Annotated in this window: 42 protein-coding genes, 3 tRNA genes, 1 rRNA gene and 1 pseudogene (1 of these 47 cut by a window edge); 10 read left to right on the top strand and 37 right to left on the bottom strand. The window is 24.4% G+C overall.

Annotation, left to right across the window (positions count from 1 at the left end; translation table 4 throughout):
* Nucleotides 1–134: 134 nt before the first annotated feature.
* From NX772_RS03475 to uvrB, 16 genes and pseudogenes are all read right to left on the bottom strand, one after another.
* On the bottom strand, nt 135–908 hold the full coding sequence (locus NX772_RS03475; protein ID WP_259429422.1) for an IS30 family transposase: 774 nt from the start codon (nt 906–908) through the stop codon (nt 135–137).
* Complete coding sequence (locus NX772_RS04025; protein WP_416388937.1) at nt 866–982, bottom strand: helix-turn-helix domain-containing protein; 117 nt, start codon at nt 980–982, stop codon at nt 866–868. The genes NX772_RS03475 and NX772_RS04025 overlap by 43 nt, the downstream gene beginning before the upstream one ends.
* Nucleotides 983–1,182: 200 nt before the next feature.
* On the bottom strand, nt 1,183–1,404 hold the full coding sequence (locus NX772_RS03480) for a phosphopantetheine-binding protein (protein ID WP_027123425.1): 222 nt from the start codon (nt 1,402–1,404) through the stop codon (nt 1,183–1,185).
* Between the two features lie 8 nt (nt 1,405–1,412).
* Nucleotides 1,413–1,844, bottom strand: coding sequence for an MHO_1590 family protein (locus NX772_RS03485; protein ID WP_027123424.1), 432 nt, complete (start codon nt 1,842–1,844; stop codon nt 1,413–1,415).
* Nucleotides 1,837–2,973, bottom strand: coding sequence for an MHO_1580 family protein (locus NX772_RS03490; RefSeq protein WP_027123423.1), 1,137 nt, complete (start codon nt 2,971–2,973; stop codon nt 1,837–1,839). The genes NX772_RS03485 and NX772_RS03490 overlap by 8 nt, the downstream gene beginning before the upstream one ends.
* Nucleotides 2,966–3,277: an MG284/MPN403 family protein gene (locus NX772_RS03495; protein ID WP_051542178.1), complete on the bottom strand. Its 312-nt coding sequence runs from the start codon at nt 3,275–3,277 to the stop codon at nt 2,966–2,968. Before NX772_RS03495 ends, NX772_RS03490 begins: the two co-directional genes overlap by 8 nt.
* Before the next feature lie 134 nt (nt 3,278–3,411).
* Nucleotides 3,412–3,488, bottom strand: a tRNA-Asp gene (locus NX772_RS03500).
* Nucleotides 3,489–3,508: 20 nt separating this feature from the next.
* Nucleotides 3,509–4,060, bottom strand: a complete 552-nt coding sequence (locus NX772_RS03505) for a DJ-1/PfpI family protein (RefSeq protein ID WP_259429361.1) — start codon at nt 4,058–4,060, stop codon at nt 3,509–3,511.
* Nucleotides 4,061–4,066: 6 nt separating this feature from the next.
* Nucleotides 4,067–4,867: a ribosome biogenesis GTPase YlqF gene (gene ylqF / locus NX772_RS03510; RefSeq protein WP_259429362.1), complete on the bottom strand. Its 801-nt coding sequence runs from the start codon at nt 4,865–4,867 to the stop codon at nt 4,067–4,069.
* 571 nt (nt 4,868–5,438) lie between these two features.
* A pseudogene (locus NX772_RS04050) lies at nt 5,439–6,450 on the bottom strand (IS30 family transposase).
* Nucleotides 6,451–6,836: 386 nt separating this feature from the next.
* Nucleotides 6,837–7,148 (bottom strand): IS30 family transposase, encoded by a 312-nt coding sequence (locus tag NX772_RS03525; RefSeq protein ID WP_310794930.1) that lies wholly within the window; start codon nt 7,146–7,148, stop codon nt 6,837–6,839.
* A complete protein-coding gene (locus NX772_RS03530; protein ID WP_259429365.1) occupies nt 7,145–7,507 on the bottom strand; it encodes a hypothetical protein in 363 nt (120 codons plus the stop codon). Before NX772_RS03530 ends, NX772_RS03525 begins: the two co-directional genes overlap by 4 nt.
* A 59-nt stretch (nt 7,508–7,566) precedes the next feature.
* Nucleotides 7,567–7,662: a hypothetical protein gene (locus NX772_RS04035; protein WP_465223511.1), complete on the bottom strand. Its 96-nt coding sequence runs from the start codon at nt 7,660–7,662 to the stop codon at nt 7,567–7,569.
* Between the two features lie 230 nt (nt 7,663–7,892).
* Nucleotides 7,893–8,729 (bottom strand): MurR/RpiR family transcriptional regulator, encoded by an 837-nt coding sequence (locus NX772_RS03535; protein ID WP_027123419.1) that lies wholly within the window; start codon nt 8,727–8,729, stop codon nt 7,893–7,895.
* Nucleotides 8,730–8,802: 73 nt separating this feature from the next.
* Nucleotides 8,803–9,993, bottom strand: a complete 1,191-nt coding sequence (gene tuf, locus NX772_RS03540; RefSeq protein WP_027123418.1) for an elongation factor Tu — start codon at nt 9,991–9,993, stop codon at nt 8,803–8,805.
* Nucleotides 9,994–10,443: 450 nt separating this feature from the next.
* Entirely contained in the window at nt 10,444–12,402 is a 1,959-nt protein-coding gene (uvrB, locus tag NX772_RS03545) for an excinuclease ABC subunit UvrB (protein ID WP_027123417.1), read from the bottom strand.
* A 63-nt stretch (nt 12,403–12,465) separates the two neighbouring features.
* Here uvrB and NX772_RS03550 point away from each other — a divergent pair, with 63 nt between their 5' ends.
* Nucleotides 12,466–13,281, top strand: a complete 816-nt coding sequence (locus tag NX772_RS03550; protein ID WP_027123416.1) for a leucine-rich repeat domain-containing protein — start codon at nt 12,466–12,468, stop codon at nt 13,279–13,281.
* Nucleotides 13,282–13,305: 24 nt separating this feature from the next.
* Here the strand turns inward: NX772_RS03550 and NX772_RS03555 are convergent, their stop codons facing one another.
* The 8 genes from NX772_RS03555 to NX772_RS03590 form a co-directional block, all read right to left on the bottom strand.
* Nucleotides 13,306–14,031, bottom strand: coding sequence for a peptide chain release factor N(5)-glutamine methyltransferase (locus tag NX772_RS03555; RefSeq protein ID WP_027123415.1), 726 nt, complete (start codon nt 14,029–14,031; stop codon nt 13,306–13,308).
* Entirely contained in the window at nt 14,018–15,094 is a 1,077-nt protein-coding gene (prfA, locus tag NX772_RS03560; protein WP_027123414.1) for a peptide chain release factor 1, read from the bottom strand. The genes NX772_RS03555 and prfA overlap by 14 nt, the downstream gene beginning before the upstream one ends.
* Nucleotides 15,095–15,182: 88 nt before the next feature.
* A complete protein-coding gene (locus NX772_RS03565; protein ID WP_027123413.1) occupies nt 15,183–20,573 on the bottom strand; it encodes an MGA_1079 family surface serine endopeptidase in 5,391 nt (1,796 codons plus the stop codon).
* Nucleotides 20,566–21,990: an Asp-tRNA(Asn)/Glu-tRNA(Gln) amidotransferase subunit GatB gene (gene gatB / locus NX772_RS03570; RefSeq protein WP_027123412.1), complete on the bottom strand. Its 1,425-nt coding sequence runs from the start codon at nt 21,988–21,990 to the stop codon at nt 20,566–20,568. The genes NX772_RS03565 and gatB overlap by 8 nt, the downstream gene beginning before the upstream one ends.
* Entirely contained in the window at nt 21,983–23,308 is a 1,326-nt protein-coding gene (locus tag NX772_RS03575; RefSeq protein ID WP_027123411.1) for an amidase family protein, read from the bottom strand. Before NX772_RS03575 ends, gatB begins: the two co-directional genes overlap by 8 nt.
* Complete coding sequence (locus NX772_RS03580; protein WP_027123410.1) at nt 23,301–23,594, bottom strand: Asp-tRNA(Asn)/Glu-tRNA(Gln) amidotransferase subunit GatC; 294 nt, start codon at nt 23,592–23,594, stop codon at nt 23,301–23,303. The genes NX772_RS03575 and NX772_RS03580 overlap by 8 nt, the downstream gene beginning before the upstream one ends.
* Nucleotides 23,595–23,603: 9 nt before the next feature.
* Nucleotides 23,604–24,458 (bottom strand): RluA family pseudouridine synthase, encoded by an 855-nt coding sequence (locus NX772_RS03585; RefSeq protein WP_027123409.1) that lies wholly within the window; start codon nt 24,456–24,458, stop codon nt 23,604–23,606.
* Nucleotides 24,459–24,477: 19 nt separating this feature from the next.
* Entirely contained in the window at nt 24,478–25,152 is a 675-nt protein-coding gene (locus NX772_RS03590; protein ID WP_259429366.1) for a 16S rRNA (uracil(1498)-N(3))-methyltransferase, read from the bottom strand.
* Between the two features lie 42 nt (nt 25,153–25,194).
* On the opposite strand from NX772_RS03590, the gene NX772_RS03595 reads away from it, so the two are divergent.
* Nucleotides 25,195–25,270: transfer RNA gene (locus NX772_RS03595), tRNA-Thr, on the top strand.
* Between the two features lie 145 nt (nt 25,271–25,415).
* On the opposite strand, the gene gyrB is transcribed toward NX772_RS03595, so the two are convergent.
* From gyrB to NX772_RS03635, 8 genes are all read right to left on the bottom strand, one after another.
* Complete coding sequence (gene gyrB / locus NX772_RS03600) at nt 25,416–27,341, bottom strand: DNA topoisomerase (ATP-hydrolyzing) subunit B (protein WP_027123407.1); 1,926 nt, start codon at nt 27,339–27,341, stop codon at nt 25,416–25,418.
* A gap of 130 nt (nt 27,342–27,471) precedes the next feature.
* Nucleotides 27,472–32,439 carry an MGA_1079 family surface serine endopeptidase gene (locus NX772_RS03605; protein ID WP_027123406.1) on the bottom strand — a complete coding sequence of 1,656 codons (4,968 nt, stop codon included), beginning with the start codon at nt 32,437–32,439 and terminating at the stop codon, nt 27,472–27,474.
* A gap of 1 nt (nt 32,440) precedes the next feature.
* Nucleotides 32,441–33,679, bottom strand: a complete 1,239-nt coding sequence (locus NX772_RS03610; RefSeq protein ID WP_027123405.1) for a hypothetical protein — start codon at nt 33,677–33,679, stop codon at nt 32,441–32,443.
* Nucleotides 33,680–33,936: 257 nt separating this feature from the next.
* Nucleotides 33,937–34,042: ribosomal RNA gene (gene rrf / locus NX772_RS03615) — 5S ribosomal RNA — on the bottom strand.
* Between the two features lie 45 nt (nt 34,043–34,087).
* The gene (locus NX772_RS03620) at nt 34,088–34,792 is read right to left on the bottom strand and encodes a YgjP-like metallopeptidase domain-containing protein (RefSeq protein ID WP_027123404.1); all 705 of its coding nucleotides are present in this window, start codon (nt 34,790–34,792) and stop codon (nt 34,088–34,090) included.
* A 2-nt stretch (nt 34,793–34,794) separates the two neighbouring features.
* Nucleotides 34,795–36,333 carry a GIY-YIG nuclease family protein gene (locus tag NX772_RS03625; RefSeq protein ID WP_027123403.1) on the bottom strand — a complete coding sequence of 513 codons (1,539 nt, stop codon included), beginning with the start codon at nt 36,331–36,333 and terminating at the stop codon, nt 34,795–34,797.
* A 10-nt stretch (nt 36,334–36,343) separates the two neighbouring features.
* Complete coding sequence (locus NX772_RS03630; protein WP_027123402.1) at nt 36,344–37,000, bottom strand: chromate transporter; 657 nt, start codon at nt 36,998–37,000, stop codon at nt 36,344–36,346.
* Nucleotides 37,000–37,572 (bottom strand): chromate transporter, encoded by a 573-nt coding sequence (locus NX772_RS03635; protein ID WP_027123401.1) that lies wholly within the window; start codon nt 37,570–37,572, stop codon nt 37,000–37,002. Before NX772_RS03635 ends, NX772_RS03630 begins: the two co-directional genes overlap by 1 nt.
* A 170-nt stretch (nt 37,573–37,742) precedes the next feature.
* Here NX772_RS03635 and NX772_RS03640 point away from each other — a divergent pair, with 170 nt between their 5' ends.
* Both NX772_RS03640 and mnmE read left to right on the top strand, forming a co-directional pair.
* Nucleotides 37,743–39,359 (top strand): ABC-F family ATP-binding cassette domain-containing protein, encoded by a 1,617-nt coding sequence (locus NX772_RS03640; protein WP_027123400.1) that lies wholly within the window; start codon nt 37,743–37,745, stop codon nt 39,357–39,359.
* Nucleotides 39,359–40,687, top strand: coding sequence for a tRNA uridine-5-carboxymethylaminomethyl(34) synthesis GTPase MnmE (gene mnmE, locus NX772_RS03645; RefSeq protein WP_211246864.1), 1,329 nt, complete (start codon nt 39,359–39,361; stop codon nt 40,685–40,687). Before NX772_RS03640 ends, mnmE begins: the two co-directional genes overlap by 1 nt.
* Before the next feature lie 89 nt (nt 40,688–40,776).
* Here mnmE and NX772_RS03650 read toward each other — a convergent pair.
* Nucleotides 40,777–40,850: transfer RNA gene (locus NX772_RS03650), tRNA-Gly, on the bottom strand.
* 152 nt (nt 40,851–41,002) lie between these two features.
* Here NX772_RS03650 and obgE point away from each other — a divergent pair.
* From obgE to dnaK, 5 genes are all read left to right on the top strand, one after another.
* Nucleotides 41,003–42,259, top strand: coding sequence for a GTPase ObgE (obgE, locus tag NX772_RS03655; protein ID WP_027123398.1), 1,257 nt, complete (start codon nt 41,003–41,005; stop codon nt 42,257–42,259).
* On the top strand, nt 42,259–43,389 hold the full coding sequence (locus tag NX772_RS03660) for a hypothetical protein (protein ID WP_156925618.1): 1,131 nt from the start codon (nt 42,259–42,261) through the stop codon (nt 43,387–43,389). The genes obgE and NX772_RS03660 overlap by 1 nt, the downstream gene beginning before the upstream one ends.
* Before the next feature lie 280 nt (nt 43,390–43,669).
* Nucleotides 43,670–44,239 (top strand): IS30 family transposase, encoded by a 570-nt coding sequence (locus NX772_RS03665; RefSeq protein ID WP_465223502.1) that lies wholly within the window; start codon nt 43,670–43,672, stop codon nt 44,237–44,239.
* The gene (locus tag NX772_RS03670; protein WP_259429367.1) at nt 44,221–44,472 is read left to right on the top strand and encodes an IS30 family transposase; all 252 of its coding nucleotides are present in this window, start codon (nt 44,221–44,223) and stop codon (nt 44,470–44,472) included. Before NX772_RS03665 ends, NX772_RS03670 begins: the two co-directional genes overlap by 19 nt.
* Before the next feature lie 481 nt (nt 44,473–44,953).
* Nucleotides 44,954–46,738 (top strand): molecular chaperone DnaK, encoded by a 1,785-nt coding sequence (gene dnaK, locus NX772_RS03675; RefSeq protein WP_027123581.1) that lies wholly within the window; start codon nt 44,954–44,956, stop codon nt 46,736–46,738.
* A gap of 62 nt (nt 46,739–46,800) precedes the next feature.
* Here the strand turns inward: dnaK and NX772_RS03680 are convergent, their stop codons facing one another.
* From NX772_RS03680 to NX772_RS03695, 4 genes are all read right to left on the bottom strand, one after another.
* Nucleotides 46,801–47,280 (bottom strand): hypothetical protein, encoded by a 480-nt coding sequence (locus tag NX772_RS03680; protein WP_027123582.1) that lies wholly within the window; start codon nt 47,278–47,280, stop codon nt 46,801–46,803.
* Entirely contained in the window at nt 47,273–48,547 is a 1,275-nt protein-coding gene (locus NX772_RS03685) for a putative cysteine peptidase (protein WP_051542214.1), read from the bottom strand. Before NX772_RS03685 ends, NX772_RS03680 begins: the two co-directional genes overlap by 8 nt.
* Nucleotides 48,548–48,715: 168 nt before the next feature.
* A complete protein-coding gene (gene def / locus NX772_RS03690; protein WP_036450362.1) occupies nt 48,716–49,279 on the bottom strand; it encodes a peptide deformylase in 564 nt (187 codons plus the stop codon).
* 21 nt (nt 49,280–49,300) lie between these two features.
* Complete coding sequence (locus NX772_RS03695; RefSeq protein WP_027123584.1) at nt 49,301–49,903, bottom strand: FMN-dependent NADH-azoreductase; 603 nt, start codon at nt 49,901–49,903, stop codon at nt 49,301–49,303.
* A gap of 193 nt (nt 49,904–50,096) precedes the next feature.
* Between NX772_RS03695 and NX772_RS03700 the strand changes: the two genes are divergently transcribed.
* On the top strand, nt 50,097–57,671 hold the 5' portion of the coding sequence (locus tag NX772_RS03700) for an ABC transporter permease (RefSeq protein WP_259429368.1). Its footprint extends 234 nt past the window's final position; 7,575 of the gene's 7,809 nt are visible here — the first part of the coding sequence; its start codon is at nt 50,097–50,099; its stop codon lies beyond the right edge, outside the window.

Genomic DNA, 57,671 nt, shown 5'->3' on the forward strand with positions numbered 1-57,671 from the left:
CTTGTAATAATCTTGTAATTTTTAATAGTTTTAATTAATATTTGTTTAATTTTTCTAATTCTTCTTCATATACATCAAAAGCACATTTACCTTCTAGTATGTCTCTATTCATAAAATTTATTCTTTTTCAAGATTTAATATTTCTTCTCGAGAGACTTTATTAAAATCAGTCCCTTTTTATAAACTCTTCTTATAAGTCCGTTAAAATTTTCATTAGTTCCTCTTTGAAAAGAAGCGTACTTATCGGTTTTATAAATTTTAATTCCTAATTTTTTCGCTAATATTCCAACCGCATTAAATTCAATTCCATTATCAAAAGTAATACTTTCAACAGGTAATTCTAGTGTATTTATTCTTTCATAAAGCACTTTATTTATATAAAATGGATTTTTACTTGATACTTTCACAATTATTCCCAACCTACTTTTTCTTTCCACTAAAGTTAAAAGACTAGAATGGCCTGCGGATTTTTTACCTATAACTAAATCACCCTCTCAATGCCCGAATGTTTCTCTTAAATCAATATGTTTTGGTCTAGCTCAAATAGGAAATACATAATTTGACTGCACAAGTCTTTCAATAACGTTATTTTTTCTTTTTCCGCCTTTTGTATAGTGCTTTCTTAATCTATCTTTATTAGTTAATACTCATTTTCCTGTATTAATCCAATTAAAAACAGTCCTTAGCGAAGGGATTTTAATATTTTTAATACCTTCTTTTATTAAGTTGTAAGTCATTTTTATTCCGCATGTTGCTTTGTTAAAATTATCTTTAATAAGTTTGCTAAATTCTTTATAATCATCCATTTGAGAAAAGAAAAACAATCTTTTATGTTTATGTCTTATTTTGGCTTTTTCATTTGCTATTAAATGATCATAAAATCCGTAAAAATTTGAATTTCTTTTAATTCTCTTGACACTGTTGAGTGATTGACATTAAGAAAATTAGCAATTTGTCTAATTGAATATTTTTTATAAAACAATTTCTCTATTAAAAATCTTTTTCAGCATTTAAATGCGAATAATGCTTTGTTGTATTATAATTCATATGATCCTTTCAATAAAAAGTATGTTGTCTTAAATTTTTATAGAGTGTTTTTTTATTTAAAAAATCAAGTGCAACCACTTTTTAATTTTACATTATAGTGGTGCACTTGATTTTGCATTCAGGGAAATGCAAGAATTAACTTGCATTTTTTTTGTTTTCTAATAATGTTATAACATCTTTTATTGTTTCTAATTTAGTTAATTCTTCATCTAATATAGAAATATTTAATTCTTCTTCTACATCAGTTATCATTTCCACTAAATCTAAAGAATCAACCCCAATAGAATATATATTACTATTTTCATCAAACTTTTTATTAGTTATTTTTTTTAATTTGTTAAAAATGAAATCTTTCATAAGTAATATTATATATTATCTTCAATGTTTAAATTATAATTTTTGCTAATTTTTTGCTCATTATCTATTCAAATAAATTCTACCAATACATTTTGATCATTTATATAATTATAATTAAATTTTATATCTCCATAAGACACACCTAATCTCTTTATAATATCGCTAATAAAAAATGTAAGCATATTATCAGAAATAATAGGTTTATTATTTTTAATTTCTATTAAATCATAGTATTCTCTTGAATCTACATCAGGAAAAACATCTTTATCTGATAAAAATTTAAAATCCTCATTTTGGCTATTAAGTTCATCTGTTTTGTCTTTTTTTATAGAAAAATAAATAATTGGTAAGGTAATTAAAGTTATACTAATAATAGAAAAAGAAAAGTATAAAAATGATTTTTTGTTTTCTTTGCAAAATTTTTTTATTTTTTTAATCATCTTCTTCATTTCTTTTATAAAGATTTTTTAACCCTTCAATTGTTAAATTCGCTTCAAGCAAATATTTAAATTGTTTATTTTTTATGAAATAATGATCAGACTCACTAATTCTTGGTTCTTTATATGAAGTAATATTAAATTTAATTCTTCCGTTGTTTTTATCAAGATATTTATATTTAATTTTTTGTTTAAATGCTAAAGTAATGTTTTTATAATCATTGTTAATATCTAAATCTATTTTTGGAAATAATTCACCCGAGTAATTATAAGGAACTATAAAACCTTTTTTAGAGTTTTCATTTGCACCTTTAATTGTTTCTTTTTTTTGGAAATCATAATATGTTTCATCTGCTATTTTAATTTTTCCGACAACTTTTTTACCTAAAATAAATTCATCTTCAACATTTTTTTCAAAATATAAATTTAATTTTTCACCATTAGAAATAGGAAGATTAGAGACTGTTTTTGGTAATAAACTTAAGTCTCTATCTAAAAGTTCTTTATTATATTCTTCATTAAAAGACACTATTTTAAACAATACTTCATTATGCTGTCCTAATAACATTTTTTGGGGATAAAAAATAATATTATTAAAAATATAATTATCATATTTATTTTGAAATTTATCATTTATATTGTTTATAAAACTAGATAATTTTATGGCTTTTATAGTTTTAAAATTTATAAAATCATTTATAAAAAATTCTTTTTGCACTAAGTCTTTTTTATTAACTTTTATTTGACTAACTATCAACGATTTTCTTTCATTTTCTTTTATTTCTTCTTCCGAAATTAAACTCATAGACTTTAAATTAGAAAATTTGTATTTTTCTAATTCTAAAAAAGGAATAATAAATTCTTCAAAACTTTCCTTTTTAATTTTTTTCCCAACAAAAAAATCTATAGGAGTATTGTTGATTTGTATTTTAAAATTTACTTTTCTAGCCTCTCTGGAAAAATAAATTTTTTTAATCGAAAAAGTATCATCTTTAATATTCCTTTTAATTTCAATAAAATGCCTTTCGTTTGAATTATTAGTTTTATCAACTATTTTCTTTTTTTCTATGTCTATAATCGAAATAACTTGACTTTCTTTTTCCAATTCTTGAATATTAACTATATTATCCATATAAATAAAATAAAAATCTGTCTATAGCCTTATTTATGTTTTTATAATATGTAGTTTTTGACCAATGTTCTTTGAATCACTCCTTTTCATTTTCAATAAATTCTTTTTTAATGATATATGCATATTCAGGCTCTAATAATTCCATAATTTTAGAAAATGTAGATTTTGTTTTCATATTAAATAATTCTAATTTTGTGTTATTTTTGTTTTTTAATTCTAATGTATTTTCAATTTGAAATTTATTATGCATTAGAACTAAAATTTCCATAAATTTCTTTTTTTCTATATAAGTGATTTTTTTCATATATTAACTCCTTAAAATTTATGATGTTATTCACCCATTATAATATTTGCTAAATAATAGTAAAAAAATGAAAAAAGTAAAAAAATAGGAAAATTTAATTTTTTCCCTATTTTTGGCGCTTACTTTTTAACAAATGGCGGTCCAGACGGGGATCGAACCCGCGATCTTCTCCGTGACAGGGAGACGTATTAAACCACTTTACCACTGAACCAATGTTGTAATTTTATCACATTATCCAGTTAACTCTTGTAAAATCTTATCTCTATGATTTTTGCCTTGTAAAATTTCTATTATTTTTAGCGCAAATTCTAAAGAATAAAAAGCACTTTTTCCTGTAACTATTTTTTGATAAACAACAACCCCTTTATTTTCTTTATATTTTTTTCCTTTGATGCTTCCATTAGGGAAAGCAGTATATTCTATCTCAGAATTAAATATACCTTTTTCATACAAGGCATTAGGTGTATCACAAATAGCAAAAACTCATTTCTTTTTATTTATAAATTCTTGAACTATAGATAAACTTTTTTTATCTTTTCTTAATAATTTAGCCCCTTTTCCGCTTGGAATAAAAATATAATCAAAATTGTCTAAATTATTGATATTAGAAGTTTGAATATTAACTATTCCATGTTGACCTTTATATACTTTTATTTCATTGGGATTATAAAAAGTAATTGAAGAAAAAGTTTTTGCTCTTTCTAATGTTGTTGCTACAGTTGTTAATTCATAGTCCTGAAAGTTATCCATGACTAAAACTAATAAATTTTTATGTTCTTCCATATTCCTCTAATCATAAGTTACATTCGTTAATTTTCTGAGATAAATAATAAATCATTGCATTGTTTTTTCTAAATCGGGTTGTGTGTTTTTTATTAAAAAATGCTTTATTTTTGCTAATTTATAAAGGTTATTATATATTTCTACCTCATCTTCTGCAGGGTCTAATCCTAATTCTATTATTTTTTCAGGATAGTAGTTACTTAAAAGCTTGTAACCAAAATTAAAAAAGTCTTTTTTTGGTATTATTTCAGGTTTTATAGAACCAATTATCGCTAATTTAATACCAATGAGTTGATCTTCAAATTTGGGTCATAAAATTCCTGGAGTATCTAATAATTGAATATCTTTTGCGTTTATTCATTGTTGGCCTTTTGTAACACCAGGCATATCCCCGACCTTTGCACGAGAATTAGCTAATAAATTTATTAGTGTAGATTTTCCGCTATTTGGTACACCCAAAATAAATACTCTCAATCTAGGTTTTAACAAACCTTTTTCTAAATCTTTTTTTCTTTTTAATTCTAATTGTGAATTTATGGCACTGAAAATAATTTTTTTACTTTTATTATCTTTTAAATTTACAAAAATCACTTTAGAAGAAGTATTATCAAATCTTTCTAAAATTTTTTGAATCTTACTTTTATCAGCCATATCACTTTTAGTAATAACGAATAATCTTGGTTTTTCTGGTGAAATTTTATCAAATTCTTCATTATAACTACTTATTGGAGCTCTTCCATCTAAAACTATTAAAAATAAATCTGCTAAAACCTGTTTTTCTTTGATTTGTTTAATGGCTTTTGCCATATGTCCTGGAAATCAATTTATCATAGTAAATTAATTATATATGATTTTATTATTTATTATTTACTATGATAAAGCTTTTTTAAGGTCTTAAATCTAAAAAAGTCCAAAATTTTGAATTTTTTTAGTCGAAAAATCATTTTTTCAATATTTTTTAAAAAATTAAATTAAAATAAGTTTACTAGAAAAGAAAGGATGTGCTTAATATGAAAAAAAATAATTCATGCTCATGCGGACATATTTGTTCATGCGGAAACTGTACATGTTCTTCAAAATAATCTCTATTAATATTTTGAATTATAAAAATAAAAAGCACATTTCAAGTGTGCTTTTTCCTAAAATGCAAATTGAAGTGCACCAGTAATTTTTATTATAAAAACATTGTACTACAATTTATAATATTTTATACCCCCCTATTTACTATTAAGGGGGGGTGAAGGGGGATATCCCCCTTCTTTTAATTCCGCTTGTAAAGCGGTTTTTTATTAATGAAATTAATAAAAATTATGAGGCGAAATTTTTCGACCCTTTCATTATTTTCTTGTAATAATCTTGTAATTTTTAATAGTTTTAATTAATATTTGTTTAATTTTTCTAATTCTTCTTCATATACATCAAAAGCACATTTACCTTCTAGTATGTCTCTATTCATAAAATTTATTCTTTTTCAAGATTTAATATTTCTTCTCGAGAGACTTTATTAAAATCAGTCCCTTTTTATAAACTCTTCTTATAAGTCCGTTAAAATTTTCATTAGTTCCTCTTTGAAAAGAAGCGTACTTATCGGTTTTATAAATTTTAATTCCTAATTTTTTCGCTAATATTCCAACCGCATTAAATTCAATTCCATTATCAAAAGTAATACTTTCAACAGGTAATTCTAGTGTATTTATTCTTTCATAAAGCACTTTATTTATATAAAATGGATTTTTACTTGATACTTTCACAATTATTCCCAACCTACTTTTTCTTTCCACTAAAGTTAAAAGACTAGAATGGCCTGCGGATTTTTACCTATAACTAAATCACCCTCTCAATGCCCGAATGTTTCTCTTAAATCAATATGTTTTGGTCTAGCTCAAATAGGAAATACATAATTTGACTGCACAAGTCTTTCAATAACGTTATTTTTTCTTTTTCCGCCTTTTGTATAGTGCTTTCTTAATCTATCTTTATTAGTTAATACTCATTTTCCTGTATTAATCCAATTAAAAACAGTCCTTAGCGAAGGGATTTTAATATTTTTAATACCTTCTTTTATTAAGTTGTAAGTCATTTTTATTCCGCATGTTGCTTTGTTAAAATTATCTTTAATAAGTTTGCTAAATTCTTTATAATCATCCATTTGAGAAAAGAAAAACAATCTTTTATGTTTATGTCTTATTTTGGCTTTTTCATTTGCTATTAAATGATCATAAAATCCGTAAAAATTTGAATTTCTTTTAATTCTCTTGACACTGTTGAGTGATTGACATTAAGAAAATTAGCAATTTGTCTAATTGAATATTTTTTATAAAACAATTTCTCTATTAAAAATCTTTTTCAGCATTTAAATGCGAATAATGCTTTGTTGTATTATAATTCATATAGTCCTTTCAATAAAAAGTATGTTGTCTTAAATTTTTATAGAGTAGTTTTTCCTAAAATGCAAATTGAAGTGCACCAGTAGTTTTTATTATAAAAACATTGTACTACAATTTACAATATTTTATACCCCTATTTACTATTAAGGGGGAAGGGGATATCCCCCTTCTTTTAATTCCGCTTGTAAAGCGGTTTTTTATTAATGAAGTTAATAAAAATTATGGGGCGAAATTTTTCGACCCTTTCATTATTTTCTTGTAATAATCTTGTAATTTTTAATAGTTTTAATTAATATTTATTTAATCTTTCTATTTCTTCTTCATATATGTCAAAAGCGCATTTTCCTTCTAGTATGTCTCTATTCATAAAATTTATTCTTTTTCAAGATTTAATATTTCTTCTCGATAGACTTTATTAAAATCAGTCCCTTTTTATAAACCCTTCTTATAATTCCGTTAAAATTTTCATTGGTTCCTCTTTGAAAAGAAGCGTATTTATCGGCTTTATAAATTTTAATTCCTAATTTTTTCGCTAATATTCCAACCGCATTAAATTCAATTCCATTATCAAAAGTAATACTTTCAACAGGTAATTCTAGTGTATTTATTCTTTCATAAAGCACTTTATTAATGTAAAAAGGGTTTTTACTTGAAACTTTTACAATTATTCCTAATCTGCTTTTTCTCTCAACTAAAGTTAAAAGACTAGAATGGCCTGCGGATTTTTACCTATAACTAAATCACCCTCTCAATGCCCAAATGTTTCTCTTAAATCAATGTGTTTAGGTCTAGCTCAAATAGGAAATACATACTTTGACTGCACAAGTCTTTCAATAACGTTATTTTTTCTTTTTCCGCCTTTTGTATAGTGCTTTCTTAATCTATCTTTATTAGTTAATACTCATTTTCCTGTGTTAATCCAATTAAAAACAGTCCTTAGTGAAGGGATTTTAATGTTTTTAACACCTTCTTTTATTAGGTTGTAAGTCATTTTTATTCCGCATGTTGCTTTGTTAAAATTATCTTTAATAAGTTTGCTAAATTCTTTATAATCATCCATTTGAGAAAAGAAAAACAATCTTTTATGTTTATGTCTTATTTTAGCTTTTTCATTTGCTATTAAATGATCATAAAATCCGTAAAAATTTGAATTTCTTTTAATTCTCTTGACACTGTTGAATGATTGATATTAAGAAAATTAGCAATTTGTCTAATTGAATATTTTTATAAAACAATTTCTCTATTAAAAATCTTTTTCAGCATTTAAATGCGAATAATGCTTTGTTGTATTATAATTCATATGGTCCTTTCAATAAAAAGTATGTTGTCTTAAATTTTTATGGGGCTGTTTTTTATTTAAAAAATCAAGTGCAACCACTTTTTAATTTTACATTATAGTGGTGCACTTGATTTTGCATTCAGGGAAACACCATTAAAAGGTGTTTTTAATTATTATTTCAGTCATCTAAAACTTTTATGTTTTCTACATATTTTTCATCAAAATTTTTTATTTTCTTTTGAAGAACAAAAAGAAATAATAGATCGGAAACAAATTGTTGATTAATTTTCGAAGAGATAGAAACTAGCCTTTTATCTTGTTCTAATGTTTGATAAATGATAATATTTTCAAATTCATTTAGCATACTTTTATTAGCTGTTATAAGATAAAAAGGAACACTTTTTTCTTTAAATAACTTAAGAACATGTTTTATTTCTTTTGTATTGCATGACTTAGAAAATAGCATAATAGCATCATTACTATCCTTTTTTATTTGTGAAGTTATTAGTAAAAATGAATGAAAATCTTTAAATGATATTGCATTTATTCCTATTTTCTGTAAATTTATACTTAACTCTGAAGCTGATAAAAAAGAACTTCCTGCGCCATATAGAAAAATAGATTTACTTTTTAATACAAGATCTACTGCTTGAAAAATTTGATTTAAGTCTACTAAATGTGCTGTTTGATAAATAGATTCTCTATAATAGTTAAAAAGTTTATTTAAAATCACACTTTCTGTATTTTTATCATTATTTTCCTCTATATTTTGGGAATTTAAGTAAGAATGGTAAACATAAAATTGCATGCTTTTTAATGAATTAAAACCTACTTTTTTTGTTAATTTCGAAATTACGCTAATTGATACAGAATTTTTTTTAGATAATTGCTTTATAGAATAATCATAAAAATCTTTCGGATTGTTTTCGGCAAAGTTAATTATTTTTAACTCTGTAGAAGTTAGTCTTTCTTTTTCTTTTCTGTTAAAAAGTGCTTGTTTCATTTTCTAATCTCCCAAATAATTATATAAAAAAACTCAACTTTATTTTAAGTTGAGTTTTTAAATTAAACAATAATTATTTAATAATTTCTGTAACTGAACCAGCTCCAACTGTTCTTCCACCTTCACGGATTGAGAATTTTGTTCCTTGTTCAACAGCGATTGGTGCAATTAGTTCAACAGTTAAGTCAACATTGTCTCCTGGCATAACCATTTCTCTTCCTGCATCAAATTTAATTCCACCTGTTACGTCAGTTGTTCTGAAGTAAAATTGTGGTTTATAGTTTTGGAAGAATGGTGTATGACGTCCACCTTCTTCTTTTTTAAGAGCATAAATAGCAGCTTTAAATATAGTATGTGGAACTATTGTTTTTGGTTTAGCAATAACTTGTCCTCTTTCTATTTCTGTTCTATCTACTCCACGTAGTAAAACTCCTGCATTATCTCCAGCCATAGCAGATTCTAAGTTTTTTCTAAACATTTCAATTCCAGTAACAACAGTTTTTTTAGGTTGTTCTTTGTAACCAACGATTTCTACTTCTTCATTGATTTTAACTTGTCCTCTTTCAACTTTTCCAGTTGCAACAGTTCCACGCCCTGTAATTGTAAATACGTCTTCAACAGCCATTAAGAATGGTTTATCCATTTCTCTAGCAGGAGCGTCGATGTATGTATCAACAGCATTCATTAATTCGAAGATTTTTTCTTCTCATTCTGGTTGTCCTTCTAGAGCTAATTTAGCTGAACCTCTAATAATTGGTGTGTTTTCTCCATCAAAGTCATAAGCTGATAATAGATCTCTAATTTCGAATTCAACTAGATCAACCATTTCTTCTTCACCTGCTAACATATCAACTTTGTTTAAGAATACAACGATTTTTGGAACCCCAACTTGTTTTGATAATAAGATGTGTTCTCTTGTTTGAGGCATTGGACCATCTGTAGCAGCAACTACTAAGATAGCTCCATCCATTTGAGCAGCACCTGTAATCATGTTTTTAACATAGTCAGCGTGTCCTGGACAGTCAACGTGAGCATAGTGTCTTTTTTCTGTTTCATATTCAATGTGAGCTGTGTTGATTGTAATTCCACGTGCTCTTTCTTCAGGAGCAGCATCAATTGAAGCATAATCTTTAGCTTCTGCTAGTCCTTTTTTAGATAAAACAGTAGCAATAGCAGCTGTTAAAGTAGTTTTACCATGGTCAACGTGTCCGATAGTACCAATATTAACGTGTTCTTTTGAACGATCAAAATTTAATTTTGCCATTTTTTTCCTTTCATTTTAGTGAATTATAATAATAATTTTAAACGCGCTTAAAACCTACCATAGAATAGTCTTTCAGCTATTTCCTATCCAACTAAGCACTTTTAGTATTTTCTTATTATATGTAAAAATACATTAATATTTTACCAAATTTGCAAAAAAATAAAAACTTTAAGTTAAGACTAATTAAGTAAAAAAGAAAAAACGCCTTAATAAGGCGCCTTAATATAAAATTTTTATTTTATTCTTACATTTTAAATTATTTTATAGTAATACTTTGGATAAATAAAGTATTGATTAGTGTGAAGTAAAAGGAGTTATAACTATAAAAATAAGAACAAAAAATAAAAATTAAATAAAACGAATCTAAAAGTAATTATGATAATCGCATAGAAATCATTCTATGCAAACAAATTTTAACATAAATTACAAATTAATAAATTTTTATGTAACTTATTTTTCGTTTTCTAACTCAAATATTAAATCTCTAATTCTAATAGCGTTCTCTAAATCATCATTAGCAATTAAACGTTCTTTTTCTTTTATTAATCCTTTTATTATTTTGTCAATTTCTTTTTTAGTTTTCTTTTGATTAATTTTTTCTAAACTTTCTTTTACTTCTAAAGATTGGATTGGATCTGTTATAGGTTTAATAACTGTTTTAGGCACTATGTTATTTTTCAAGTTATATTCCATTTGAATTTGACGATTAACTTCATTTTCTTTTAAAGTTTCTTTTATATTATTAGTTATAGTGTCTGCAAATAGTATAGCTCTACCATGATCATTTCTAGCGACCCTACCTATCATTTGAATTAGTGCTGATTTAGTTCTTGCAAAAGAATTAGCATCAGCTTCTAAAATCATTATTAAAGATACTTCTGGTAAATCAATACCCTCTCTTAATAAGTTAACACCAACAATAACGTCAAAAATTCCTTTTCTTAACTTTCTTAAAATTTCATTTCTTTCAAAAGTATTATGTTCAGAGTGAATATAAGCCGATTTAAAGCCTTTTTCTCTTAAATTTGTAGAAAGCATTTCTGCTGTTTTTTTCTTACCAGTTATTATTATAGTTCTTTCCTTATTTTTTATTTGAATATTAATTTGTTTGTATATTTCTTCTATTTGATTTATGGTTGGTTTAATTTCAACAATTGGATCTAAAAGTCCTGTTGGCCTTATTATTTGTTTAATGACCTCTCCGTTAGTTAAATCTGTTTCATATTCAGCAGGAGTAGCTGAAATATAAATTATTTGATTTTCTATTTCTTGAAATTCTTCAAATTTTAAAGGTCTATTATCTAAAGCGGACGGAAGTCTAAAACCATAATCAACTAAATTGCTTTTTCTTTGAAAATCTCCTTTATACATCGCCTTTAATTGTGGAACTGTAATATGAGATTCATCTATAAAAATTAACGTATCTTTAGGTAAATAATCTAATAAAGTAAATGGTTTTTCACCTTCTTTTCTTTGATCCATATGTCTTGAGTAATTTTCAATACCGGAACAAAAACCAAATTCTTTTAATGAATCTATGTCATTTTTCACTCTTTCTTCTAGTCTTTGTTTTTCTACTAATTTATTGTTTTCTTCAAAAAATTTTAATCTATCTTTTAACTCTACTTCTATAGTTGATACTGCTTTTTCTATTGTATTTTTAGTTACTATATATGAATTAGCTGGATAAAGGATAAAATTATTAACTTTTTTTATTAAATTTTTATTTAATCTTTCTAAATAACTTATTTTTTCTATTTCATCATCAAAAAATTCTACTCTTATAGTTATTTCTTCTGTTCAAACAGGATAAAATTCTACAACATCACCTTTTGAACGAAATTTTCCAATTTCAAGATCAATGTCTGTTTTCTCATAACCAAGTTTTACTAATTCTCTAAAAAAATCATTTCTTTTAATTTTCATCCCTGTTTCTATATAGAAAATCGTGGTTTTGTATTCCTTAGGATCTAATGCTCCGTAAATAGCTGCAACAGATGAAACAACAATCGTATCTCTTCTAGAAATTAAGGCATTTGTAGCTGACATTCTCATAGATTCTAAATCTCAATTAGTTTTGCTACTTTTTTCAATGTATTGATCTTTTGTAGGTAAATAAGATTCCGGTCTATAGTAATCAAAGTGTGAAACAAAATATTCAACTTTATTTTCAGGGAATAAAAGTTTCATTTCAGCAAATAGTTGAGAAGCTAATGTTTTATTGTGAGAAAGTATTAAGGCAGGCCTTTTAGTTTCATTTATTACATTAGCCATAGTGAATGTTTTACCACTCCCCGTTACTCCTAATAAGACTTGATGTTGTAAGTTAGCATTTATACCTTCTACAAGACTTTTTATAGCTTGGGGTTGGTCACCCTCTGGTTTATGTTTTGAAACTAATTTGTACATAAGATTAATTATATAGTTTATTTAATAAAATATAAAATAGAAAAATAGTATATAATTTTTTACATGAAAAAAAGATTATTTGCATTAACACCTTTAATAATGTTTACTCCTTTTAGTTTAATTGCTTGTGCACAAAACGACCCTTCTCAACAAGCTACAAGCTTTATAAATAAAAAAGATATTGAAGGAAACTATATTAATATAAAATTAAATGAAGAAAACGAAACATTTACTTTAGATCTATCTAAAGAAAATATAAAAATTATTAATAGCAATAGTTTTCTAGACGGTCAAAAAACAAGAGTTTTTTTTAAAAACCAAGTAATTAAAGATGATAAAGGAAATGATTATACAATAACAAAAAAATATTATTTAACTAAAATAATTTTCCCTTCTTCGCTGGAAAAAATAGAAGAATCTGCATTTAGAAATACCACTTTATTAGAAGAAAAATTTCAAATACAAGAATTGGATTTTTCATTAGCAACTTCTTTGAAAGAAATAGGAGATTCAGCTTTTGAAGGAAATAATATTATTTCATTAACTTTACCGGATTCATTAGAAAGAATTTCCAATTTAGCATTTGCTAATAATAATATTTCTGAATTAAATATTTCTGAAAATTCTAATTTAAGAAATATAGGTATTTCAGCTTTTTTCAATAATAAAATAGAAAATTTAAACTTTAAATCAGATAAAATTAAATTTATTGCTAAAAGTTCCTTTGAAAAAAATGTTATTAATTCTTTAAATTTTAATGAAAAAGTAACTGGTTTAACAATTGAAAAAAGCGCTTTTAAAAATAATTCTATATCCATTTCTAATGTAGAAGAAATTTCTAAAAATGAAACTAATAAAATTAATGAAAACTATAAATAAAAACATAGGAAAAATCCTATATTTTTATTGTTTTATTATCACTATTCTTTCTTTATTATTAATATCTTTAATTACCTCGATATTCATTTTTAAATTTTTGAAAAAAGTTAAATTTCAAGGGGAAATTTCAAAAATCATGATACCATTTTTTTTTAAAAATTTTTTACCATCTTCTATTATCCTTTTATAAAAATAATTACCTTCATCTTCTGCAAAAAGAGCATTTTCATTTTCTCATAAAGTTACACTTTCATCTAATAATACATTTTTAGGAATATAAGGGGGATTAGAAATAATTAAATCATATTTTTTATTTACATCTAAGTTTTTAAAAAGATCAGATTCAATAATTTCTATTTTATTAGAATATATATTATTTACTTTTTGATTTAGTTTAATTTTCGAAATTGCATTCGGATCGTTATCCACCATTGTTACAAAACATTTTTTCTTATCAAAAATAGTAAGTCCAATAAAACCAGAACCTGAACACATATCTAACACAACAGAATTCGAATCTAAAAAATCTAAAGCAGAATTAATAACTTCTTCTGTTTCATATCTAGGAATCAAAACCTTATCATCTGAAATAATAAATTTTAAATTATCCATTTGTACAAAACCTATTATTTGTTGAATAGGCATGCTTGTTTTTAATTTTTCTTTCTCTTCAGGTGTTATGGTTAATTCCATGTTATAGCGTATTTTTTCTCTTAAAAGGGCTTCTTTTCTTGAATTAAAGTCCGGCATTTTTAATTTTTTCCGCTTGTTCTTCCGCTAATAAAGCTTCAATTATAGGGTTAAGTTGCCCTACAATAACATTTTTTAATGAAGTTGAAAATCCAATTCTATGGTCTGTTATTCTATCTTGAGGATAATTATAGGTTCTAATTTTTTCACTTCTTGCTCCAGAACCTGCTAATTTTCTAAAAGCGCCTTCTACTTCTTGTTTTTTTCTAATTTCTAATTCATATAATCTTGTTTTTAAAATTTTCATTGCTAATTCTTTGTTTGCAATTTGACTTCTTCCATCTTGTGATGTAGCTATAACTCCAGTTGGTATATGGGTAATTCTAACAGCTGAATCTGTGGTATTAACTGATTGACCACCCGCACCTGAAGACCTAAATGTATCTACTCTTATATCGCTAGTGTTTATCTCAATTTCTACATCTTCATCTGCTTCAGGCATAACAGTAACAGTAGCAGTAGATGTATGAACTCTTCCTTGTGTTTCGGTTTCTGGAATTCTTTGTACTCTATGTACTCCTGATTCAAACTTTAACTTAGAATAAGCCTTTTCTCCACTTATTGAAAAAACAATTTGAGTAAATCCTCCGGAAGCAGCAAAAGTAGAATCTAAAACTTTCACATTCATGTCATTTGCATCAGCTCACTTAGAATACATTTTAAATAAATCACCTGCAAAAATATTTGCTTCGTCTCCTCCTGCTGCTCCTCTAATTTCCATTATGACATTTCTTTCATCATTTTCATCTTTTGGTAATAAAAGAATAATTAATTCTTTTTCTAAAATAGGCATTTTTTCTTCAGCACTTGAAATTTCTGATTTTGCAAAATTTATAATTTCAGGATCTTTTTCTGAAAGTAAACTTTTAGCCTCCTTTAAGTTATTTTCTAACAATAAATATTTATCAAATGTCTCTACAATTGCTTTAATGGAAGAAATTTCTCTTGTTATTTGAGTATATTTTTTTATATCTTGCATTAATGTTTCGTCTAATAATTTATTATTTAATTCTTCATATTTTTCTTTTATAGAAAGTAAAGATTTATACATTGAATTTTCCATAGTTATTTTATTATATAAGAAAACTAAATTCTTTTGAAAATTTAAAAAAAATAAATAAAAAAACTAACACTCTAAAGTGTCAGTAAAATTATTTTGTTATTTTTTTAATAAATCATGGAATACTATATTCTAATGGTTTTTGAATATTTAGTTTTAACATTTGAGCAAATAATGATTTAGTATTTTCTAATAATAATGGATCTTCATTATCTTGATTTATTCCAAAGTAATTATTATTAATTGTGTCATAGTTTCAAGATTGTAAGAAAGTTAAAGGTGCACCGGAATTTATTGTTGATATATAACTTCCGCCATCACCAATTAACCCTGTACCTGAATTTCCTGCATTAAAGAAAGAAGGAGCATACCCTTGTTGTCTAAATAGTCCTACATTACCTGTTGAAGTACTTGCTCTGTTAATTATATAACCTGATTGTTTTCCGTATGGGAAACCATTTAAAGCAAAATTTTTAATATTAGGCCCTAATATAATAGATTCTTTAACTCCTGTATGGTCTAATTTGCTATTCCCAATAGTAAATCAATTTTCAAAAAATTGAACCATATCCATTTTACCTTGTTCTTTTGCTTTGGCTATTAAAACATTAGCATCTACTATAAATACAGTAACGTCAACAAAATTACCCGTTTTATTTTCTTCACCTTTTTTATTTAATTGTTGAACTCCTGATCAAACTACTCCAACATTTGCACCATCAAATCTATTTGAACCGGATCAATAAGAAAATCCAGGTTCAACATTATTATCAAAATTATCACCTGATCTAACTATGTATTTTCCACCAACTGAAATTGGTAAGTTATTATCAAATTCAGTAAATTTAGAAACATGTTGAACATGATTATTTGTAATTATATAAAATTTACCATCAGATGGATCATTGCTTACTTTTCCAAACATAGTAGCTGATCCAAAACCATAAGCTATTGCTCTAGATTTTACATCATTAACTAAAGGAATATTTTTTCATGATTTATGCATAAATTCATTATCTTGTTTATATCCATTGTGTAATTCAAAAGGAACATTTTGATTTGGATTATAACCTTTGTCTAAAATAACCTCTTCAGAAGTAAAGAATGTAATAGGTTGATTTTCTTGATTATAATCTAAGTTTTTGTAACTAAATAAATTAGTTTGTTGCATAAAATCTTCATGCTCTATGTTGTTTGTATATTCTATTTTGATAGAAGCTCCTGCATTATTTATTAAAAATGCTTTATTTTTATCGAAAGTATCGAATTTTGATTCATCTCTAGTTTCCGCTAAAGTAATTACTTCTTTATAAGGATTTCCTATGAATAATTTATATTGTTTATCTTCTATTTCTACTGAAAAAATAATCCCTTTTTCAACATCATATTTTGCAGATATATTAAAGAAAAACCTTGGATGGTCTCCGCGTGTGCTAAATTTATTTATTTGTCTACTTTCTTGTCTTAATTTTAAAGCTTGACCGCTTATTAATTGTTCAAAATCAAACTCAAAATTATATCCTCTATCTTCGTCAATTATATTTTTTAATCTAAAATCGTTTTGCACTAATGTATTAGCATAAAGATGTAATCTAATTTTTCTTTCACGACTAGAATTAGTTAAAAATGTTTTTTCTATATATTTTTTATCTAATGTTCAACTTGCAATTTCAGTTTTTTCATCGAATTGTCACATTAAATCTTTGTAATAAGGTTCTAATTCTCTTGTTCTTTTTATTTCAGAACTTGATTTGTATATTGTTTGTAATTGACTTCTTTCAAATGTTAAGTTTTCATTTTGATTTATAGAATTAGCAAAACCTGTTATTTTATATCAATTATTCCCTTTTAAAATTGCATTGTTATTTTTTGGATTAGTATATTTTAACCTAATATATGCAGAATTATTTTCTATATTTTTAACTTCTAGTATAGATATATTTTCTGAATTAATTGAAAAATTGTTATATGTAAATACTGAATTTCTAAAGTTTACAAATCTTTTTAAATCACTCGAATTGTTTTCTACTTTAGATTTAAATTCATTTGCACTAATAGTACTAATTTCAGTATTTTTAATGTCTAGATCACTATATTTAATTGAATTTAAAATAATTTCGGGATATAAATTTTCTTTATAATCATTAGTTAAATTTACTAAAGTAATATCTTTATTATTACTATATCTTTTAGTAGTATCTTGTTTATTTATAAAGCCTAATTTAAAAGTTATAGTACCTGGAGCATTATTTCTAACATCATAGAAATACATAAAGTAATTTTGTACAATTCTATTAGTGTCTGCGTCGTTTGATGGATCCGAAGGGCTTGATATACTTACATCTGAACTAAAGAATCCGGAAGAATTTTTGTTTTGATTTTGACTAACGTCTGCGTCGTCTGGATTTTTATTTACTCCACTACTTTCAATGCTTGTAAATCCAGAATTATTTGAATCACCAGTTTGATTTGTAACTTTTAGTTGTAAAAGAAAATTCAACATTTCTGGAGCATTTTGATCGATAATATCTTTTGGATCTAATACTCTAAATTTTAAATTATTTCCTTTAGCAATTACCCCGTCTACTTTTCTATGATCAAAGTTTGTACTGTTAATTTTATTTATAATTGATTTATCATTTTCGTCAATGTTAGAAGTATTAAAGTCTTCTTGTGTAAATCATTGATTAGATGAATTTCTTGGCTTAATATCTCTATAACTTAATGGTTTAAAATAGTTAATTGTTTTTGTATGTTCTTCTATAAATTTATTAGAGTTAACTCTAGGTAATGGTACTTCAACACCATTTTTTTTATATCAGAAGAAAATTTTTGCTTGTCCGCCATTTGTTGCTCCGCTATTGTGAACAACTTCTTTTACTTCTTTGACAAAAATTTGATATTTTCCTATTTTAGGTAGAATATATGATTCATCAAAGGCTTTTATTGCATCTTTCGCATTATATAAACTATGTGTTCTACCTTTTTCTTTAAATTTTAAATTACTAAAAATCTTTTTAGCAGAGGACACTTCTTTTTTATTTATCGTTTCTTTTTCGGTTATAAATTTTAATATTTCTTGTTCATCTTTTAAGTCTTGTTCGCTTGCAGAAGTTTTTGAAGTGTTTAAATAATATTTAAGTTCTGCTGTTTCATTTCCTTTAGAAATTCTAAATTTAAATATAGAATAGTGTTCTGCTGAAATACTATATCTATCTACATCACTAAAATTAATGTTTTCTACTGTGACACCGTCTTCTTTTTCAATATTAAAAAGAACATTATCTGCAAATATTTTGCTAAATACTCTATCTATTTCTTCTTTTGTCATTTCTCCGGATTTTGAAGATCCAGAAAGTTTATCTAAAGCTGTTTTTAATGTCTTTCCTTTTAAGTCATCAAAAGTTTTTTGAATTGGTTCAAAAACGTCTTTTTTAAATCAATGATTAAAAAGTACTCTTTGAATTAGGTTATTACTATATTCTCGGAAATCCTCGTTGTTTGTAAAATCATAATAAGTATCTGGATCTGCATAAAATTTTGAATTTAATCAAATATCCTTTGGAGTTATAGTAACTTTTTTTAATAATTCAGATTTAAAATTTATTACATTTTCTGTTGAAAGGTTAAGTTCTTTAATTTTATCTTTTTCATGAAAAATACCCATTTTAAAAGTTATTTTTTTATTTTCATCGTAAGAAAAACTATTTTCTATTAAACGGTATGTAAAGAAATTATTTATAACTCTTTTTTTATTTTTGAATAATTGTTCTTGTTTTTCGAAATTGTTCTCAATATCAGACTTATACATAGTTTCTAGTTCATCATAAGAAAAATCAAACGCTTCATCTAAGTTGTTGAAATTTATAGAATTAATAATTTCTTGAACATTATTATTAAATGATAATGTTTTTACAACATCTACAACTTTAGATTTATCAATATTACTTTGCGCTTTATAAACAACACTTAATTCATTAAAGTTTTCTGTATTTAAATGCAGTTCTTTAATTTTTAATGAAACATCTGTAATTTTATTATTAGAAAGTAATATATCTTTATTTTCTTCGTTAATTGAAGCACTAAATAAAGTTTCATTTAAGCCGTATTTGGCTAAATTAGGATTTAATTCTACTCTTAAATTAGATTCCACCATCGCTCTAAATTCATCCATTTCAGCACTGCTTAAATCACCATTTAATTCTTGTCTTAAATTTCTTAATTCTAAAATCTTTTCGTTAATTTCGTCTTTTTTATTTAAGTTAGATAAAAAATTATTATCTAATTTTAGATGATTATTGCTTATGAAATTTAATAATTCTGATAATAAATTATCAAATTCTGTTTTATTAGAAGCATTTAAATATTTTTCTGTTTGTTTTGTATTTTCAGAAATGCTAATTTCTTCTATTAATAACTCTGTTATTTGATTGTATTGTGAAGCTAATTTCTCGATTTCAGAAATTTCTAAAGCTATTATCGATGCATCAATATCTTCATTGTATTTTTGTTTGTGTAAATCTGTTAAAAAATTAAAATTAGCAACTTTTTCTTTAGTGCTTAACTTGAGTGCTTTTAACTCTGGATCATTTTCAGATTTCGATGTTATATAAGCTTTAATGTCATTGTAAGTTTTTTCTAGATTTTCTTTTAATTCTGGGCTAATTATTGAAGAATTTAATTTATCATTTTCTATATATTTTAAATATTCATTTTTTAATTCTTGATATTTGGCATCATCTTGATATTTTGAATCATAAGATTTTATAATTTCATTATTTCTCTTTATAATAGAAGCGATATTTTCAAATAATTCTGCAGAATTTTGGAAATCCTTGTTTTTAACTAAATCATTTTTGGCATTGTTTAAAACGCTTTGAAAGAAAGTTTCAGTAAATAAATTAGTGTTTTTTGCATCAATTATTCTATTGAAATAATCTTCATTATTTTTAACTGTTTCTAAATATTTTTTAATCTCTTTTTCTTGTTCTTCGATTTTTATAAAATCTTTATTTATTACAATGTCTAAATTTAAATTTTCAACATTTAATTCTTTTATTTCTTTATCAAATTCGTTTAATAAATTTTGAAAACTATATGTTAATGCATCGTCTAAAATAGATTTAAATTCAGAATTAATCTTTGTTTCATTTAACTTTTTGTAATTTTCATTTCAAGAAGTTAAATTAACTAACATTGTCCTAAATTTATTAACAAATTCCAATTCGAAATATTTAAGATTATTTTCAGCTTTTGATGATTCTTGTAAATTTAAAATTGTTTCTTTTAATTTTTCTGTTCAAAATATTGTTTTAGAATTTAGTAATTCATTATAGATCATTTTACTTTTTTTGAGTTCATCAATTTTATCATTTGAATTATTTGAAGATAAAACTGATGCTGTTATACCGGCAGCTGTACCACTAACTAAAAGCAATAATAAGGCAGATGTAGTTATTATTATTTTTTTCTTCTTATTCATTTTTTCCTTTTATTTTGTTTTCTATATATTCTAAGGTCATCTTGTTAGCTTTTTGAGGATTAGCTTGTCCTTTAGTTTCTTTCATAATTTGTCCTAAAAGGAATTTCATTACTCTTTCAGGTCTATTTATATATTCATTTAATAGTTCTGGATTGTTTAATATATGCTTATCAATAATTTCATAAATTAAAGAATCATTATCAATTTGAATAATATTATATTTTTTAATTAATTCTTCTATTGATAAATTTTCATTTTCTTTATAACTTACAAGTTCTTTACTTTGTTTAGAGGAAATTTTCCCTTCTTGTTCTAAAAGTAAAATATTTTCAATGTCATTTATTTGAATATTTAATTTTTCTATTCCTTTTTCTTTTATATAAGGAACTATTTCTGAAAAGAAAAATTTTGAAACTTTTTCTTTATCTGGAAAAGTGATTTTTGAAAAAAATAATAATCAATCTATGTTATTTAACAGCTGTTCAATGTAATTTTCTTTTATTTTTCAAGATTTTAATTCTTCTTCTCATTCTCAATGTAATTTTGGAAGTTGAATATTTTCAATGAAATCTTTTTCTAATTTAATTACAGGAATATTAGGTTCTGGAAAATATCTATAATCAATTGCTCCAGTTTTTTCTCTCATAACTATGTTTTGTTGTAAATTATCGTCAAATCTCTTAGTTTGTTGTAATATTTTTTCTCCGTTATCTAACTTTTGTTCTTGCTCTTTAATTTCTAATTCGATTGCTTTTTTAATATTTGATAAAGAGTTAATATTTTTAATTTCGACCTTTGTTCCAAAAGGTTTTCCTTTTTCATTCAATGAGATGTTAATATCAGCCCTTAAAGAACCTTCTTCTAATTTTGCATCTGATATATTTAAATATTTTGAAATTTTTGCAATATTTTCAACATACTTTGCAGCTTGTTCTCCACTGCTAATTACAGGGTTAGAAACTATTTCAATTAAAGGGACTCCTGCTCTGTTGTAGTCTAAAAAAGTTCCATCAGTAGTATGAATTTGTTTTGCTGTATCTTCTTCTAAATGAATTCTTTCAATAGAAATTTCAGAATCATTATCATTAATTTTGAAACTAATTTTTCCGTTTTTTCCAATTGGTCTAAATTGTTGTGTTATTTGAAATCCTTTGGGTAGATCTGGATAAAAGTAATTTTTTCTATCAAAATGAATTTCATTATCAATTTCCATTTTTAATGCTTTTGCCAACTTAATTGCTTTTATTATTGATTCTTTATTAACTAAAGGCAATGTTCCGGGATAAGCTAAATCAATTAAATCTATATTTGTATTAGGTGATGAATGGAATGAATTTTTTGCAGGAGAAAACATTTTTGTTTGAGTATTTAGTTCTAAATGAATTTCAATTCCAATAACTACATTATATTTACTCATTTTCCACCTCTTTTATTTCTTTTTCTAATCATAATGCATATGAAAGTAAATTTTCATCATTATCAATTTTAGAATCTATAGCTATATTGAAAGGTAAGTTATTTTTTTTATCTTCACCTAATTTTAAAGTTAAAGAAGGACTTCCTGTTAAATTAGAAGAAGTTAAAATATAATCCATATAGTCATATTTTTCTTTTGAACCAAATAATGGAGCAATACTTGGTGAAGCTGGATAAATAAGAGCATCATATTCACTATAAATTTTGTCAAAATAATTTTTAATTAATCTTCTTATTTTTTGCGCTTTTAAAAATAATTCTTCTTGGTTATCTTTTTCTAAAAAGTATGAACCTAAAATTAGTCTTCTTTGAACCATTTTTCCAAAACCTTTAGATCTAACTTGAGTCATTATTTCACTTCAATCAGAACCACCTTTTCTTTTAGCAAATGCTATACCATTTAAATTAGACAAATTTGATGAAGCTTCTGAATAAGAAATAATATCATATACAGGTTTTATAGCTTTAAATAAATGAACATCTGGTTTAATTGATTTTAATTTAGTTTTTTCTTTTAATTTTTCTACAAGAAGATAATAAGATTTATATACGTCTTCACTTAATAATTTCTTATCAATGTCTAAATAAGCTAATTTAAGTGGTTTTTTTGAAGTGAGGTCGTTTTTAATTTTTAAATCTTTAGAAGTAAGGTCGTTTTCATCTTTTCCATATAGTACCTTAGAAACTTCTATAATATCATTTACGTTATGAGAAAATCAAGCCACTGTATCTAAAGAAGAAGCATAAGCAAACATTCCAAATCTAGACACTGCGCCATAACTAGGTTTAAAACCAACCTTTCCTATAAATGAAGCAGGTAATCTAACTGAATCTCCTGTATCTGAAGCCAAAGCAAAAGAAATATTTTCTGTTAAAGTAGCTGCTGAACCAGATGAAGATCCCCCTACTTTTCTTTTTGAATCTAAAGGATTAGTAATATTCCCTCAATATGAATATATTCCTTCTCCACCTAATGCTAATTCATCGTTATGAACCTTCGCAACAGGAATAGCTCCGTTTTCTATAAGTTTTTTTACTACTGTAGCATCATAAGATGGATAGAAATCTTCTAGTAAAAGTGAAGAAGCTTGCGTTTTAGCATTTTTGGTTGCAAAAACATCTTTTATTGTAAAAACTGTATCACTTAAAATACCGCTATTTTGATTTATTTTTTTATCAAATAAAAAAGAAACAGAATTATTTGTATTATTACTTAATTCTTTAAAAGCTGATTCAAAATTTCCTTTATTTTTAATCATTTATTACCCTTTCAATTACGACATAATCTTCATTTTTATTTGATGCATTTTTAAGTAAAATTTCTTTATTATTACTATTTTCTTTTTCTAAATCTTCTCTTGTTAAAGAAAAAGGTTGAACTTCTGTTAATCTTGTTAGTGGTTCAATATTAGTTACATCAATTTGTTTAAATTCTTCTAACATTTTATTTATTTCTTCAAATTCTTTTTCTAATGATTCTATTACTTCTTCAGTTGGAATTAATTTTAATATTTTGGCTAATTCAATTATTTTTTCTCTCTTCATTGCTATCTCCTATCATTTTGGAAAACAAATAAATTCTTTATTATTTAAATAATCTAATTCATCTGTTAAGTTATTAAACTTTATTCTATAAGAATGTAAAAATAGTCTAAAATCTTTTTTTCCTCCGTATTTTTTATCGCCATAGATTGGAAAACCCATTTTTGATAATGTAACTCTAATTTGATGTTTTTTACCCGTTATTAATTTAGCTAATTTTTTGTTATTTTCCATGAAAAACTCAGTTATAGCTAAGTCTTTAGATTTTTCTACTACCTTCATTTTTCTCTTTTTATCATCTTTTTCTAGATAAAAAGAAGTTTTTGTTTTTTCATTTATTATTATGTCTGATTTAAAAATATAAATTTTTTCAAAAAAACTTTGTTTCTCTTTAAGCTGAACTAAAGAATTATAATTTTTTGCATAAACAACAATTCCTGAAGTGTTCTTATCAATTCTCCCTATATGCGAAGGTATAAAGGAATCTATTTGCTTAAATTTTAAATATTTTAATACTTGGAAATCTAAACTATTTTCTTCACTATGAATTGCTGTTTTTTCATCCTTATTTATAATTAGAATATTTTTATCTTCATATATAATTTCGAAATTTCTTATTATGTTGCTATAAGAGTTTTCATTTATAAAACTAGAATTCATTAGTTGATTATCAATTCCATAAATTTCGATCAGATCATTTTCTTTTATTTTGTATTTTTTATCATTTGTTCTTTTACCATTAATTTTTACATCTTTTAATCTAAATAATTTTTCAATTTTTGATAAAGGAACGTTATTGAGATATTTTATTAAAAATTTAAACAAAGTTCTTCCCTGATCATTAAATGTAGCTTTAATTTTTTTCATATTCAAATTTTACTTTATTTTATATATTTTCTTTAATTCTAGATAAAATTAAAAGTGGTGCAGTTTCTGCTCTTAATATTCTTTTACCTAAGCTTATTGGTTCAAAATTATGTTCTTTAGCTTCTTTTATTTCATTATTGCTAAAACCACCTTCTGGTCCTATTAAAAATATAGAGTCTTGTGGAAAAAAGTACTGATAATTTGTTGCTTTTTCTTTTTCATGAGCAATAAATTTATTCTTAACTTTTAAATTTAATATTTCCTTAAATTTGACAGGATTATGAACTTTCATTATTTTATTTCTAAATGATTGTAGGGTTGAATTTTTTGCTATTTCATTTCAACGTTCTACTTTTTTTTGAATATCATTTCCTAATTTTTGTTCAACATTTTCTGTATAAATCGGATATAAATCTGTAGCTCCTAATTCTGTGGCTTTTTGAATTAATCATTCAAATCTTTTTGTATTTATAATTGCGCTAGCTATTATTACAGGATTTTCATATTCATGATTTTCTTTTAATTCAGATTCTATAATTGCAACATTATCCTTAAAATGACAAATGTAAAACTTTTCTTCAAATAAACATATTATTTTTTCATTTTTAATTCTAGCTACTTTTAAATGTAAAAGTGTTTCTTTTGAAAAAGTAAAAATATTACCTTCTTTTTTTATAGCAAAAAAACGCATCATATTTATCACCTTCATTTTTTTTAGTATAATATTATTTAGAATGCCATCATAGCTCAGTAGGTAGAGCACATCCATGGTAAGGATGGGGTCGCAGGTTCGATTCCTGTTGTTGGCACCATATCACAAATGACCTATTTAAATAAGCAAATGTGCTTATTTTTTATTTACTTTTAAATTAGTAATTTTGAAATAAAAATCAAGTGTTTTATTTCTAAACTTTACACTTGATTTTAAATTTTATAATTTCAAATATTACTTTTTTCTTATAAATCTATATTTTTAACAAATTTAGCATTTTCTTCAATGAATTCACGTCTAGGTAAAACTTCTTCACCCATTAGCTGTTCAAACACTTGTGAAGCAATCATGGCGTCTTTAATTTGAACTTGAAGCATTTTTCTAGCTGCTGGGTCCATTGTAGTTTCTCACAATTGTTCAGGATCCATTTCTCCTAGCCCTTTATATCTTTGAATAGAAAATTTACTATCTCCTATTTTACTTAAAATTTCTTCTTTTTGAGCATCATTATAGGCATATTCATCTTTTTTGTTATAAGAAATTTTGTATAAAGGAGGTTGTGCTATATAAATAAAACCATATTCAATTAAAGGTTTAAAATATCTATATAAAAAAGTAAGAAGTAAAGTTCTAATGTGAGCTCCATCGACATCGGCGTCTGTCATGATAACTATTTTATGGTATCTTAATTTATTTATATTGAACTCCGGTCCAATTCCTGTGCCAAAAGCAGTAATTAAAGAAAGGATTTCCTCGTTTTTAAATACTTTTTCATCACTTGTTTTTTGAGAGTTAATAACCTTACCTCTTAAAGGTAAAATGGCTTGATAATGACGATCTCTACCCATTTTAGCACTACCACCAGCAGAATTTCCCTCAACTATATATAATTCTGCAATTTCTGCATTTTTGGTAGAACAGTCTGCTAATTTTCCTGGTAAAGAACCAACTTCAAATGGGTTCTTTCTTTTTGTAGCTTCTCTTGCGGAAGCAGCTGCTTTTCTAGCTTTTTGAGCAAGTAAATTTCTTTCAATTATTTTTCTAGCTTCACTAGGGTTTTCATTTAAAAATCTTTCAAATACTTCTGAAAATATTTTATTTACAGCTGGTCTTACATCTTTGTTGATTAATTTCCCTTTAGTTTGTCCTTCAAACATTGGATCACTATGTTTTATAGAAATAACAACAAACATTCCTTCTTTTAGATCTTCTCTTGAAAATTTATCAGTTTCATTTTTTAGAAACTTATTTTCAAAAGCATAATTATTTAAAATTCTTGAAAGTGAGTCGAATAATCCTGTTTCGTGGGTTCCGCCTTCTTTGTTATAAATGTTATTTGCATAAGTTAGAATTTCTTCTCTATCCTCTGAAACGTATTGCAACGCTACTTCTACGTTTATATCAGTTGATTTTTCTTCACCTAAATTAAAAACACCTTCCGCATAAATAGAATTCTCTGTAATTTTTTGATATCCTTTTGTTAACTCGGAAATATAATCAATTATTCCGCCCTCAAAATAAAATTCTTTTTTAATGTTTACTCTTTCATCTTCGACTATGAATTTTAATCCCTTAGTTAAATAAGCGGTTTGTTTTATTCTATCAATTACAGTATCTAATTTGAAATCATGTTTTTCCATTATTTCAAAATCGGGTTTAAACATAATTGTAGTACCAGTTTCATTTTCTAGGCAATCACCTATCGGTTTTAGATCTTCAACTTTTTTACCACCATTAATAAATTCTTGAAAATATATCTTTTTATCTCTTTTTATTCAAACTTTTAAGTGGGAACTTAAAGCATTTACAACTGAAGCACCAACACCATGTAGTCCTCCTGAAACTTTATATGCATTACTGTCAAATTTTCCACCTGCATGTAAAACAGTTAAAACTACTTCTGCTGCAGATACGCCGTGCTTAGGATGAATATCAACCGGAATACCTCTACCATTATCACTTATTTTTACATAACCATCTTTTGTTAGAACAACTTCAATTGTATTAGCAAATCCAGCTAAACTTTCGTCCACAGCATTATCAACAATTTCTCAAATTAAGTGATGTAATGCTACTATACCAGTTCCGCCCACGTACATTCCAGGACGTTTTCTAACAGCTTCTAGACCTTCTAAAGATTGTATACTACTTGCACCATATTCTTTACTCATATATCTCCTTTAATCATAATTCTTTCAAGACTTAATAATATAATTATTAAATTATACATTTTTTTTATTTAATACAATGATTTTTAAGAAATTAAATTAATAAAAATATCTAGCATTTTTACTAGATATTTTAGTTATTAGATTTTGCTGATTTTAAAAATCAAGGTAAATCATAAAGGTTTGGATTTTGAGCATTCGCTCTTATTATCATTGACGCAAAAGATCTGTTATTTTTTAAGCTTAGAGGATCTTCGTTGTTTCAATTAATACCGAAATAATTATAATTTTCTGTATCATAATTTCTTCCAAAAAGTTCCGTTCCTAAATGCCCGCCATAAAGTGTAGATACGTATTCATTTTCTCCCATAAAAAATCCTGTACCAGAGTTTCCTTGTGTTATACGAACGAATGCATAGTCATTTTGAATATTTACTGTAACTGAATTTTCTGAAGTTTTTGCTCTATGATTTATATAACCACTTTGATCTCCTAAAGGGAATCCAATATGAGCAATATCTTTAGTATGTGGTCCGGGTATAAAGGAATATTTCGAAGCTTCTCAATTAAAGGACAATTTTTTTAAATTAAACCAATTTTCTAAATGTTTAGCGGCATGCATCATACCTCTTTCTTTAAGCGCCTTTATAATGGGTTTTACATCTCAAATAACTATTGTTAAGTCTGCATTTATCTCATTAGTTCCGGTCTTTTTATCTAATTGTTTTTGTCCTGTTCATACGAAAGTTGTAGATACTTCAAAACCAGGATTTTTTTCTGTATCACTTACATAATTTATACCTCAACCAGCACCATCTGTTGAAGGGCCTGGGTTTATATTATTTCTAATATATTCATATGGTACAGTTAGATAATATTTAAATTTAGTTTTTGAATTTTTATTAGTATATTCTTTTAAGAAATTATCGCCACTATAGTCAGATCAATTGTTTATTTGGTCATCCATTCCTTGAACATGATGATTTGTTAAAAAATAAAATCTTCCATCATTAGGGTCATCATTTACTTTCCCGATCATTGTCGCTGTTCCTTGAGTATATCTCATAGTTCTATTCCAAATACCAGATACAAATTTATTTTCTCTTTGAGTTTTAAATCTAATTGGATCTAAATCCATTAAATAACCATTATTTAATTTGAACGGCACATTTTGGTTAGGGAAGTAAACTTCTCTATTTAAAATTTGATCTATATTGTTTGAAAATAAAATAGGTTGATTTAATTGATTATAATCAACGTCGTTGTAATTGAATTTATTAGTTTCAATAAATTCTTCTTCTTCAATAGAATTGCTATATTCTAAACTAACTTTCGCACCTGCTGGTAGCATAACAAAAGCTTGTTCAGGTTTAAAAACTTCATTTTCTGCAAAAGTTAAACTCTCAGGTTGTGAAATAACTATTTTATTTGAGTTCCCTAAAATAACTAGTGCAACTTTTATACCTTTTTCTTCGTTTCAATTAAAAATTGCTTTTATTTTTACTTCAGGAATTGAATTATTTTTTAAAGTTGTTCTAGGAATAGTAAATTCTTCAATTAATGTTCCTTTTTCTAATAATTCATCAAAGTTAACTGTAAAATTTATACCATCAATTTTAGAATTAATTCTTGCATTTTTTCTAAAATCATTTATAAATCTATATCCATAAATATGGAAATTTAGTTTTCTATTAAAAGAGTTATTTAACAATGTTTTTTCAATGTATTTTTTATCAAACAATCATGATGCAACATTTGATTCTTCATTTAAAGTTCAAGTTAAATCTTTTCAATATTGTTCAATTACTCTTTTTCTTTTAATTGTAGTACTGTTTTCAAAAGTTGTTTCTAAATTAGAATTATTAAAGTCTAAATTTTCATTAGGATTATTTTCATTAATTTCAGCTAATGCAAATCCTGAGATTTTGTATCAATTGCTTCCTTTAATTTCAACTTTTTCTCTTTTAATTGTTTTATCTTTATTTAATGAATAATCATATTTAAAAGTACCAAATCTAATGTATGCTTCATCATTTTTTATTTTTTTAATATCAATTATTTTAAAATTGTTTTTGTTTAACTTAAACCCTTTATATTCTAAATATTCATCATTTGTTTTTAAAGTAATGGCGCTATTTAAAGATTCCAAGTCATTTTTGAATTCAAATGCCCTTTTTGAAGATAAAGCGCTTTGATCTATCGATAAATCGCTATATTTTATATTATTTAGCATAACTTCTGGATAAAGTGCTTGTTCATAATCATTTACCAAGTTTATTAAAGAAAATGTTTTATCTAATTTATATCTTAAATTAGGGTTCTTTTTATTTATAAAACCTAATTTAAATTCTAATCCTCTTCTTCCTATTAATTTAAAGTCAAATGCATAAACAAAATAATTATTTTTTATTTTTGTAATTGCCGCACTATCATCTTGAATTACTATGTCTTTATCATAAATTCCAACATTTAAATCTAAAAAATCTTCATTATCTAAATTATTAGCTTTTTTGTTTGAAGCCGCAGATAAAGTTATAAAATATTCAAATTTTCTAAACGCCTCTTGTTCTATAAAGTTTTTTATATTTAAAGATCTATATTTAATAAAATCATCAGCGTTGTAAGTTTTTCCGGCAGCTAAACGATATGAAAAATTAGCTTCTGTTAAGTTATTAAAGATTTCGACATCTTCTGCAGGTATTTGTTGTGTATCTTTATTAATAAAATCTTCTTCTTGGAAATATTTATTATTAATAGGATTTATATCTTCAAAATTAATTTTTCTAAAATTGTAAATCACTTTTTGACTAGAAGTTGGTGCATTAGGTTTGATTTCACCATTTTCTTTGTATGAAAGTCTTGCAAAAACATAACCATTATTATTGTCAAATGTAGCAATATTTTTTATATATACTTCATATTTACCAAACTTCGGCATTATATATTCATTTTCAAACGCTTTTATAGCTTCTTTAGCCATATAATAACTATGATTTTTTAGTGAATCTTTCTTAAATTTCAATGCTGATAAAAATAGTTTAATATCTCCATTTATAATCTTTAAAGTTTCAGCTAAATCTAGTTCATCTTTGATTTCTTCTTTTGTTTTATTTTCTGGTCTAAAAGTAACTACATTTTTAGTTAACAATTGAATATTTTTTACAGAATTTCCATTGTGCTCAATAGAAATATTCAATTTAACTTTTTGATCACTTAGTTCTATAAAATTAGCAATTTTATAAGTAAAAAATCTACCTATTCCTTCTGTTTTTTTGCTAAATATCTCACTTAACTCGTCAATTGAAAGAGATGAAAATTCACTTTCAGAATAAAGATTTATTTTATTATAATCAACATTAAAAATTTCATCAATATCTAATGGATTAATACTATTTAAAACAGAATTTGTATCATTATTTGGATTAAACCCTGACAATTCTTTTTGCAATTCAACAAAAATGTTTGGATTAGATTTTAAACTAGCTTTTATAATCAAATTCAATACATTTATATTTTCACTCTTTAAAGAAATGTTTTTTATCTCATAATCAATAGTTTCTGTATCTCCGTCGTTTAAATACATTTTATTATTTTTGTCATTAATAGAAGCAGAATATAGATAATTATTTAGATCAAAATGATCTAAATTTTCTTTTAAGTTATAAGTTAAATTTGCTGTTGCTTCTTCTCTAAATAAATCAATTAAAGTTTTCCCGCTTGCGCTAATACTACTATCATTATTAATAACTAAATTTATTTCTTCTAAAATATTATCTATATTTTCGTTAAAAACTGATAAATTTGATAAATTATTTAGTTTAATTTTTTCATCTTTTAATAAATAATCTACCTTTACTTTGTTTTTATAGTATTCCAATGCAGTTTCTGGTTTTAATGAATTATTATTTATATTATTTTCGATTTCTTGGATTTTATTTTTTAAAAGGGTTATTTTTTCTTTTAAAAGGGTTAAATTATTCTTAAAATCTGTTAATTTTTCTTTTGTATCTATAGTGTGTAAATAAAATTTAAAAATTTCATAATCTTCTTTTGAAAAAATATTTAAATAACTTTCATCGTTGATTATTTCATTTATTTTATTTTTTAAATCATTTTTAAAATTATCTAACTCTTTTATAAATTCTTTAATTTCTGTTGAAGAATTAATGTTATTAAGTTTTTCTTTGAAATTATTTTTTTCTTCTTCTGATAGAAAACTATCATTCTCTATTTCATTCAATAATTTTTCTTTTTCTTTTGAAATTCCTTCTGAAACAAGATTGTTTTCTTTAATTTTATCTAAAATAGATTTCTTTATTTTTTCTGCTTTAGCAATCAAACTTGTTAGATCATTTTCTTTTACTATTGAAGCTTTTAATATTTCGAATTCTTCTTTTTCTGTATTCAATTTATTAATATGATTTTTAAATTCTAAAAATAAATCATTTATGAAAAGTAAGTTTTTATTTAAAGAAATTATATTTTTTAAAGTTTCATCTTTTTTATTGAAATTAATTATTTCAATAAAATTATTTTTTAAATAAGTTGAAAATAATGAAGCATTAACTTCTGAATCAATAATTAAATTAATAAAATCCACATAGTTATCATTAACTAATTTTAATGCCTTATTGTTTTCTAATAACTTAACATATGTATCTTCAATATCTTTAACCAAAATTTCATTTACGTTTTTAAAAATTAAAAAGTTTGTGTTAACTATTTTGTCATAAGACAACAATTTTTGAGATATTTCTTCTTTATTAAATTCATTAATTTTTAAATCATTAATAATAGAATTTTCAACTTTTAAATCGAAGATTTTTTTATAATAAGAAAGAAAAGAAATTAAACTAGAATTAAAATCTTTTTTATTAAAACTTTGACTAAAATAATCTTTTAAAACCGTTTCTTTAATAGTAGAAAAGATAGAACTATCATTATCAGAGAAATATTTCTCTATTTCTTTAAATTCTTGACTATTTTCTTTATTTCCTTTTTGTTCTTGATTTAATTCACTTGTTGAACATGAAAGAAGTGTTGCAGTACTAGCTAAAGTTAATAAAAATGCTAATTTCTTTTTTATTTTTTTGTTTTTCATTTTATTCATTTTCCTTTTTAAAAATTAATGTGTAAACATTTTTAATATTAAGATCATTATTGGAAATTAATTTATATATTTTAGTATTCTCATTAGAAAAAATTTCTTCTTTTTGAACAAAAGTAGATTTACTTTTAATTGAAATATCATTAGGTAAATTGTTTACTTTAAAAGTTTGATTATTGCTATTTAGTATAAAATTTTTATTTTCAAAATTTATTAATTCTATTTCACTATTAATATTTATATCTTCCTTTTTATTTTGACTAATTTTTCCAAATCATTTCATGTCTGTTATTGCTATAGCTAAATCTTGATTGTTATTATTTTGTGGAGCTACTCAAGTAAAATTTATTCATTTAGTTTTAATAGGTGAAAAATTAATACTAAATACTTTTGAAGAACCGTTTCATGTGTGGTGTTTACCAAATTCTCCTAATTCTTCCGCAGTTATTAAATTTTGATTTTTTACTTCTTTTAAATTAACACCATCATCTGAATATTTGATTCTAATTTCTTTTGGAACTTTATTACTGATTTTAGCATCTCCTGGATTACCAAAAATAACTTCTAATTTGTTTATATTCAAAAAAGTTTCGGAATTAAAGATTATATTGTTGTTTTGTTTTTTTCCAAAAACCCATCAATTATGTCACATTGAGCCTGTACTTTCAGAAGAATCAGATCTATCTAGTAAATTATTAAGATTTGAACCAGAATTAGAACCATCTCTAGTAGATTTTTGTATATTGATTTTTAAAAAATCATCTAATAAAATAGAATCTGAAATATCTTGATTAGTTTGATTACTTGTAATTATTATTGTTTTAGCTTTAAGTTCAGGTTTATCTTCTACATTTCCAAAGATTTCTAATCCGTCAAATGCTTTTGTATTATCGATTAAGTTTCAAGTTACCTTTTTATTTTCGTAAAATCCTTGTGAATTTAAAATAATTACACTTTTTGGCAATTCTTCTATATTTATTGTTTCGTCATCTTGTTTTTTAATGATATTGTCAAAAGCAAATTCTTTTATTTTAGAAATTGTATTATCTGAAATTTCAAGTCTTTCATTATTCAATTTATTAACAAACAATTCATTAGATTTATATATTTGTTCTCCATTTTTTTGATCATTATTTCGTGAAAAATCATCATTATTGCCACATGAAATAATACCAAATATCGGCATTGTCATTGTCGCTATTAAAGGAATAAAAGTTTTTTTATTTTTAGGCATAATTCTCCAATTGTTTCTTATATTTTATATATAGAAAATAAATGATATTAAAAAATGCAAAAAAGAGAAATTTTTTATTAATATTTTTTAAATCAAGTTTAATACAAAACAGCATTATCCTAGTTAAAAAATAAAATATTTATGTTTTAGTAAAAATTTAAAAAGTATTAAAAAAAAATGAAAATTTTCAATTTACAATGTTAAAAACTAAAAATTAATTTTAAGAGAGTTGCTTATTTCAAAAAAAGGTATAAAAAAAGCAGCAACTCCCTATTTTCCCATCTCTGGTATCTTCGGCGTAAAAGGTCTTAACTACTGAGTTCGGAATGGTATCAGGTGATCCCCTTTGCTATGGTCGCTTGTATATATATTACCACAAAATTTAAAAATGTAAAATATTTTTTAAATTTATTTGAAATTATTTAATGCTAGTTTTTTATCATATAGTTTATATTTTTCTTCAGGATAATAAGAAAATAAAGTTTTTCAAAACATTTTTTTATGAGCAGAATATAAACAATGTGTTAATTCATGAAATATTATTGAATCTATTATTTCTTTAGAATAAGCAAAAATAGATGGTTTATATTCAATTCTCAAACATTTTTTACCTAATCTAGTATGCCTGGCATATGCATATCTAAAAGTTTTATTTATAGATACCGGATGATGAATTCTAACTAGTTGATTTTCTATTTCATTTGTTCTAATAATTAAATGTTGCAATAGTTTCTCTTCGCAATAATTTTTCAAAAACTTTTTTACAGCTGCTAAAGATCTAAATAATTTATCCTCTACAAGTATTTTTTTACAACTAAAAACTATTGATTTACCATTTTGTGTTATATTAAATTCAATTTTTTCACCTAATAAATAAAATATTTTCTCTTCTAAGTTTATTTTTTCAGGAGAATAATTTAGATATAGTTCTTTATTTTTTCTAAAATATTTCGCTATTTTTTCAAAAAGTTCATCATCGCTAGAAATTTTTATCGACGGATAAACGTGTAAAATTCCTTTTCTTATATGTATATAAGTTCTGGAATATTTAGGTTTATTTACAATAGTTTTTACTTTATAACCATCTATTTCAATAATTTTAATTTCTTCCATTTTTACCTACTTTTTAAATAACTATTACTTAATTTATTATGAAATTTTTTCGCTATTTCATCAACTTTTTCTTGAATATTAGATAAGAAAAGAAAAGTGTTTTCTTTCACTACATATTTTTTATTATTAATATCTACTATTTCTTTTGTTTTGTGTTTATCATCTTTTTTTAGACCAAAAACAGGAATATTGTTTATTTCTAAAGCTTTTAGAGCTGAATTAATCTGAATTTGACCACCATCGACAAAAATTAAATCAATTTTTAATTTACTGTTTTTGTTAAAAAACTCTTTTATTCCTAAATTTATAAATTTATCATCTGAGCTATAGTTTAAATTATTATGAAATTTTAGAAAATTATGTTTTTCTATATTTTCTCCATTTTTATAAAATAAAATTACACTTACAGGAAATCTATGTCTTTCAAATGAATTATCTATAATGATAAAATTGTTTAACTTTTTTAATCCTAATTTTTCTTGTAAATCTAGCAATATTTCTTCTTTTTTATTCTCTTCTTCTAAGAATTTTGTATTTTCAATTTCTTTTTTACTATTTTCTTCAATTCATTCACTAACTTTTTTAAATGTTCCTTTTTTAGGAAAGACTATTTTTTTAAATATATTTTCTTCTAACAAAGAAAAATTGTTATTTTCAAATTGATTATTTAATACAATTTTATTTGGTAGAAAATGGGTTTGATAATACTTTTCTAAATATTCTAAAAGGAAAAAGTTTAGTTCTAGACTTTTTTTGTAATTTTCCTTTTGTATGGACAATAAATTCCCATATCTAAAAGAAAATACTGATATACTATATGAATTTTTGAATTCTCTTATATCAAAAAAATCTACATCTTCTTCAATTTGAAGTTGTATATTTTGTTCCTGATCTGTATTCTTTTCTAAATTTTCTTTAAATTTTCTAATTTGAAGAGCTAATTCTAATTTATTGTCATCCAAAATATACTCTTTATATTTTTTTTCTAAGTATAAAGCAAAAGATTTTTGATTTTTTGTTAGTATTTCTTTTATTTTTGCATATTTTTCTTCAACTAATGTGGGGTTTCATTTTTTTTCATCAATTTCTAATCCGTTTTCATATAAGAAATGTTGCTTTAAATAATCTGAAATGTATGATAATCCATAATTTGGAGGAAAAGGTCCAAAATAAAAACTACTTTTTTCTTTTTTGTATTCATTTTCGATTTTTATAGTTAATTTTTTGCCTTTTTTAATTACTAAATAAGGATATCTTTTATTATTTTTTAATAAGATATTATATTTAGGATTTTGATTTGTAATTAAATCTAATTCTAATAAAAGGGCTTCTTTTTCATTTTTAGTTACAAAAAATTCAAAACTCACAATTTCTTCTACCATTTTGTATGTATAACGAGAATTTTTGGTTCCTTTAAAATATTGACTCATTCTATTTTTTAAATTTTTGGATTTACCAATATATATTGTTTCTTGTTCTTTATTTTTTCATAAATATACACCAGGACTTTCCGGTACTATTTTTTTTATTTTTTCTAACATAACTCTCCTTTTATAATCAAGGTTGAAAAACAATAAAAGCACACAATACAGAAATAATAATTAAATAAATAATAGGTTTTTTCTTAATGCTTCACAGTATAGAAAAAACAATAAAAGATAATGAATAAATAATTAATGCAATAAATCTTCAACCAGAAAAGAAAACTGTTTTATCGCTATTTTTAAAACCGAAATAATTTAAATCTAAATTATTAAAGTACACATTAGGGAAAGTGATTGCTATAAAAAGTTGAATAGCTAACGCTATTAAAATACCACTAATAACTGGATTTAAAAAAGTGATCACTTTTTTTAAATACTTATTTTTTTCTGTATTTTTTATAAGTTTTACAGACAAAATCATTAAAAATACAGAAGGTAAACAAAAAACCAAATACGTAAGTAAAGAAACAATTCATCCTCATCATGCTCCATTTGAAATCAAAATTCCGGTAAAAGCAGCGAACTTAGTTGAAACAACTCCTGGAGTTGAATTTGTTATTGTAAAAATGGTATCAATTTTTTCTTGGGTTATATTAAGATCAAATTTATTAGAAATAAAAAGTCAAAAGTTTTGATATATAGGCATAAAAACTTGACCACCACCAAAAACTATTATCCCTATTATTACAATAGCAATCAATGAAAAAATAATAGCTGATAACATTATTTTTTGACCTTTCTTTTTGCCTTTATAAACTCAAATATAAATACAAAAAGTATAACAATAATTAAAGGAATGGCTGGTATATTAAAAGGCGCTGGTACAAATAAACAAAATGCTAAGCTGACCATAAATAAGGCTATTCAAATTGATAAAGTTAGATTTTTAAAACTCGTTTTAAAATATCTATAAGCAAATACTAATATAACTCCTATTAATACAGGCAGTACAGCTACATTAAGAACAAAAAGATATTTTATTGGTAAGAAATTAGATAAATAAAATAAAATCATTGACAAAATAACATGAGGCATAACCGCTAAAAGCACTACTAATGTTCCTAAAAGTTTTCCTAGTTTAGTTATAGAAATATAAGATAACATTTCAATAACAGCAGGACCTGGAATTAAATTAACAGCAATAATAGCATCATTAAATTCTTTTTCTGTAATTCATTTATTTTCTTCTACTGCATATTTTTTTATTATTGGCATTAGTGCATTTCCACCACCAAAGCCAATAAATGTGACTTTAATTATAAATAAAAAAACCTTTCAAAAATCCTTATTCTTCATTTTATTAATTTTACTCTCTTTTTTATTTTAAAAAATAAAATAGTATAATTTACAAGTAAAAAATAAAGCATTTTTTATAAATAAAATTTCTAAATATTAATAAGTAATTTAGCAATTTATTTACTTTAAAGATATATAAAATAAAATTATTAAATAAAAAGGAGTAATAAATGTTAGAAATTAAAAATCTATCAAAGATTTTTTATGATAAAAAATTATTTGATAATGTTAACTTAAAATTTACAGAAGGTAATACATACGGAATAATTGGAGCAAACGGAGCTGGAAAATCCACTTTTTTAAAAATTATTTCAGGACAAATAGAATCAACTTCTGGAGAAATAATTAAAGATAAAAATCAAAGAATTTCTGTATTAAGTCAAGATCATAATATGTATAATGATTATAATGTTACTGATGTAGTTATAATGGGAAATGAAGATCTTTTTAAAATACAACAAGAAAAAAACGCTATTTACGAAAATCCTAATTCAACAGAAGAAGATTACACAAAAGCCGGAGAATTAGAAGAAAAATACGGAATGATGGGTGGATGAAACGCTGAAAACGATGCTCAAATTTTACTAGCTGGTTTAGATATTCCTAAAGAAAAATGAAATGTAAAAATGAGCGATTTAAAAGCTTCTCAAAAAGTTAAAGTTCTTTTAGCTAAGGCTTTATTTGGAAATCCAGATATTTTAATAATGGATGAGCCAACAAACCATTTAGACTTAAAAGCTATTAAATGATTAGAAAACTTTTTAGTTGAATATCAAAATATTGTTATTGTAGTTTCTCACGATAGTGATTTTTTAGATCAAGTATGTACAAATATTGTTGATATCGATTTTGGTGAGGCTAAAATGTTTACAGGTAACTATAGTTTTTGAAAAGAATCATCTGCATTAATTAGAGAAATGCAAAAAAACTCTAACGCTAAAAAAGAAGAACAAATTGCAAAATTACAAGCATTTATTGCAAAATTCTCAGCTAATGCTTCTAAATCTTCACAAGCTACTTCTAGAAAAAAATCATTAGAAAAAATTACATTAGAGGAAATAAAACCTTCTTCTAGAAAATATCCTTTTATTAGATTTGATATTTTTAAACAACCAGGAAAACAAATTTTAAGAGTTGAAGAATTATCTTATAAAAACCCTGAAACTGGAGAAATTTTATTTGATAATTTATCTTTCGATATTTTACCTGGAGAAAAAATGGTTCTTTTAGGGGAAGATGATATTGCTAAAACTAAATTATTGGAAATACTTTTAGGTAAAGAACAACCAACATCCGGAAAAGTAATATGAGGATCTACTATTACTCCTGAATATTTCCCTTCTGATAATTCTGAATACTTTACAAAAGACGAAAATTTAATGGAATGATTAAGTAAATGACCTATAGAAAACTCGGAAGAAAGTAATAAAGACAATTCCGATCAAAGAATTAGAAGTTTTTTAGGAAGAATGTTATTTAGCGGAGACTCTGTGTTTAAAAACGTAAAAGTAACATCCGGAGGAGAAAAAGCAAGATTAATGTTTTCTAGAATGATGTTAAAAGAATCTAACTTCTTAATTTTTGATCAACCTTTAGATCATTTAGATACTGAGTCTATTGATTCTGTTATAGAAGGACTTGCAGAATATAAATCATCTATGATTTTTACAACTTATAATAGAGCTTTTGTAAAGCAAGTTTCAAATGTTATTTTAGAAATAAAACCGGATTCGTCTTTTATTTTTAGAGGAACTTTAGATGAATATGAAAAGAAAATGGGATATTAATGTTTGATAATATAGTTGCTATTTCTTCTGGAGGGAAAGTCAATCAAGCTATCTCGATCATAAGACTAACAGGACCTGATTCATTTAATATAATTAAAAAGGTTTTTACAGGAAAAGTTGGAAAAGATAAAGAAATTACATATGGTTGAATCAAAAACGGAGATGAAGTTATTGATGAAGTTCTTGTTTTATGATTCGAAGGGAAAAATAACTTTATAGGAGAAAACACTGTTGAAGTAAATGCTCATGGTGGTATAGTTAATACTAATTTAATTTTAGAATTAATTTTAGCAAATGGAGCAAGAATGGCAGAACCTGGAGAATTTTCTAGAAGAGCTTTTTTAAATGGAAAAATGGACTTAGTAAAAGCTGAAGCTATTAACGATTTAATTCACGCTAAAACAACTTTACAAACCAAAGCTTCTATTAAAAAATTCGACAACAAAACTAGTTTATATATAGACAATTTGATTCAAAAACTTTTAGAAATTATTGGTATCATTGAAGTTAATATTGATTATCCTGAATATGATGATGTAGAAATTCTTACAAACGAAACTTTAATACCAAAAATAACTAAACTTAAAAACGAATTAGAAGAAACAATTGATTTATCTGAAAGATCAAGAATAATCTATGATGGTGTAAAAATAGCTATAGTAGGTAAACCAAATGCTGGTAAATCTTCTCTTCTTAATGCTTTATTAAATGAAGAAAAAGCTATAGTTACGGATGAGGAGGGAACAACTAGAGATGTTGTTGAATCTTCATTTATTTTAAAAGGTATACCTTTTGTAATCAAAGATACAGCCGGAATTAGAGAAGCTTCTAACAAAGTTGAAAAAATCGGAATAGAAAGATCGTTTATTCAAATAGAAGAAAGTGATATAATTATCCACTTAATTGATTCTACAAAAAAAATAGATAGTTTTGATGAATTAATAAAGGAAAAATCAAAAAATAAAACTTATATACCAGTTTATAATAAAAAAGATTTATTAAATATTTCATCTTTAGAAAAAGATTTAATTTATATAAGCGCTAAAAATAACGATATAGAAAATTTAGAAAATAAAATTATTGAAAAATATCAAAATATCGATATTAATGATGAAAGAAATATAACTAACATTAGACAATTATCTTTAATTAAATCTGCTTATTTTTCTATTAAAAATTCTTTATCTTCCTTAAAAGATGGTATTGAACCCGATATAGTCATTGTAGACTTAAGAAAAGCCTGAGAAGATTTAGTAAACATAAGAGGTAAGGCTGATAATGAAAAATTGTTAGATTCTATGTTTAAAAATTTTTGTTTAGGTAAATAATTAAAAGTATTTAAAGCAAACTTAAAAGGTTTGCTTTTTAAATATTTAATAAAAAAATAAGCCTTATGGCTTATTAGGTCATTTCTGATTGGAGCGAGTGAAGGGAATCGAACCCTCATAGTCAGCTTGGAAGGCTGAAGTTCTGCCATTAAACTACACTCGCGTTTAATACTTCAATATTATAGAACATTTTTTTGAAAAAACAAGAATTTTTTTATATTTTTTAAAAAAATTTTTTTGTTAACTTTAATAATCTATAATATTATAATTATATAATGCAAAAAATATAACTTTTTATGTTTTAATAAGGAGAATATGAAATTTATTGATGAAGTAAAAATAAAGGTACAAGCTGGTAAAGGCGGAAACGGAATGATCGCTTTCAGAAGAGAGGCACATGTGGATAGAGGTGGCCCTGATGGAGGTGATGGAGGTGATGGAGGTTCTATTTACTTTGTAGGAGATAGTGGAATGAATACACTTCTACCCCTTTATTTAAAAAAAATAATAAAAGGTAATGATGGAGAAAATGGAAGAAGAAAAAACCAATATGGTGCTGCCGGAAAAGATATTTATATAAAAGTTCCTATTGGAACACTAGTATATGATGGCAATAGATTAATGCACGACATCATAACAGAAGATAATTATTTAGTTGCTAAAGGTGGAAAAGGAGGAAGAGGAAATACCAAATTTAAATCTTCTAAAAATACAGCTCCTAAAATTAGTGAAAATGGTGATCCTGGAGAAAAATTCAATCTAACTCTTAACTTAAAAGTTTTAGCTGATGTTGGTTTTGTGGGAAAACCTTCTGCTGGTAAATCAACTATTTTGTCAAAAATTTCAAATGCTAAACCAAAAATTGCTGATTATCATTTCACCACCTTAGTACCTCAATTAGGACTTGTAAAAAGTTATGAAAACTCTTTTGTAGCCGCTGATTTACCTGGATTAATACAAGGAGCTGCTCAAGGAAAAGGTTTAGGAATTCAATTTTTAAAACATATCGAAAGATGTAGAGTAATTGCTCATATTATTGATTTTGGTGATGAAAATAAAGACCCCATAAAGGATTATCAAGAAATTAACAAAGAAATTAAAGAATATAACCTTAATTTAGAAAATAGAAAACAAATAATAGTTGCAAACAAATCAGATCAAGAGTGTTTTAAAGAAAAAGTACAATATTTCAAAAACAATATAAAAGATGTTGATATAATAGAAATTAGTGCTTTAGAAAATAAAAATATAGAAATTTTAAAATCTTCTTTATGAGAAGCGTTGCAAAAAGAAAAAACTCCTATATTTGAAAAAACTTTTTCTGAAGTAACTATAACATTAAATAAATACCATGAGGTTAAAAAAATACACGAAGGTCTTTTTGAAGTTTTCGGGCCTGAAGTAGAAGAAATTTATAATAAGATACCGATTGTTTCTCACGATAATTTAATAAGATTTAATATGAAATTAAAAGAACTAGGTGTGTGAAACGAACTTCTAGAACTTAATGTTCAAAAAGGAGATGTTGTAAGGATTTATGATTATGAATTCGTATGGGAGGATGAGATATAATGGAAAATAAAAACAATAGTTTTTTAGAGTCAATAATTAATTTTTTAAACTCTTTTTCTAATACAAACCCTAATATTTGGGTACCAATTCTATTTGTATTTTTAATTGGATTATCTTTTTTAATAGGATTTTTCTTTAAGTTAAAAATAACTATTGCGAAAATTATCTCTTTAATTTTAACAATAGTAACTTCAATTATATTATTCGATGTAATTAAAAGTAATTTAAAAAAAGAATATGAAAACGTATTAAGCTTAGCAATAACTATTATTTCATTGATAATTTATTGAATTATTAGAATAATTGTTATATCTATTGTCTTTACTTTTTCTCTTTTCGGAAAGAAAAAAAGAAAAGAAAAATTTAAAAGAAAAAACAAAGTTACTAAACTTATATTAAGATCTATATATGGTGTTTCTAACGTTGCTTTAACTATTCCTGGATCTTTATTATTTTCAAACGTATTATTAACTTCTTCCGAAAAAGAAACTAGTTTCTCTGAAAGTAGTAAATCAGGAGTTTATATTATGACAGGTGGAAGAGGTCAAGGTATAGAAACTCTTCTAGGTTCTTTAAAAGATAGTTTTGAAAACTTAACAGAAAATGCTCAAAAAGTAGTAGAAATTTTCTCAAAAAATAGTTCTGAATGATCAGAAGAAGAAAAGAAAATTGTTAAAGATATGTTTAAAAATGCTTCTAAATTAATTAATGATAAAAGAATTCAACAAATAGTATTCCCTTTTATTGAAGATAATTTTAAAAAATTAAATATAGAACAAAGTTTAGAAGAAGTAGTAGATAAAGCTATTGATAGATTAAAAATTGATAAACCTGAATACAATTTATCTAGTCCTGAAAAACAAAAAGAAATTGCAACAAATTATTTAAAAGAAGAAATTAATAAGTTATATGAAGAAGCTAAAATAACTAACCCTAATTTAGAACAAGAAGTTGAGAATATTGTTGCACTAACTTCTAATTTAAATAAAGAAACAATTGAAAAAATTACAAACTTTGTTTCTCCTTTAATTACTAACGAAGACATAAATAATAAAATTGATATTAATACATCTATAAATACACTATTAACATTCTTTAAATCCAAAAATCAAAATAATATTACTAATTAAAATAGTCGCTTTATTTAAAGTGACTATTCCCTGAATGCAAAATCAAGTGCACCACTATAATGTAAAATTAAAAAGTGGTTGCACTTGATTTTTTAAATAAAAAAACTACTCTATAAAAATTTAAGACAACATACTTTTTATTGAAAGGACCATATGAATTATAATACAACAAAGCATTATTCCCATTTAAATGCTGAAAAAGATTTTTAATAGAGAAATTGTTTTATAAAAATATTCAATTAGACAAATTGCTAATTTTCTTAATATCAATCATTCAACAGTGTCAAGAGAATTGAAAAGAAATTCAAATTTTTACGGATTTTACGATCATTTGATAGCAAATGAAAAAGCTAAAATAAGACATAAACATAAAAGATTGTTTTTCTTTTCTCAAATGGATGATTATAAAGAATTTAGTAAACTTATTAAAGACAATTTTAACAAAGCAACATGCGGAATAAAAATGACTTACAACTTAATAAAAGAAGGAGTCAAAAACATTAAAATCCCTTCACTAAGGACTGTTTTTAATTGGATTAATACAGGAAAATGAGTATTAACTAATAAAGATAGATTAAGAAAGCACTATACAAAAGGCGGAAAAAGAAAAAATAATGTTATTGAAAGACTTGTACAATCAAATTATGTTTTTCCTATTTGAGCTAGACCAAAACATATTGATTTAAGAGAAACATTTGGGCATTGAGAGGGTGATTTAGTTATAGGTAAAAAATCCGCAGGGCATTCTAGTCTTTTAACTTTAGTTGAGAGAAAAAGCAGATTAGGAATAATTGTGAAAGTATCAAGTAAAAATCCTTTTACATTAATAAAGTGCTTTATGAAAGAATAAATACACTAGAATTACCTGTTGAAAGTATTACTTTTGATAATGGAATTGAATTTAATGCGGTTGGAATATTAGCGAAAAAATTAGGAATTAAAATTTATAAAGCCGATAAATACGCTTCTTTTCAAAGAGGAACCAATGAAAATTTTAACGGAATTGTAAGAAGGGTTTATAAGAAAGGAACTGACTTTAATAAAGTTTCTAGAGAAGAAATATTAAATCTTGAAAAAGAATAAATTTTATGAATAGAGACATACTAGAAGGAAAATGCGCTTTTGACGTATATGAAGAAGAAATAGAAAAATTAAACAAATATTAATTAAAACTATTAAAAATTACGAGATTATTACAAGAAAATAATGAAAGGGTCGAAAAATTTCGCCCCATAATTTTTATTAACTTCATTAATAAAAAACCGCTTTACAAGCGGAATTAAAAGAAGGGGATATCCCCCTTCACCCCTTAATAGTAAGTAGGGGTATAAAATATTATAAATTGTAGTACAATGTTTTTATAATAAAAACTACTGGTGCACTTCAATTTGCATTTTAGGAATAGTCGCTTTATTTAAAGTGACTATTTTTTTATAAATTAACAACTATTTTATAAACTCTGAAAAACAAAAATATAAAATTGGCACTTTTTATTGTAGAGTGCTAATTTTTATGCTATAATATTGCTACATAAATAATTTAAATGTTAAAAAGGAGACTAAAAATGGCAAAAGAAATCGTTTTAGGAATAGATTTAGGAACAACAAATTCAGTTGTTTCAATTATTGAAGATAAAAAACCTATAGTTTTAGAAAATCCAAATGGAAAAAGAACAACTCCTTCTGTTGTCTCATTTAAAAATGGAGATATTATAGTGGGGGAAATCGCTAAAAGACAATTAGAAACAAACCCTGATACTATCGCTTCTATAAAAAGATTAATGGGGACTTCAAAGACCGTAAAGGCAAATAATAAAGAATATAAACCAGAAGAAATTTCAGCAATGATTCTTTCTTATTTAAAAGAATATGCAGAAAAAAAAGTTGGTAAAAAAATCACAAAAGCAGTTATTACTGTTCCAGCTTATTTCGATAATGCTGAACGTGAAGCAACAAAAACAGCAGGTAAAATAGCTGGATTAGATGTTTTAAGAATTATTAACGAACCTACAGCTGCGGCACTTGCCTTTGGTTTAGATAAAACAGATAAGGAAATGAAAGTTCTTGTTTATGACTTAGGAGGAGGGACATTTGACGTTTCTGTTCTAGATTTAGCAGCAGGGACATTCGAAGTTCTTTCTACAAGTGGTGATAATAGACTTGGTGGAGATGATTGAGATAATGAAATTGTAAAATGACTTATCCAAAAAATTAAAGCTGAACACAACTTTGATCCAACTAGCGACAAAATGGCTATGGCCAGATTAAAAGAAGAATCTGAAAAAGCTAAAATTTCTCTTTCAGAGCAATCTATAACAACTATTTCATTACCATTCTTATCAGTTTCAGAAAATGGACCTATTAATGTCGAACTAGAATTAAAAAGATCAGAATTTGAAAGCATGACAGCTCATTTAGTAGATAGAACAAGAAAACCTATAATGGATGCTTTAAAAGAAGCTAAATTAGAAGCTAAAGATTTAGATGAAGTATTATTGGTTGGTGGTTCAACTAGAATACCTGCTGTTCAAACAATGATTGAACATACTTTAGGTAAAAAACCTAATAGAAGTATTAATCCTGATGAAGTTGTTGCTATAGGTGCTGCAATTCAAGGAGGAGTTTTAGCTGGTGAAATTGATGATGTTTTACTATTAGATGTAACACCTTTAACTTTGGGTATTGAAACTATGGGAGGTATTGCAACTCCTTTAATACCAAGAAACACTACAATTCCTGTTACAAAATCTCAAATATTCTCAACAGCCGCTGATAACCAACCTGAAGTAACCATTTCTGTAGTTCAAGGAGAAAGACAAATGGCTGCTGATAATAAAGTTTTAGGAAGATTTAATTTATCCGGAATTGAACCTGCTCCTAAAGGAGTTCCACAAATTGAAGTTTCATTCTCTATCGATGTTAACGGAATAACAAAAGTTACTGCTAAAGACAAAAAAACTAATAAAGAACAAACAATTACAATCGAAAATTCATCTTCATTAAGTGAAGAAGAAATCCAAAAAATGATTAAAGAAGCTGAAGAAAATAGAGAAGCCGATGCTAAGAAAAAAGAAAAAGTAGAAACATTAGTAAGAGCTGAAGGATTAATTTCTCAATTAGAAAAATCTTTATCTGAACAAGGTGATAAAGTAGAAGCTTCACAAAAAGAAATGTTAACTAAACAAATAGATGAATTGAAAGAACTAGTTAAAGAAGAAAAAATTGATGAATTAAAAATGAAATTAGATCAAATCGAACAAGCCGCTCAAGCATTCGCTCAACAAAGCGCTAATGCACAAGCTAACTCAGAAAACGATGATACTATTAAAGCTGACGTAAAAGAAAACTAATATTTTATTAAATTCTAAAAATTAAAAAGAAAATCTGGATAAATATAATCCAGATTTTTTATTTATTTTTTTATTGAAAAGAAATCAAGAAATACAAAAGGTAATAGTGATAACAGTGATGGCAAAGTAATAAGAATAAAAGGCGTAGTTAGATTGGAAATAGTTCTATCAAAAATTAACGAAAGAAGTGGAATAGTTAAATTAAATACTACAATAAAAATTAAAATTCAAATTCAAAACTTTTTATTTCTATTTAATTTTGCTATGTTTTCTTTATTTTTTCTTCAAGCTAAAATATAAGGTGCAAATATTATCAATAATGATTCTGATAAACTAAATTGTTTGTTTGCTACTACTAAAAAAATACTATAAATTATTCAAATTAAAAAAGCGCTTGATAAAAATATTGTAAATCATATGAAAATTATGAGATTTTTTCACCCACCTGAATTTATTAAAAAAGTTCAGCCAAAAATTAAAAATAATAATAAAGAAAGTTCTATAATAAAATTGAATATAGCTAATACTTTAAGTTTAATCATTAATATATCCTTTTTCTTTTGCTTCTTTATAAGACATATCTTTTCCTCCGAAATTAAACATTGGTTTTAATTCTTCTTTGTGAGAATTTTCTCTTAACTTAAAGGCATATCAATAACCGAATGATCAAAAGTTTCATACGCTATTTCTAGATAATAGTCTTTGTGAATAATTATTTCCCCAACCATAATTAGCTAATAATTTACCACTTTTTTTATCATAACCATAAACTACAATATTATGACCTGACATAAGATTAGAACTTACAAAAGATAACATTACTGGAACATTATGTTTTAATAGATAATCTTCTGGATTTGATGGGTGCATTCAACTATTACTTCAATCTCATTCAAGTTTATTTTGGATAGATTTGTTTTTTAAAAATTTCATCAATGTATCATGAACTTCTGAAGCATATTTTAAATTTATTTTTTTATCATTCAATTTATACAAATTAAAAACCAAAGAATCAATTTTATTATTGTTTTCATAATTTTTATAAAATGAAATTGCATTTTCAATATTATAAGAAGTGTTTGTATTTCTTGAAAAATATTTTTCTAATTCTGAATTTGAAAAAAAGCCAGAGCTAACAAATGTTTCCATATATTCAATCATCATTGCTAAAGCGATATATTCACAAAGACCTGCATTTTCTAATTGAGTGTAGCCGATTTTATTTCAGGAATTTTTTTGTTTAAATCATCATGAATGAGGCACTTCATTAGAAACTTTAAAATTTAAAATTTCATTATTTTCACCGACATTTATAGAATTATTTTCAGAACTTCTACTAGAAATTTTTTCTAGTTTAAACATTTTTAATCTTTCTTCTCTGAAATTTAATGTATTGTTATTTGTTTTATTATGTAAATTTTCATAATATTTACTAATAATTCCTTTGTTTATAATTTCTTTTGTCTCTAAATTAATTATTTGCCCTTCTTCATAAATACATAATCCAAAAATAGGAATATAAAATACTTTTTCATTTATTTCATCCTCTTTATATGAAATAAAGTTAATTTCTTCTGATTCTTCTGTATTTAAATTTATAACAATTGATACTTTTTCGAATTGAATAAAAATATATTTTTCTAAATTTAATCCTGTTATAAACTTATGAAATTTATATCTTCTTTTCTGACCTATGCTAATTTCTATTTCTTTTTTAGCGCTTTCTATAAAATAGTTAACTCGTTCTTTTTCTTGATTGAATTCTTGTTTTGTTAATTGTTCAAATTGTAAAACTAATTGATCTAGCATGTGATGGCTCCTTTTTAGTTATTTAAGAACATAAACAATGTTCACTATAATTATCTATTTTTTTATTTAAAAGTTATTATTTTTTCATAAAAGTTCATTTTTATTCACTTTTTTAGGTTTTTTTTAGTTTTTTTAAAATATAAAAAAATCCCAATTTTAATTAGGATTTTAAATTGTAATTAAATTTTTTTCTTTAAATCAAGGTTTTTTATTATCTATATGATCGATAAATAATTTACCTTGTAAATGATCTAGTTCATGTTGAAATACAATTGCGACGTATCCAGAAACTGTTCAAATCTTTTTCTTTTTTTCAAAGTAAGAATAACCTTCTACTTTAATAGTTTTTCTTCTTTTTACAAAACCTTCTTGATTTGGTCAACTCTCTTTAACGCTTAAACAACCTTCACCATGATGTAATGCTAATTTTTCTTCAGAAAAAGCAATAACTTTCGGATTTATAATTACATCTCTAAAAATTATTTTATCTTTTCCTTCATTTACATTAACATAAAACATATTTTTCAAAATTCCATATTGAACAGCTGCAACACCTACACCTGGTCGATACATAGTTTGATTTTCTTCTTGAGAATAATCAATGTGATCAATCATTTGCTCAGCTAATTCTATATCTTCTTGAATTAAAGGCCAAGGGACATCTTTCGATTTTTCTCTTAACACTTTTTGAGGCAATTGAACAATATGTACTTTTTTTCTTTTGACTTCCATATATTTTAATTATATATTAAATTAAAATTTTGATGCTGCTTCTTTTAATTCATTTTCAATTGTAGCAACTTTTTCTTCTGCTGTCATTGTTTGAAGCGGAGCAACATTTGTACCTGCTAATTTTACATAACTAACTACGTTAGCACCTAAAAATTCTCATGTACCTTTTAAGTTGGCTGTAAAGTCTCCGAAAGGATATCAATCAGCAGGTGCACCTTGTGAAGTTAAAATTTGCACTTTTAAGTGGTCTAATAACCCTTTTGCTTGTCCTTTTTCGCTATATTTATAAGTAAATGTTACATTTGGAATACAAATAGCGTCAATAAAGTTTTTAACAACTCCTGAATAGTTAAAGTTAACCATTGATGTTGAAAATACTACTTTATCTACACTTTTTAATAAATCAACTAATTTATTTGCTTCAATGTCTTTTCAAAATTGACCACCCACTAAACCTGCTTCACTTAATGAAACTGATGCTGTTTTTTCTTTGTTTAAATCTAATTCAATAATTTCGTGTGATGGGTTTTTTTCTTTATAAAAATCCATAAATTTATCTGTCATAAGTTTTGAACTTGATGTTCCCGAGTTCACAATTGAACCTTTTATTACTAATACTTTCATTTTTTTCTCCTTGCAATTTAAAGTTAAGTTAATTATACAAAAAAAATAAAAAATACTAATAAAAATGGCTAATTTTTGCTTTTTTGCTTTTTTTTGATAACAAAAGCAGAAAATTGATTTTTTTATTTTTTAATATTTTAAAAAAATTAATATAATTTTATTATTTTTTATAAATTAGGTTATAGGGGGCAAAATGTTTAAACTGCTAAAAGAGATTTTTAAATCATTATCTAAAAACAAAATAACCACAGTTAGTTTATCTATTTTAATCTTTTTAACGACAGGAGTTTTTACTCTACTTTTTAGTGTTAAAGAATCTTTTAATAGAGAAATTAATAAATATAATATTGTTTCCAAATTACATGATTCAACAGTAGATTTAGATATTAATTTTAGTGCAAATGCCAAAGATAATGGTTATAAAAAGCTTGAAGTTGAAACATTTAAACCTTTAAATACTAATAATGAGGAAGAGGTCGAATTTAAAATAAACGAAAAATTTATTAAATTAGATAGTTTAGGTGTTAAAAATAATTTTAGTAATTATTATATATCTGCAAATGATTTAAAAAAAGAATATGATATTAATAAAAATATTTCAAATATAGATAATAAAGAATTTAATTTTGATTTAAATAATAATTCTTTTTCTATTCAAAAAGAAAATTCTAAAGTTTTTTTTATTTATGAAAAAGAAAATGAAAATTATAAAATAAAAGAGTCAAAAATAACACTTTCAAAAAATTCTAGTGTATCACTAGACAAAATATATTCTTTAAAAGAAATAATAAATATTGCAAGCACAGGAGAAGAGGGTGGTTTTTTTTCTGGAGGAAAAAATCACTCAATTTCTTCTATAAATAGAATGGGTGTTAATGTTCAAACCAAAGAAGCTACATTTGATATTTCTAAAATAAACTTTTGAGAAAATATAGGAGTATTATATCTTTTAACTGAAAATGAGACTGCTAATTTAGTAGGATTAGAAAACGTAAATTCAAATTTTCAATTAAAAGGAAGAAGTTCTTTTTCTTCTGAATTATTTAATTGAGATAATATCGCTAAATGAGCATCAACTTTTAGTTCTAACATCGTTTTAAAACCTGAAGGAACTACTAATTCATCATTAAGAATTTCAAATATTAGAATAAATGAAGATAAAATCATAAAAATTAAAGAAATATTTACCTTTAGTCATGGAATAAACTATACTTTAAATCCGGACTGAATTTCTAGAAATAGTTATGAAATTAAATATATTTTAAACAAATTTGAATTGCATGATTTAGATTCTAAAGAAATTCCCTTTTCTAGTTCTTTTCTTTATTATCTAAAAACATTAAAAGAAAAAAGTCCTGAAGAATTTAATAAAATAAAAAACTTACGTTATTGAGAAAAAGAAATAATAAATAAAAAAAATAATAAAAATTCTTTTACTATTAAACAAAAATTAAATAAAGATGATCTTGTTACCACCATATATAATGAGAAAGATTTACAAAAAAAACAAACAACCATCAAAGATATAGAAAATTTAGGAAATGAAAATAACTTAAAATCTTTAACTTCCGAGCAATTAGCTTCTTTATCAAATAATGAAATTGTTGACCTAAACTATTTAAGATTAAAAAATTCTGTATCTAATAATGCTAAAAATACAATTTTTGATTATGTAAAAAATGATGAAAGAGTTTTTGGACTGGGAAGAAGAAGATCAATTACAACTAGTTCCATAAACGATAAAAATGGTGAAAATTACACTTTTCACTTTGTTGATGCAGGAATAAATAACGATTTTTTTGATGAAGAAAGAAAACAAGAAGTTGGTAAACTATATAATGAAAGTTTAGAAAAATCACACTTATTTCTTCAACCGGATACAAAAATAAATAAACATGAAGTGGACTCTATTTATGAAATAGAAATTATTAATGCTATTTTTCAAGGTTTTATACCAGAATCTTCCCATATTTCTCCAACCATTGAATTTATTAATGTTCAACAAGGATTAACTTCAAATTCAAAAGCTAAAGAAAAAGTTGTAATACTAGTTCCTAAAGATAATTCTGAAAATAAAATTTATTCCATTACAAAAAAAACAAATGGGTATGTTATTTATAAAAAAAATAGCGATGATAACTGAATAAAAATAATTTTTAAAGGTAAAAATGAATTTTTACTACAAGAAATTTATGATTTTATGAATATTTTTAATTTAAAAATTAAAAGTGATATTTCTAAAAATGGTTGATTTAAAGTAAATGAGAATTTTTCAAACACTTATTATGTTCCTTTTATTTACAGAGCTCCATCAAGCGAACTATTAAAAGAAATTGAAACTAATAAAACTGTTAAAACTTTATTTAATAGTTTATTCAAAAGTATAATAAATAGTGATCTTGTTAAAGAAAACTATATTAAAGTTAATGAATTAGAAAAACTTTTTATAGCAATGCAGGAATCCTTTTCTAACACAGAATACTACGAAATTTTTACAAATGGTAAAAATGATCAATCATTAATGCAAAGAATGATTTTTGAATCCTTATACTTAGTAACAATTCAAAATCAAGACACTTTTTTAAACGATGTCATTAATAATTTTATTGAACAAATACAAAACAAAATTAGAAATCACGGAAACTCTTTAGAACAACAAAAAGATTATTTATTTGAAGAAATAGATAAATTAGGAATTGTATTAGATAATGCAGGAATTAATATCTGAAGCAACATTTCTCAGTTAAGTTCTAAGGAAGACATCAAAGCTTTCATTAATGATCCTATTGAATTTTTAGAAGGAATAAAAAATATTATTTCTTCTGTTAATTTCAAAGCATTCTTAACCGAAATTCACGATTGATATGAAAATAAATGAAATAAACAAGAAACTAATGGTCAAAATGCTTTTTATTACTTTGGTATTTCTGATCTGGTAGTGCCTTTAATAAAATCGGTAGATTTTGAGATTTTTAAAATAGGAATAAATAAAATAATTGATAATATTGACTTTGACATTCTTTTATCTACTAAATACAATGAATCAGAGCATAAATATAAAGGTATAATTTTTAACGAATTAATAAATAATTATAAAGAAAGTGTATTAAAAGAACAAATTACTAATTCTCTTATTGATATATTTAATAAATTAAATTCTAATAAAGACCAAAACTTAGCTCAAAATAATTTTAAAAATATTAATAATGGTTTGAAACAAATAATTAATATTTTAGATAAAAATAAACTACTAAGTTTAATAGAAGAAAACTTAGAAAACACATATTTTGAAGATAAAAAAACATTTAAAAATTCCAATAGTCCGGAAAAAGTTTTATTTGTAACTAAAAGTTTGAAAACTTCTAATCTTATTTTAGCTTTTTTAGATTCGTATTTTAAAGATAATAACTCATCTAGTTCTTTATTAAATGCAGTAGAAACTCTTTTAAATCTTTCAGGTAAAACAAAAAGTCAAGGGGCTTTAGGAATTACTTATTCAGTTCCGGAAGCAGATAATGAAAAAGTAGATTTATTTAGTTTACAAAACTTAGAGCTTCTATCTTATGCTAAATTAGAATCAATTATTAACACTTCTAATCATTTAAATGCTAAATTAGAATCTAAAGAACAACTAAATTCAAAAGATCAAGAGTTTATAAAAACATATTTATTAATCAAAAACGAAGCATTAGATAACAAGGAAGAAATAATTTCTAGAAATAACTTATTCTTAGAAATTATTGATTTATTTTTAATAAAAAAATATAAAAAAACTAATACAGGAATCGAAATTAATAAAGAATTTAATAGCGTTAGCGATTCACCAAGTATAGCAGATTATTTACATGATATTTATAGTGAAAGAGCTACAGGTAATACTGCACTTAGAAGAGCTAAAAATGAAGCTAAACAAGTTGTATCAAAAGTAGTAAATAGTTCCGAATATTCAGCTTCTGTAAATAGTTTAGTATTTTACAATTTTTGAATTAAATTTATTATAGAAAATAATCATTTGAGTAAAGAAGAAATTAAAAATGCATTTGTTCAATTTGAACAATTAGCTAGAAATCGTTTTTCTAACTTATATGCGGATTTAAATAACGAAAAGCTATATGATAATAAAGATAATTATGTTCAAAAATTTATAGCCTTTGGAAATGATATAGAACCTATTGGTAGAGGAATAGTTAATCCTTTTATGAGTGCTGAAACTATTTTTAGCAATGATAAAAATAACACAAATCAAGAGCTTAAAAGTATTATAAATCCTGAAGTAGATAATGAAATATCTCTCATATTCAAAAAGATTAACCCTAAAAATAATTTATCTTTATCTGAATGAATTTTAAAAAATAAAACTGAATTTATTTCTAATTTATCTCAAATAACTCATATGAGAAAATTCCACCGTGATTCTTCTTATTTCCATAGTTTAAATTCAACTTTTGATATTTTAAATGATTTTACACATTCAAAAGATAATATAAATTTAGAAATGATTAATTCTTTAAGAAAAGAATTTACTACTCAGTCTAGTGCGTTTTTAGCTTTAGGTTTATCTGACACAGTTGCTTCTACGTATTCTGGAGTAATTTTCCCTACTGTTGCCGCTTGATTTACAGCTAATCCAACTGCAGGAACAGGAGATTATGGAAATGCTAACTTATCTTTTATTTTAAAAAATAGAGTTATAGATTTTCATAAACTAAAAGAAAATAATTCTGAAGTTTATAAAGAAAAAATAAAAGAAATAATTAATTTATTTTCAAAAAATGATTACTCTGAAACTGTTTTTGAATATAGATTAGAAAACCATGAAGTCAAAGGATTATCCTTAGATTTAGCATATGTAAACTACATTGATAAAAATATTTTAAAAACAACTGAACAAAATGAATTTACTTTTTTTGATATAAATATCAATAAATTATTTTATGATCTTATTGATGCTTCAACGACTATAAGAGAAGAAAATAAATTTTTAGTATTTAAGGACATTAGATCTTTAGTTGCTAAAGTTAATAAGAGTTTTTTAATTGAAAACAAAAAAGAAGCTTATAAAGAAACTTTACCTTCCGACTTTCTAAGCTTAGAAAAATTAATAGAATCCTTAGATGAAAAATATGTCTTAAATGTAAATGGATCTAAATTTTTAATAGTTGGTGATGATAATACAATTGACTATCTTTTCCCTGTTCTTGATGAAGAAAATATTCAAGTTAACACCAAAAATCAAGCGCTTATTTATGTAAATAAATGAGGGTTTGATAGAATTAGAGAATCATTTAGAGGAAATGCACTAAAAGACTATTTACTGGTTAAGTTAGAAAATATTAAAGAGCAATACAGTTTTAACCAAGATATTGAAAAATATATTCAAAATAATTTCTCTAATTCTAGTTTGAAAAAAGTTTATAACTTTAATGAACTCGACATTGTAAATCCAGAAAGAAGTTTAAGAATTTCCACAGGATTTTCTTTAATTAATTTAATAACTCAAGCTAATTTCTATATGGTAACCTTAATGTTTGTACTAATTTCCATTTCAACCATATTTATTACTAAAAGATATATATCAACAAGAAATAAAGTAATTGGAATCTTGCGAGCACAAGGTTATAAATCTTCAATGATTGCCTTTTCTTTCATTTCTTTCCCTTTATTAACTTCAATAATTGGAGGTGTAATTGGTTATACATTAGGATTATTACTACAAATCCCTTTAAAAAATGTATTTTCTTCATATTGAACATTACCAACAAATAATATTTATTTTGAATGAATTCCTTTTGTTTTAACTATTATCGTTCCATTTATAGCGTTATCTATACTAGTTGTTCTATCCGCTCTATGAACTCTAAGAAAGAAACCTATAGAATTAATGTCTGGAATAGCTGAAATTAACATTTCTAGATTAGCACATTTTTTATCTAAAGGTTATAAAAAATGAAATATTCAAAATAAATTTATAGCTTCACTTTCAATAAATTCATTTTGAAAATTATTGTCACTAGTTATATCTACAGTTTTAACTGCTTTTATTTCTATTTTTTCTATTGCTTCTAATGGGGTATTTAAGAATTCGGTTGATACTACTTATGAAAATAGAAATTATAATTACAAATTAGATTTAGAAACACCTACAACTCAATCTGGTCAATATAAAACATTTAATAAAGATGATTTATATAATTTACTATATGTTCCATTAGGTGAAGCTAGTGAATCTAATATAGAATCTAATAATTATTTCCTACCAGGGAGATCTTTAGTAAATGGTTCGGGTGATAAAAATGGTAATCCTCAAAATAATGATCCCCATGTTTTAACAAGAGCTGCATTGCAATTACAAGTTGAATCTTCTATTTCTATTTCGCCTTGAGATATAGTGTTAAATTCTATGCCAGATAGCCAAAAAGCCAGAACTTTAAAAGTTTCCAAAGAAGCTATTTTAAAATTAGAAAAAACACAGAACATTCAAACTGTTGAAAAAATAAACAAATTAAATGAAAAATATATTTTTGAATTTGTAGGAACATTAGAAAAACCTTTAAATTATTTTAAATTTATAGAAGATGAAAATATTTCCTCAGGTGGTAAATTCTGATATATGGTTTGAAATTCTGAAAATAATGAATATTCTAGAGAAGCTATTACCACAAATAAATATCGTGATGAATACAGGAACTTTTTGGTTGAAGGTTATAAAAAAATTGATATAAATGATTTTTATATAGCATTTGGTGGTGTTCCATTTAATAATGATACAAATGAAAAGTTTACTTATGTTCAAACAAGTTATCAAAATGATAGTAATTTAAAAATCTATGGTTATGATCCAAAATCAAAATTTGTTAAAATAAATGACAGTAAGGGAAATAATTTATTAGAAATTATTGATAAATATAACAAAAACGGTACTATTAAACCACTTGCTGCAAACCATGTATTTTTAAGAAAAAATAACTTAAAATTAGGTGATGAAATTGAATTAGAAATAAAAAATCCAACTGATAGATTTATTAGAAAAATTGAAAATAAATCTTGAGATAAAGATAAATTTAAAATTGTTGCAATAATTAATACTTTTATAAATAGCGAATTAGCTACCACAAAAGATATTGCAAATAATTTAATTGGCTTAGATAAATTAAGTAATGATGGATTTAATGGTATTTTATCAGTGGATCAAATACCAGAACAAACAATCGCATCTATTGGTCTATTTTCTAATTCAGGTTATTGATTTGGTGGAGATAGCATTGTTGTTGAAACTAAAGAGCAATATGAAAATTACTTTAGTCAAATTTTTTCAACAGGTGGATCTCAACTGGGAGCTTTAAAAAATAGTGGTCTTTCTGATGAGTTAATTAAAAAAGTTTTAGTTTATAAAGGTAGTTTGATTGATAATCTAGAAAATTTAGATTTAAGTTATGAAAATATTACTAGTGATCAATTTAAAAATAATAATACTTCTTTAATTAAACAAGGAGTTAATAATTTTATAGAATTATACTCAAAAAATATTTATTCATCCGTTTCTACAAGCGTCGATGCTAAAAATATAGAAATAGGGTTCGTAAACCAAATTTCTGATACTATTTCAAAATTAACTTTATCTGTTGTTATTATTTTCTTTAATGTATCTATAGTAATTTTAATAATGATATCAAATATGATTATTGCTGAAAACGAAAGAAATATTGCTATTTTCTCTATTTTAGGATACTCTAATAAAGAAAAGATTAAACTGTTTTTCGGAATTTAT

The sequence above is a fragment of the Mesomycoplasma molare genome (assembly GCF_024918955.1).
Taxonomy (GTDB): domain Bacteria; phylum Bacillota_I; class Bacilli_A; order Mycoplasmatales; family Metamycoplasmataceae; genus Mesomycoplasma_A; species Mesomycoplasma_A molare.